Origin of the sequence: uncultured Roseovarius sp., assembly GCF_913057115.1 — a bacterium.
In the GTDB taxonomy this organism is placed as follows: Bacteria; Pseudomonadota; Alphaproteobacteria; order Rhodobacterales; family Rhodobacteraceae; genus Roseovarius.
In genome coordinates, this window is sequence record NZ_CAJXNN010000028.1 from 1 (window position 1) to 44,913 (window position 44,913).

The following is a 44,913-nucleotide window of genomic DNA, read 5'->3' on the forward strand; positions in this document are numbered from 1 at the left end:
GCGCGGGTATGGTGAAAAGGTATCACGCGAGCTTCCCAAGCTTAAGTTACGGGTTCGATTCCCGTTACCCGCTCCAAGAATTTTTCTGACAGTATGAATTTGGGGCGCTGCCCCGTCGCCCTTCGGGCGACTCCCCGGGATATTTTGGAACAGAAGAAGAGATGCGCCCTGCTTGAGGGTTTTGCGCGCTTGCTCTAGTCCTTCTTGGCAGATCAAGGGGTGAGACATGGCATTTACCATTGCAATCGACGGGCCCGCGGCGGCGGGCAAGGGGACGGTGTCAAAGGCGGTGGCGGCGCATTTCGGCTTTGCGCATCTGGACACGGGGCTGTTGTATCGCGCCACGGGGCGGCGGACATTGGATGGCACTGATCCGGTAGAGGCCGCGCAGTCTTTGCAGGCCGAAGATCTGGAGGCGGGCGATCTGCGCACCCCTGAAGTGGCACAGGCGGCAAGCCGCGTGGCGGCTGATCCGGAAGTACGGCAGGCCTTGGTGGATTTTCAGCGCGCTTTTGCCCGGCGGGCCGGGGGCGCGGTTCTGGACGGGCGCGACATCGGCACGGTGATCTGCCCAGAGGCCGAGGTGAAGCTCTTCGTCACCGCCTCTGACGACATCCGGGCCGAACGGCGGTTCAAGGAACTCACCGAAGGGGGGCACGATGTGACCTATGACGAGGTGCTGGCCGATTTGCGCGCCCGGGACGAACGCGACAGCGCCCGCGCCGCGGCCCCCTTGAAGCCTGCCGAAGATGCGGTGATGCTCGACACCTCGCGGATGAGCATTGATGAGGCCGTGGCGGCGGCGATCTCGGAGGTGGAGGCGCGGCGCGGCTGATCCGTCTGATGTCAGGCGGGTGGGATCGATCCACGTTCCCCCAAGAGCCAACGCGCGACGTCAATGTAATCAAACACGAGCGATATGATGATTGTGATCAGATACGTCCAGCTTGCCAAGCGTGGCAGGCGCGGCATCCGGTGATTGCGCAACATCAGCATCATATAGACGGCCAAGGGCGTCCAGATCAGCAGATGCGGCAACCCCAAAAGCCGCACGAATCCCATTTGTCCGTAGAGCCACATCATGAGGGAGATATTCGCGATTGCAGCGGCCAGCAGAACCGCGCCCTCGCGCCGACAGGTTTTATGGATCAAGAGCAGGAGCGGCGTTCCGACCATGAGCAGGGTCATCCACCCGACCCAGAGTCGCAGCAGCGGGCCTTGGGTTGCGACGGCTTCGGAAAAGCTCATGTTCGAGCCTCCTGCTTGGCGGTGACCGGTTGGACGGCTAACAGCGGGTCTTTGCCCGGTCAACCGTTGTGGCCGGATAAGACTTGCAATCAAGGGGCCAAGCGGCTAAACGCCCCCTGTCGACAAGGCGGAAACCGCCACAGATCAAAGACATCGAGCAGGGTCGGGATACCGGCCCTCTTTGTTTTGTGGTTTGCCGGGTTGATAAAGCCGCTCTTCTTCGGAAGGGCAAAACAGCTCTGCCCTCAAGTAGCGAAGCGGTAGGGCTTTCATCAAAGACCGGCGGAGACAACCGCGCGGCCCGTAAAATGCACTTGTAAAGGAAAACGACGCCACATGGCTCAGAACGCATCAATGGAGGAATTCGAGGCCCTCCTTAACGAAAGCCTCGAAATGGACACGCCCAACGAGGGCTCTGTTGTCAAAGGCAAGGTCATCGCGATCGAAGCGGGCCAAGCCATCATCGACGTCGGCTACAAAATGGAAGGCCGTGTCGAACTCAAGGAATTCGCAAACCCCGGTGAAGCGCCCGAAATCGAAGTCGGCGACGAAGTCGAGGTTTACCTGCGCGCGGCGGAAAACGCCCGTGGCGAAGCGGTTATCAGCCGCGAGATGGCCCGCCGCGAAGAAGCCTGGGATCGTCTGGAAAAAGCCTATGCCGACGACCAGCGTGTCGAAGGCGCGATCTTTGGCCGTGTCAAAGGCGGCTTTACCGTCGATCTGGGCGGTGCAGTGGCCTTCTTGCCCGGCAGCCAGGTTGACGTGCGCCCCGTGCGCGACGCGGGCCCGCTGATGGGTCTCAAGCAGCCCTTCCAAATCCTCAAGATGGACCGTCGCCGTGGCAACATCGTTGTCTCGCGCCGTGCGATCCTCGAAGAAAGCCGCGCCGAACAGCGCGCCGAGGTCATCGCCAAGCTGGCCGAAGGGGACACCGTGGAAGGCGTCGTCAAGAACATCACCGAATACGGGGCCTTCGTGGACCTGGGCGGTGTCGACGGTCTGCTGCACGTCACCGACATGGCATGGCGCCGTGTGAACCACCCGTCGGAGATCCTGTCGATTGGCGAAACCGTCAACGTGCAGGTCATCAAGATCAACAAAGACACCCACCGCATCAGCCTTGGCATGAAGCAGCTGCAGGAAGATCCCTGGGATCTGGTTGCCGCCAAGTACCCGCTGAGCTCGGTGCACACTGGTCGCGTGACCAACATCACCGACTACGGTGCATTCGTTGAGCTGGAGCCGGGTGTCGAAGGTCTGGTTCACGTCTCGGAAATGTCCTGGACCAAGAAGAACGTGCACCCCGGCAAGATCGTTTCGACCTCTCAGGAAGTCGAAGTCATGGTGCTGGAGATCGACCCCAGCAAACGCCGTGTCTCGCTTGGCCTCAAGCAGACGCAGCGCAACCCATGGGAAGTCTTCGCCGAAACCCACCCCGTCGGCACCGAAGTCGAAGGCGAGGTCAAGAACATCACCGAATTCGGCCTGTTCATCGGCCTGCCCGGCGAGATCGACGGCATGGTTCACCTTTCGGACCTGTCGTGGGACGAGCGTGGCGAGGACGCGATCCAGAACTACAAGAAGGGCGACATGGTTAAGGCCGTCGTCTCGGAAGTGGATGTCGAGAAAGAGCGCATTTCGCTCTCGATCAAGGCGCTGGATGGCGACCCCTTCGCCGATGCCGTTGGCGGCGTGAAGCGTGGCTCGATCATCACCGTCGAAGTGACCGCGATCGAAGATGGCGGCATCGAGGTGGAATACGAAGGCATGAAGAGCTTCATCCGCCGCTCCGACCTGTCGCGTGACCGTGCCGAACAACGCCCCGAGCGTTTCTCGGTCGGTGACAAGATCGACGTCCGCGTCACCAACATCGACAGCAAATCGCGCCGTCTTGGTCTTTCGATCAAGGCCCGCGAGATCGCCGAAGAAAAAGAAGCCGTCGAACAGTTCGGCAGCTCGGATTCGGGTGCGTCGCTGGGCGATATTCTTGGCGCCGCGCTTAAACGCGACGACGACTGAGATCAGCCGATCAAGAAAGTTCAAAACGCCCCGGGCCTGTCCCGGGGCGTTTTTTTGTGCGCGATGCCCGGTGCCGAATCGTAACGCCATGGGCAGGCGCCAAGGCCAAGCGGATGGCCCGGAGTGGTGCCAATATCCCCATGGCAAGTGAGGAAATTGCCCCCAAGTGGCGAATTTCTGGGAATTTTCCTGCTGTTCCGGCCCGCCTTTCTGTTTCGGTTTTTCAACTTTCTATCTATAGTCGTGACGTTAAATGACGGGCGCGACCAAAAAAGATCCGTGGGAGGACCCCGATGATCAGATCGGAATTGATTCAAAAGATTGCTGACGAAAACCCGCACTTGTACCAGCGGGATGTGGAGCGGATCGTGAACACGATCTTCAACGAAATCACCAATGCCATGGCCGAGGGAAACCGCGTGGAACTGCGCGGTTTCGGCGCGTTTTCGGTCAAGAAACGTGACGCCCGAACCGGCCGCAACCCGCGCACCGGTGAAACGGTGAGCGTGGAAGAAAAACACGTGCCGTTCTTCAAGACCGGCAAATTGCTGCGAGATCGACTGAACGGGAAATCCTGATGCGCTACGTTCGCTATGCCTCGATCGCCATCTTCGCGCTGGCGCTCATCCTGATTGCACTGGCCAACCGCGGGATGGTGTCGGTCAAGGTCTGGCCCGATGAACTGGCCGGTATGGCCGCGCTCAACCCCAGCTATGAAGTGCCGCTGTTCGTGGTGATTTTCGGCGGTGTTTTCACCGGGTTCATCGTCGGGTTGATCTGGGAATGGATTCGCGAGCACGGGGAGCGGGCCGAGGCCGCGCGCAAGGCGCGGGAACTCAGCGCCCTGCGCGCCGAAGTGCGGCGCCTGAAGGGCGAAAAGCACCAAGGCAAGGACGAGGTGCTGGCACTTCTGGACGAGGCCGGTTAAACCCCGGCCATGGCCAAGGACACACGCGTCAAAATCTGTGGTTTGACGGAAACCGCCGACATCCCCGCCGCGATCGTGGCGGGCGCCTCCTACGTGGGCTTTGTCTTTTTCCCCAAATCCCCCCGCCACCTTGAGCTTGAAGCGGCCCGTTTCATGGCCACCTCGGTGCCTGAAGGTATCGTGAAGGTAGCGCTGACCGTCGATGCCGATGATGCCATGCTCGATGAGCTGACAGCCGAGGTGCCGCTGGACATGTTGCAGCTTCACGGCAAGGAAAGCCCCGCTCGCGTGTCGGAAGTGAAATCGCGGTACGGGTTGCCGGTGATGAAGGCCATCGGCATCGAGACGAAAACCGACCTGACGCAGATCGACTTTTATTCCAAGGTCGCCGATCAATTGCTGATCGACGCCAAGCCGCCGAAAGAGGCAGAACGCCCCGGCGGCAATGCCGTGGCCTTTGACTGGTCGCTGGTGGCGGGGCGACGTTGGCCGGTGCCTTGGATGCTGGCAGGTGGTCTCAACCCCGAAAACGTGGGCGACGCCGTGCGCGCGACCGGTGCGCGGCAAGTCGATGTTTCCTCCGGTGTGGAAAGCGCGCCGGGGCTCAAGGACGCCCAGAAGATGGCCGATTTCGTGGCTGCCGCTCGAGCATGATTTGCTTTCGTGCCGCCACGCGCGGCAGGATGCCGGTTGATTCAATTGACGATGAACGCCGCCGGCAGCGACAGCCGCAGGTTTTATGAAGGTTTGGGGTTTGAGGCCTCGCATGTGGGGTTCAAGCGGTATCTGGACTAAGCTGCCCAGACCAAAAGGAGCGGCTTCGCCGCGCTGGTTAAGCGTGCTTCGCACGCCGATAGGGGGCTTTGCCCCCGACGTTGAAAATCGAAAGATTTTCAACGCCTCCCCCAGGATATTTTTGAACAGAAGAAAGGGATTGTTTTTCGCTTCGGGGGCTTTGATAGTTTGAACGATGGGAGTATGCGCATGAGCGGGCACAAAGAGATACTTGAAAGCGTCTATGGGGCGCAATCGCCCGAGGAATCGCGCGCGGCTTATGACCAGTGGTCGGCCAGCTATGATGCCGATAATCTGGCCAAGGGCTTTCGCTTGCCGGGATTGGGCGCGGGGATGTTGGCACGTCATCTTGGAGTGACCGAGGGGCCCGTTCTTGATGCAGGCTGTGGGACCGGATTGGTCGGCGACAGCCTCGCCACGCTGGGGTATGCGCCGATCATCGGCTGTGATCTGTCTTCCGAGATGATCGCGGCGGCGCGAAAGACGGCGGCCTATGCCGGCTTTGAGCAGGCCAATATGGCCGAGGGTTTACCCTTTGAGGACGATCTTTTCGCCGGTTTCACCTGTATCGGGTCTTTCGGGCCGGGCCATGCGCCACCCGAGAGCCTTTACGAATTGGCACGGGTCACCCGGCCCGGTGGGGTGGGCGTGTTCAACCTGTTGACCGCCACATGGGGAGAGCAGGGCTTTCCAAAGGTGATTGATGATTTGCTGGCCAAGGGTACATGGGAGGAGATCGAGGTCAGCCGCCCCTTCCGGCCCTATCTGCTGGCCGAGCCGGATCTGTGGGCGCGCCTGCACGTCATGCGGATGCTTTAGGTTTTCGCTGGAAAATCCCGCCGGTGTCCCATATTGAACAGCAGGATCAAACGGCCCAGACGGGAAGGCAGACAGCGATGAACGATCTTTTCAATTCCTTCATGACCGGACCTGACGAAAAGGGCCGGTTCGGTGACTTCGGCGGGCGCTTCGTGTCCGAAACCCTGATGCCGCTGATCCTCGAATTGGAAGAGCAATACGAGAATGCCAAGACCGACCAGAGTTTCTGGGACGAGATGCATCATCTTTGGACCCATTACGTCGGCCGCCCCAGCCCGCTGTATTTCGCCGAGCGGATGACCGAGGCGCTGGGCGGGGCCAAGATTTACCTCAAGCGCGATGAGTTGAACCACACCGGCGCGCATAAGATCAACAATGTGCTGGGCCAGATCATCCTTGCCCGCCGCATGGGCAAGACCCGGATCATCGCCGAAACCGGCGCCGGGCAACACGGCGTGGCCACCGCCACCGTCTGTGCCAAGTTCGGCTTGAAATGCGTGGTCTACATGGGCGCGCATGATGTTGAACGCCAAGCGCCCAACGTTTTCCGCATGCGCCTTTTGGGGGCCGAGGTGGTACCGGTGACCTCTGGTCGTGGCACGCTCAAGGATGCGATGAACGATGCGCTGCGCGATTGGGTGACCAATGTGCGCGATACCTTCTACTGCATCGGTACCGTCGCCGGGCCGCACCCGTACCCCGCCATGGTCCGCGATTTCCAGTCGATCATCGGCAAGGAAGCCAAGGAGCAGATGCAAGCCGCCGAAGGCCGTCTGCCCGATACGATCATCGCCGCCATCGGTGGTGGATCGAACGCCATGGGCCTGTTTTTCCCCTTCCTTGACGACAAGGAGGTGGGCATCATCGGGGTCGAGGCCGGCGGCAAAGGCGTGAATGAGAAGATGGAGCATTGCGCCTCGCTCACCGGTGGCCGCCCGGGCGTCTTGCACGGCAACCGCACCTATCTTTTGCAAGACGACGATGGCCAGATCCTCGAAGGCTATTCCATTTCGGCGGGTCTGGATTACCCCGGCATCGGCCCCGAACACAGCTGGCTGCACGAGATTGGCCGCGCGCAATATGTTTCCATCACAGATAAAGAAGCCCTGGAAGCCTTCCAGTTCTGCTGCGCACAAGAGGGGATCATCCCCGCGCTGGAACCCAGCCATGCCATGGCGCATGTGATGAAAATCGCGCCCGAGCTGCCCAAAGATCACATCATCTGCATGAACATGTGTGGCCGGGGCGACAAGGATATCTTCACCGTCGCCAAGCACCTTGGCTTTGACATGGGCGATACCGAAGGCCGCGACGCGGACTAAACTTCGGTTTATACCGCCTGAAATAAACCCCCGGTGCCTGTCGCCGGGGGTTTTTTCGTGCCAGATTGGGGTAATAAGGCCTGCCCCATCGTATAGGATCCCCAGATGCTCCGCCGTTCGCTTCTCATTGCCTGCCTGTCGCTGGCCCCGCTGGCCGGGGTGGCGCAGGCCCAGACCGCCCAGGACCGGATCGTGCAACAATTGCGCGACCAAGGGTTTGACGAGATCGAGGTGACGCGCACATGGCTGGGCCGGGTGCGAATCGTCGCCGAGGAAGACGATACGCTGCGCGAGATCATCCTCAACCCCAACACCGGCCATATCCTGCGCGACTATTGGGTCGAACTGGATGACGACGACGATGATGACGATCGCGACGACGACGATGATGACCGGGACGATGACGACGATTACCACGATGATGATGACGATGACCGCGACCGCCGCCGTGGCGTGCTCGACAACGATCACGACGCGGATGACGACTGATGAAGCGCCCCTTGCCGCATATCATCCTGTTTGCCGTGCAAATCGCCTGCGCGGGGGTTTTTCTTTATGACATCACGGTCACGCTTCTGGGCCTGCGGGCCGCGCCTATTTCCTGGCAGCTTTACGAGATGATCGAGATCGGCGCGGCCGTCGGCCTGCTACTGGGCGTGCTGGCCACCGGCGTCTTGTTGCGCCACTCCATCGGCCGCCAACAGCGCGCCGAAGAGGGGCTGCGCCTTGCCTCGGGCGCTTTCGCCCAGGTGCTGGAAGAGCGTTTTGACACTTGGGGCCTGACGCCGGCTGAACGTGACGTGGCGCTGTTTTCCATCAAGGGGCTGTCACTGTCGGATATCGCCGCGTTGCGCCAGACCTCCGAAGGGACCGTCAAGGCGCAAAGCAATGCCATCTACCGCAAGGCCGGGGTCAGCAGCCGCGCCCAGTTGCTCAGCCTCTTCATCGACGATCTGATGGAAGATAACGGCCTGCCGGGGGTAGAGCCCCCAATGGATCAGGATACGCCCAAGAAAAGCGCCTGAGCCCGTGGCGCGGCCTTAAGCCTCCGCATGCGCCTGCAAAACCTCCAGCGGCACGATCTCCAACGCCCGCTGATGCGTCGCCGCCAGCCGCACCTTGGGGGCACAGCCCTCGTCATGCGCCTGCAAGAACCGCGCGGCACACAGGCACCATTGATCGCCGGGTTTCAACCCGTCGAAGCCGAACTCCGGGCGCGGGGTCGAAAGATCATTGCCCACGTATTTCGAATAGGCCAGAAACTCGGCGGTCATCAGGGCGCACACCGTGTGGCTGCCCTGATCCTCGTCGCAGGTGTTGCAATGCCCATCCCGGAAAAACCCGGTCAAAGGGTCGTCCGAGCATTTCTCCAAACGCCCGCCCAGAGCATTCACCGCTTCGTCTTTGCCGATCATCGCGCAACCTCCATTACCATATGACCGCGCTCATGCCTCATGCAGCACGGTTTCGAACCCCTCGAACTGCGGCGGGCCAAGCATCGCGTCCTGGGTTTTCGATGCCCCCGCATCCTTATGGGCGGCGCGAAACTGCGCCGATTTGGTCCAGGCCTCGAAATCCGCCCGGCTCTCCCAAACCGCGTGGCTGATATACAGGGTCACACCATCGCCCTGTGGCCCCTTCAACAGCCGGAACTCGCGAAAGCCGGGGGTCTCTTTCAGGTGGCTTTCGCGTTCCGCCCACATCCGCTCGAACCCCTCTTCATGGCCCTCGCGGATCTCAAACCGGTTCATCGCAACAAACTGCATCACTTCCCCTTCGTTCAAAGCGCCTCGGCGATCCGGCGCAGCATGGCGACATTGGCCTCATGCACACCGTCCTCGCGAAACTGCCGGTCGGCTCCTGTCACCACGATCACCGTATCACGCGCCTGATCAATGTAGATGTACTGCCCGTAAATGCCACGTGCGAAAAAGACGCCCTCGGGCGCACCCACCGGATTCCACCACTGGTAGCCATAGCCGGTCTCGCCGGGCAGGGTTGGCGCGCTGGCGCGGGTCGAGGCGCGCACCCAATCGGCGGGCACCACCTGTTGGCCTGCGATCCGCCCGCCTTGCTCGTACATCAGGCCAAACCGCGCATAGTCGCGGCTGCGCAGGTTCAGCCCGCCCAGAACAAAGGCCACCCCCTCGCCATCGCTCAGGTAATAGGGGGCGGCCTCAAGCCCCAAGGGCGCGATCACCTTCTCGCTCATCAACTCCGGAATATCGCGCCCCGTGGCCCCGCGAATGACCATGCCAAGCGCATGGGTGTCTATCGAAACATACTCCCAAACCGCCCCCGGCGCGGCGGCCCGCGCGGTCAAACCGGCGGCAAACCCATCCATCGTGCCACCAAGCGCCAGAACCCGGCCCATGCGGTTGATGTCTGAATCATAGTCCAGATAATCCTCGTCAAATTCCAGCCCGGAGGTCATTTGCAGGACATGCCGGATGCTCACCCCGTCATAGGCGCTGCCGGCAAGTTGCGGGGCGTATTTCGTCACCGGATCGTCAAGCGAGTCGATCGCGCCCTCCGCCTCGATGATCCCAAAAAGAGCCGACAGGAAACTCTTGGCCATCGACCAACTGATCCGCCGGTCCTCCGGCCCGGTGCCGAGGTGATAGCTTTCATGCACGATCTGGCCTGCATCCAGCACCAGAAGCGAGGTCACGCTGCGCGCCTCGATCCATTCCGCCGCCCCCTCGGGCAAGACCATCGCCGGGCCTTGCGGCAGGGGTGTCACAGGGCCATCCCCGCGTGACAAGGGCACCGTCAGAAAGGCGCGCTCCATGTTCGAGAAATTCTCGACGATCTTACCCTCGTCAAAAAGCGTGTTGACCGCCCAAAGCCGCTTGATTTCCTCCCGCTTCAAAATGCCGACCGCGAGGGCCGCCAAAAGCGCCATGAGGGCAATCCGCCCGCCCCATTTGAAAATCGTACGCATGTTCGCTTCCCCTGTCACTTCGGGCAGAAAAGCAGCAAGACATCAGGACACGATACGTGGACATGCTGCAAACCCGTTCGAAAATCTGTGACCACTTCACTGCACCATGGAAAGGTCCACAACACCAAATGTTGGACGAACCGCCGCAATCCTTTCAACGACTACTACGCCAATCGCAACCTTGGGGCGCAGTTTTTCGTGCCCTGTGCTGCCGGAATGATCTGCGCGATACAGGCGTTTAACAGGCAAATAGCATTTGTTTTTCCGCCCTCGTTGGGCGATGCTGCGCTCGGATGAGATCTCTCTACGGAATTTTGGTAAACAAGTATGAAAAAGCGAACGGCTCACCACAAGTATTCTTGGTTTCCCGCTCCTCCCCTCGATATCAACGAACCCTATAAACTCGGCAATTATGCCGTGAATGATGTCAGTGGTGCCATTGCAAAAAAATACCTCGATCGCGCAGCCAATCTGAAAAGAAGCTGGACCCGCATTTGCACGCATCTGCCGGAAACCGTGGACACGACCGAAAAGTTGCAAATTCTGGAATTTTCAACGGCCCACGGCGCGATGCTCGAAATCTGGAATGCACTCGGGCATGATGCGCAGGGAACAGATTATGCCGTGCCCGAGGGATACCGAAAAACATACAGGAAAATCGCCTCGGACGATCAGGTTTTCCAGTCGCTCCACGGCAATCCCGTGGGAAAGGTGCAAAGCGGCTGGATTTATCAACCGATCATCGAATCAATCGGCGCCCGGGTGCATTTGTTCGACGCCGGGAAGGTGCCCTATGACTTCGAGGACAAGTCGTTCGATTACATCTGCTGCTATCAGGCGATAGAGGCCTACGCCGTGCCAGCCGAGTGGGACAAGATCGTTGACGAGTTCTGCCGCATTGCCCGTCGCGGGGTTGTCATCGGGTTCAACCCGCCACCGCTACGCGCAGATGACTCATCGGGTTGGGACGCCACGAAAATCGCGTGGGAAAAACTTCGGACATACAAGAAGAACGGTTTCACAAATCTGTTCTTCGAGTTCGACGAAACAAATCGCGGGTTCCACCCGTCATGTTGCAAGCTGGTCGCGGACAGCATTTAGTAAACCGTCAAAAAAAGGGAGCAGTCGATATGGGTAAATCCGGAGCCAAAGGCGATTCATATTATGGAAAAGTTGCCGCTAACTATGAAAAGCGCCGCAGCAAACAGGGCTGGTGGCAGGTAGAGCAAGAGCAGATGCAATCTTTGCTGGAAACTCTGCCGGAAGGATTGTCCGTGCTGGACGTTCCGTTTGGCACGGGTCGTTTTGTTCCCTATTACGTCGACCGTGGCTTTACCATTCATGGGCTCGATGCCTCCATCGAGATGCTCGCCGCAGCGCGGGAGAGTCTCGGCGACAACTTCAACAAGTGTAAAGTTGCCGTAGGTAGCGCAATGGAGATGGATTTTGACGACAACCAATTCGATTTGCTGGTAAGTACGCGTTTCCTGCGCGATATCATCGTGGCCAAGGATGCGAAAAAGGCCTTGTCCGAATTCGCAAGGGTCACAAAACAATATGCGATCATCCAACTGGGCGAGAATACTCAGGACGAAAGCGCAGAAATTGATCCGGAAGTCATTTTGGAAAGCAAACTGTCCGCCGAGGGAAACGCGGAGCTGCTTGGCGAGGCCGGCTTGGAAGTGGTCGAAAAACGATTGGTAAAATCGGATCCGGACGTAAACTCCAACATCTACCACGTTCTGTGCAGGAAGGCGGCGAATGCTGATTGAACTCGCTGGTTTGCCGGGGTCCGGAAAAACGACACTTCTGAAAGAATTGAAACGAGAGTTTGAAAAGCGGGATGTGTCTTTCACGGATGCAAACACGATCGCTCAAAAGCGTACGGACGACAAGAATGTCCCCCGGTTCGTCAGGAACAAGCCTCACAGGAACCTGCTGTTCCGGCTCACTCGGTTTTCAGCCAAGAACCCAGAGTTCTTTTCGAAAGCCGAGCAGTCATTCGAGGAGGCAACAACCAAGAAATTCCTGTTCTTTCTTTTCGGGGCCCATTTTCAAATGGCGCAGGATCTTCAGCGGCCTGACGAGATGGTGTTTCTGGATGAGGGGTTTTTGAACCACTGCGTGACAATTTACCCTGAGAAGAACCAGCGTTTGGATTTTCTTCAACTGATAAATTCTGCGCCAAAATGTGATGTGTTGATATTTTTGGACATCGCGGCGGAGGTCGCTTTCAACCGGGCTGTCCAGCGCCAGAGCGGCATTGACAACGCGCGCGAACGTATCATCGAGAAATTCGGTGACATTGATGCTTTCGAGGAACGTCGCGGCAATTTTTTGGCGGCGGTAGACCTCTATAAAGATCAAAACGCAACAGTATTGCTGGTCGAACCGGAGGACAGCCCTGATCAGGCAGCGACAAGGCTTGCCGATCAACTTGTCGCTCTGAAAGGGTGAAGGACAACGTCCCGGTATTTCCGCAACGGGCGCACCAACGCGCCCGCCGCGCCAATCCTAGCGAAACTTGTCCACCAGTTTCTGCAAGGGCGACCGCTCATCCTGTGGCGCAGGCTCTTCTGCTTTCATGGGCTTTTTTGCCTCCACCTTCGGCGCGGGCTTTTCCGGCTTCGCAGGGGCCATCCGCCGCGCCACGGCGTTCTGAAACTTGTCCGCGTGACCCGCCGCCAGCTCTGGCGCACCATCGGAAATCCCGCGCATCAGGTCGTCCAGCCAATCCCCATCCGCCTTGGCGAAATCCTGTAGCACATACTGCGCCACCATCTCCTTGCGGCCCGGATGCCCCACGCCCAAGCGCACGCGGGTATAGTCGGCCCCGATATGCGCATGGATTGACCGCAAGCCATTATGCCCCGCGTGGCCGCCGCCCCGCTTCACCCGGCATTTGCCCGGCACAAGGTCCAACTCGTCGTGAAAGACGGTCACATCGCCCGGCTCCAGCTTGTAGAACCGCATCGCCTCGCCCACGGACTGTCCGCTGAGGTTCATGAAGGTCTTGGGCTTGAGCAGCAGCACCTTCTCAGCACCCAAACGCCCCTCGCAAATCTCGCCCTGAAATTTTGCCCGCCACGGGGCAAAGCCATGATCCTCGGCAATCCGCTCCACGGCCATGAACCCGATGTTGTGCCGGTTGGCTGCGTATTTCGGCCCCGGATTGCCCAATCCCACGAAAAGCTGCATCGCCTCTACCTCGTCTGTCTCAAACCTGTCCTACGCGCCCCCCGGCACCAAATCAACGCAAGGTAAAGAAAAACGCGGAAAGCCCGGGCTTTCCGCGTTTCCATGTCCTTGGATCGAAGGGCAGGGGCTTATTCTTCGCCGCCTTCGGCCTCTTCTTCGTCGCCGACGGTCGGCACTTCATCCGCATCGGCTTCATCTTCCTCGTCATCCGCATCCGATTTCAGCGCCGAAGGTGCCGAAATATTGGCGATCACGAAGTCACGGTCGATGGTCGGCTTGGCGCCGCTCGGCAGATCAATGCTCGAAATGGTGATGGTGTCGCCAATGTTCTCGACACCCGACAGATCGACGACCAGCTTCTCGGGGATGTCCCCGGCGGTCACGATCAGTTCCACCTCGTTACGCACGATGGTCAGAACGCCACCCTTGCGCAGGGCGGGGCACTCTTCTTCGCCGATGAATTCAACGGGGATGAAAAGGTTGATCTTGGTGGTGCGACGCAGGCGCATCAGGTCAAAGTGGGTCGGCAGGTCTTGCACGATGTCGCGCTGTACATCCCGGCAGATCACCCGCACGTCGTCGTGACCGTCAACCTTGAGGTTGAACAGGGTCGACTTGAAGCGGCCATCCTTCAGCTTCTTGATCAGGATGTTGTAAGGGATTTGGATCGGCAGCGGATCGACGTCGCCACCAAATACGATACCCGGAACCATGAATGCACGACGTGCTGCACGAGCGGCGCCCTTGCCCGTCCCCGTGCGTTCCTGGGCGTGAAGATCAGGAATTTCTCCAGCCATGTTAATTCTCCATAGGTTAGGGCGGGGTTCCTCCAAGGCTGTAACCCCGCGTGAAGCCGCGCGTATAGACCGGATTGCCCTGCTTGGAAAGGGGGATTCTGGGCCGCAAGCCCAATAAAAAAGCCCGGGCGCGAACGCCCGGGCAAGTGTCTCAAAGGGTAACCCGGAAGGAGGTCATTACCCTTTCGAGAATTCAGGATAGGCTTCCATGCCCAGCTCGGTCATATCCAAGCCGCTGATCTCTTCTTCTTCACCCACACGGATGCCGATGACAGCCTTGAGGATGAACCAGACCACGAGGCTGGCAACGAAGGTGAAGACACCGTAGGCGATGATGCCGGTCAGCTGCGTCATCAGGTTTGCATCGCTGTTGTAGAAGACCACCGCGATGGTGCCCCAGATACCGGCAAAGAGGTGCACCGGGATCGCGCCGACAACGTCGTCGATCTTGAACTTGTCCAGCATCGGCACGGTCAGCACCACGATGATACCACCCACGGCCCCGATCCAGAGCGCCCCGAAGAGGGTGGGCGCCAGCGGCTCGGCGGTGATCGACACAAGACCGGCCAGCGCACCGTTCAGGACCATGGTCAGGTCCGGCTTCTTGTACATCACCTGCGTCAGGATCAGCGCGGTCACGGCACCGGCAGCGGCGGCCATGTTGGTGTTGGCGAAGATGCGGCTTACGTCCGAAACATCACCCACGGTTCCCATGGCCAGCTGCGAGCCGCCATTGAAGCCGAACCAACCGAGCCACAGGATGAACGTGCCCAAAGTGGCCAAAGCGAGGTTCGAACCGGGGATCGGGTTCACTTTGCCGTCCTTGCCATACTTGCCCAGACGCGGGCCCAGCACGATGGCACCGGCCAGAGCGGCCCAGCCACCCACGGAGTGCACGACGGTCGAGCCAGCGAAGTCCGAGAAGCCAGCTTCAGACAACCAGCCGCCGCCCCACTGCCACGAGCCCGAGATCGGGTACATGACACCGGTCAGCAGCACCACGAAGATCAGGAAGGGCCACAGCTTGATCCGCTCGGCCAAAGCGCCCGACACGATCGAGGCCGTGGCGGCCACAAAGACCAACTGGAAGAAGAAGTCCGACCCGACCGAGGCATAATCAAGCGCCGCATCGGCCGCGGCCACACCCACCGGGTCCAGCACGGTCGGCCCGCCGATGGCGAAGAAACCGTTGAAATCACCGGGGTACATGGTGTTGAAGCCGATCATCCAATACATGATCGCGGCAATCGAATAGAGCGCGATGTTCTTGGTCATCTGCATGGTCACGTTCTTGGACCGCACCAAACCACCTTCCAGCATGGCGAACCCGGCGGCCATGAAGAACACAAGGAAACCTGCCATGCAGAACAGCAGGGTCGTCATGATATACGGGCCGATCTCGTCAAAGCCCGGGGCGGCGTCCTGCGCCAAGGCCATCTGCGGCGCCGCGATCAGCGCGGCGGCGGCCAAGCCCTTGAGTGTAAAGCGTTTCATATCCATTGTCCTTTCCCCCTGACGGCTCAAAGCGCGTCGTCGTTGGTTTCGCCGGTGCGCACGCGCACGGCCTGTTGGATGTCGAGCACGAAAATCTTGCCGTCCCCGATCTTGCCGGTGCGCGCCGTGTTGGTGATGGTTTCCACCACCTGATCGGCCATCGCCGCCGACACGGCGATCTCCAGCTTGATCTTGGGCACGAAGTTCACGGCGTATTCCGCGCCGCGATAAATTTCCGTGTGTCCTGATTGAGAGCCGAAGCCCTTGATTTCCGTCACCATCATGCCGCGCACGCCGATCTCGGTCAGCGCTTCGCGGACCTCCTCCAGCTTGAACGGTTTGATTGTCGCTATGATGAGTTTCACTGGTGTCCCTTTCGGTTGCGTCACCTGACGTTTGCAGGTGCAGAAAACCCAAGGTGCCCCCGGATTCGGAAGATGAATCCACGCAATCAGGCCGAAATCTCCGGATCATATGCACAAAAATTGCGCATAAAATCCGAAACGACTAAGAAATGTGCAAAATAAAAAGGAAAGGCACCCCAACCCCGGGGGTCTACATTTCCAAACCGGGGCTGTAGACTGCGCAAAACAGATTGGTCCCGGGCAGGACAAGCATGAGCAATTCAGGCCGCAAGACACCGCGCCTCGTCGCGGACAAGCGCACACCGAAATCCAAGAAAAAGAAACCCGCGCCCAAGCGCCGCAAAACCCCTGCGCGGCGCAAACGCACGCCCTCGCGCAACCCGATTGTGCGCCTCCTGCGCGGTATCTTCGGTTGGACCTTCCGCATCCTCTGGGGCATCGGCTGGCGCGTGACCGCCGTCGTGGCCCTGGTCGTCGGCGTCGCTGTCGCCTATACCTACACCACCCTGCCGCCGGTGAATGAACTGCTTGATGGCCGCGCCCGCGGCTCGGTCACCCTGCTGGACCGTGAGGGCGAGGTTTACGCATGGCGCGGCGATACCTTTGGCGGCGTCGTCACCGCTGAAACCGTCAGCCCGCATTTGAAAAACGCCGTCATCGCCACCGAGGACAAGCGCTTTTACATGCACCCGGGGCTTGACCCCATCGGCATCGCCAGCGCCATCCGCATCAACCTCAGCGAAGGGCGCGGGCCGCTCTCGGGCCACGGTGGCTCCACCCTCACCCAGCAAACCGCAAAACTGCTGTGCCTTGGCGTCGAATACGACAAATCCGAATGGGAATCCGAGGCCGACTACGTTGCCGACTGTCGCCGTGGCTCCCTTGCCCGCAAGGCCAAGGAAGCCATCTTTGCCATGGCGATGGAGGCGAAATACTCCAAACAGCAAATCCTCTCGATCTACCTCAACCGCGCCTATATGGGCGGCGGTGCCTATGGGGCCGAGGCCGCCGCACAACGCTATTTCGGCAAATCGGCGGGCAAACTCAGCCCACAGGAATCCGCCATGCTGGCCGGGCTTCTCACCGCGCCTACACGGCTTGCCCCCACCTCCAGCCTCAAACGCTCGCAGGATCGCGCCGCCACCGTGCTGCGCCTGATGAACGAACAGGGCTATCTTTCTGATACCGAAACCGCCGCCGCACAGGCCAACCCCGCCACCCTCTCCGAGGCGGCCCAAGCCCAGACCGGCGGCTATTTCGCCGATTGGGTGATGGATTCCGGGCCCGAGTTCTTCACCCGCGACACCACCGAGGATGTGATCATCAAAACCACCCTCGACCAGCGCATGCAAACCGCCGCCGAAGAGGCCCTGAAATACATCTTCGAGAACAAGGTGCGCGAAGGCTCCGAGGCGCAGGCCGCCATTGTGGTCATGTCCGCCGATGGCGCGGTGCGCGCCATGGTGGGCGGGCGCCAAAGCAAGGTCACCGGCGCCTTCAACCGCGCAACCATGGCCCGCCGCCAAACCGGTTCGGCCTTCAAACCCTTTGTCTATGCCACGGCGCTGGAACTGGGCTACACCCATGACGCCACTGTGGTCGATGAACCCTACTGCCTCGACATTCCCGGCTCGGGCCGCTGGTGCCCGGAAAACTACACCCGCAAACATTATGGCCGCGTCACGCTGGCCCGCGCCCTGCGCGACTCGCTCAACATCCCCGCCGTGAAGGTCTCCGAAAGCGTGGGCCGCGATCTTGTCCGCAAGGTGGCCAGCGATTTCGGCATCGAAAGCGATCTGGCCGATGGCCCGGCGTTGGCCCTCGGTGCCTCGGAAAGCACGCTTCTGGAAATGACCGGGGCCTATGCCGGTATTCTCAACGGCGGCTCTTCGGTCACACCCTATGGCTTGGTCGAACTCAAACTGCTGGGTGACGACGCGCCGCTCATGGGCACCGGCGGCGGCATCGGCGAGCGCGTGATCCGTGAGGAAGCGGCGCGCGAGTTGATCTACATGATGCACCAGGTTGTCCACGGCGGCACCGGCGGGCGCGCCCAATTGCCCGACCGCGAGGCGGCGGGCAAAACCGGCACCACCCAAGCCGCCCGCGATGCGTGGTTCCTTGGCTTCACCGCCGACTACGTGGCCGGGGTCTGGATGGGCTATGACGACAACACGCCCCTGACGGGCGTGACGGGCGGCGGCCTTCCCGCCGAGATCTGGCACGAAACCATGGTCCGGGTGCACGAGGGGATCGACCCCAAACCCCTGCCAATGATCCGCCCGCAACCCAAACCGCAGGTCCAGCAAGAACCGCTCCGCCGCCAACAACGCCGCACGCAGCCCAACCGGGGCAACCCGATCGAAAACATCCTGCGCGGTATCCTGGGAATAGATTGAGGCCCGCGGTTTGGGGGTGGTTGCGGGATGAAGCGATTGTTGGACGGTAGCAAGAAGGGCCGCGCCCGACCCTGGGAGGGCTTCACAACCGCAATTCTCAACGTGACCTCATCACTCTTAAACCTGTGGTTCGGTGCATACCGCCACCCATGCGCCCTCCCGGGGGGAGGGTCGGGCGCGGCCCGGGGCAAGCCCGGGCGAAACGGTGAATGAATGTCGAGAAAAGCCTCCCAGCCCCCATTTTCCGCACCGCAGAACCGTGTTGCATCCACAGCCCAGAATATCGCCCCCTCACCGCAACTGCCCCAGTTTCGTACGACTCGTACGGTCCACAAAAAAGCCCCCCGAAGTTTCGTACGAAACCGGGGGGTCATGCGTACGACTCGTACGAAAATCAGTCGCCCGAATACAGCACGTCCATCTTGCGCGCCAGTTTCACGTCCAGCGAACTCAGGCCGCCCACGTCATGCGTGCTCAGCGTGACCTCCAAGGTCTTGTAAACATTGAACCATTCGGGGTGGTGGTTCCATTTCTCGGCCCAGATCGCCACCCGCGTCATATAGCCAAAGGCATCCACGAAGTTCTTGAATTCAAAGGTTTTTTTGATAGCGTCACGCCCCTCGACCATCTCCCAGCCGTCATTTAACAGCGGTTCAAGCGTGGTTTCCCGTGCGGTGTCGCTCAGTTTCTCGGTCATTGGTGGTCCTCCATGTCCGTTTTCTTGAATGGGCCGAATTTCGTAAGAATTTCAATGTCTTCCTCAACAGCGGCCCGCTCTGCCTCAAGGTATTGCGCGACCGCCTCGGCAAAGCCCGCATCGCGCATCCAGTGCAGCGAATGGGTGCTCACCGGCAAATACCCGCGTGCCAGTTTGTGTTCCCCCTGCGCCCCGGCCTCCACCGTGGCCAACCCCTGCGCAATCGAAAAATCCATTGCCTGATAATAACATAGCTCGAAATGCAGGCAGGGGTGGTGCTCGATGCAACCCCAGTATCGCCCATAAAGCGCATCACGTCCAATCAGGTTCATCGCCCCGGCAATGCACTGCCCATCGCGTTCGGCCAGCACCAAAAGGATGTCATCGCGCAAGGTTTCATGAGCGATTTCAAAGAATTGCCGGGTGAGGTAGGGCATCCCCCACTTTCGCGCGCCGGTGTCTTGATAGAACTCCCAAATCGAATCCCAGTGATGCGGTTGGATGGCATCGCCGGTCAACTGCTTGATTTCCCCGCCAAATTCCTGCGCCTGCCTGCGCTCTTTGCGGATCGTTTTGCGCTTGCGCGAACTCAGATCGGCCAGAAAATCGTCAAAACCCTGGTAGTCGCGATTTTCCCAATGATACTGCTGACTGGCCCGCGCCATCATCCCCATCTGCGCGCCGGCCTCGGCCTCTTCGCCGGTGCAAAATGTTACGTGAACCGAGGAAAGCCCATTGTTTTCCGCCACTTGCACCGCCCCTTGGATCAACCCCGCGCGGCCCGCGCCCTCATGCCCCGGCTTCACCAAGAACCGCCGCCCAGTGACCGGCGTGAAGGGAACCGCGATTTGCAATTTGGGATAATACCGCCCGCCTGCGCGCTCATAGGCATGCGCCCAGTTGTGATCGAAGATATATTCACCCTGACTATGGGACTTCAGGTAAAGCGGCGCACAGGCGATCACCTCGCCGCCCATCTCCACCATCATGTAATGCGGGGTCCAACCCGTCCCGGTGCCGACCGAGCGGCTGTCTTCCAAGGCCTTCAGAAACCGGTAGGTGGTGAACGGATCATGAGGCCGCCCACCGTTCCCCGCCTCAGGGCAGGCGCAAGCATCCCAATCCGCCGCGCCGATGCGCGACAGGCTCTCGTGCAGGGTTATGGAAAGCTCTTGTTCGGCCATGCGGCTAAGGTGTGGCCTCCAGCCACGGAATCAAGCCGGAAATTCAGGCAGATAGCCTTCGAAGGTTATATTGCAGGCAACACGGCGCGCGGCCTGTTCCTGTGCCTGTGATTTCACCGTCCAGCATAGAATATCCGCGCCTTGCGCCTTCAATGCGGCCACACGTGGACTATCCAGATCATTCACGTCGTGGCTAATAAAGGACGCGCCCACCCGCATATAGTCCGGGATCGTGCGCAGCCGGTCGCGCACCTGCGGTTTCAAAAGCGGCCAATTCTCAGGGCTAAAGGCCGCCGTGGTCAGGCCGCGCGGCACATCCGCGGCCAGTGCCGCCAGTCGCGCCACCATTTCGGGGTTGAACGACATCACGGCGACCGGCCCGGCATAGCCTTGCAACTCGTTGACCACCGCGGCCTCCAACTGGCCATCGGTTGGGCCCATTTGGCCATGCTGATCCTTCAACTCGATCAACAAAGGCACCGTTCCACTGACCAACTTCAGCACCTCGCCAAGCGTCGGAATGCCCTCATCGCCGCCCAGCAATGCGACCTGCCCAAGATCCTCGGCCTGACGCTGCTGAATCGCCCCGTGCTGCCCGGTCAGCCGTTTCAGATCGTAGTCGTGAAACACCATCGCACAGCCGTCTTTCGATGGCTGCACGTCAATCTCGACCCCGTATCCCTTTGATAGCGCGGCCTTGACCGCCGCGCGCGAGTTCTCAACCCGCCCCGCAGCCTTGTCGTGCAAGGCCCGGTGCGCCATGGGGATACGCCGAAAGGCGTCGGGCAGGGGGCGGGTCATCCGATCTGAAAAATCCCTTCGATCTCGACCGCGACGCCAAAAGGAAGGGCCGCCGCAGAGACCGCCGAGCGCGAATGCTTGCCTGCATCGCCAAGCGCCTCGCCGATGAAATCCGAGGCCCCGTTCACCACATGCGGCTGCTCGCCAAAATCAGCGGTCGAATTCACGAAGCCGGTCAGCTTCACCACCCGCTTGAGCCGGTCCAGATCCCCACCGCAGGCTGCTTTCACCTGCGCCAGAAGCGCAATCGCGCAAACCTTGGCCGCTTCCGCTCCCTGCGCGGTTTCCATATCATCGCCCAGCTTCCCAGTGATCAGTGTATCGCCATCCTTGGAAATCTGGCCCGAGACATACAGCATGTCGCCCACCTGCACGTAAGGCACGTAATTCGCCGCCGGGGCCGGGGCGTCGGGCAGGGTTACACCCATTTCGGCCAGTTTCGCTTCGTACTTTCCCATGATCCGTCCTCCCTCATGGATTGCGTTGCGCGGACGCTAGCGCCCCGCCCGCGCAAACGAAACCCAAAACGCGGTCAGTTTTGGCGGTTTTGCGGCTATTCTCGGAACGCCCATGCGAAACAACAAAAAAATGGGCTCCAGCAGATAGGCGATCGACCCTTGTGCTTGGGTGCGGATGAAGGCGTCCACCGGCATGCCGGACAGCACGGCGTTCACCTTTGACGGCGCGCTGCGCACAATGCCTGTGCCTGATCTGCCACAGACAGGCGCTTGTCTATCCCGTGCTTCTGGGCAATGTTTTGTGATAGTCTATGTAGAACGTCTGCACATCAATTTCGGGACCGGTTGCTGCCAATGTTTCTTGCTTCGTTTGTTTCAGGCCTTCGCGGCCTTGCAGCCATCGCGTGTTTTGGCGTTTTGGCGGCCTGCGCCAACCCCGGGCCCTCGCACCCGGCGGGTGAGCCATTCGATCCCTACGAAGCGCAGAATCGCAAGGTGCATGAATTCAACCGAAGCCTTGACCGCGCCATTATCCGTCCCGCGGGGCGCGGCTACAGCAACTTTTTGCCGGATGACATCGAAACGGTTATCGGGCGGTTCGCTTTCAACCTGTCGATCCCCGGTGCCATCGTGAACAACGTGCTGCAAGGCAACGGACGTGGCGCAAGTCAGGATCTCTATCGCTTCGCGATCAATTCAACCGTCGGACTGGGAGGTTTCTTCGATCCGGCCAGCGAAATGGGCATGCCCGCCCCGACCGATGCCGATTTTGGCCAAACGCTGCATGTCTGGGGCGCGCGTGAGGGGGCCTATGTCGAACTGCCGCTCCTTGGGCCGTCCACCGAACGCGATACATGGGGCAAGGTGGTCGATGTTTTCACCAACCCGCTGACCTATGTTATCGACGACCCCGAGAACTACTACGGCACTGCGGCATCGGTTTCATCGCGACTGAGCGACCGCGGTCGGTATTCCGATACAATCGATTCCATACTCTACGAAAGCGCCGATAGCTATGCGCAGGCGCGATCACTTTATCTTCAAAATCGCCGATTTGAACTGGGCGGCACTGGCGGGGAAAGCTATGTCGACCCATATGATGACCCGTATGAGGACCCTTATGAAAACTGATTTCTCGCGCAGACAATTGATTGCCGCAGGGGCTGCCGCAGCCGCTTTGGGGACGACGCCGACCCTGTCTTTCGCCCTCACCGATTCATCGGCCAAGGCTTTGGTCGACCGCATCGTGAAGGAAATCAACCGCGTCATTGCATCCGGCAAACCCGTCTCCTCGATGATTCGCGATTTCGAGAGCATCTTTGCGCGCTACGCCGATGTGAATATCATCGCGCGCTCAACGCTGGGCGCGGATTCGCGCCGCGCCACGGCCGCGCAAATGCGCGCCTTCACCGATGCCTTCCGCAGCTATATCGCGCGCAAATACGGCAAGCGTTTCAATGAATTCGTCGGCGGCAAGATCGAGGTCAAAGGCGTGCGCCGCGTGAAATCCTGGCACGAGGTCCGCTCCACCGTCTACCTACGCGGTGAATCGCCCTTCGAAGTGCTGTTCCTCGTGTCCGACCGCTCGGGCAAGGACCTGTTTTTTGACATGGTGATCGAAGGCGTCAGCCTGCGCCTGACCGAACGCACCGAGATCGGGGCCATGCTGGACCGCCGCCAAGGAAACATCGACGCGATGATCCAAGATCTGCGCAAGGCCGGCTGACCCAAGCGATGGTTCACGAAAAAGCCCCGGTCGCGCCAAAGACCGGGGCTTTTCGCTTTTGAATTCAGGTGCGGCGCAAACCCGTCGCACCCCGGGTCAAGCCCGGGACAGGGCCTCGCAGGCAAGCTCGGCTCGTCTTATACCGCCTCAAGCAGCGCCTCACCCGCCGACACCTCGCAGGCACCGGGGTTTTCTTCCTCGTGCAGAGCGGCCACCACGCCATCTTCGACCACCATGGCATAGCGCTTGGAGCGGGCAATCAGCCCCACCGGCGGCGCGGTGAAATCCATTCCAATCGCCTTCGTGAAAGCCGATTCGGGATCGCCCAGCATGGTGATCCCGGCGGCAGCGGCCCCTGTGGCCTCACCCCAAGCGCCCATCACGAAGGGATCGTTGACCGAGACACAGATGACCTCATCCACGCCCTTGGCATCGAATTGATCCTTGGTGCGGATGAAACTCGGCACATGCGCCGAATGACACGTCGGCGTATAGGCCCCCGGCACGGCGAAAATTACCACCTTGCGGCCCTTCACCTTATCGGCCAGTGCCACCTCTTCTGGCCCCTCGGCCCCCATCTGAACCAATGTCGCGTCGGGAAGTTTGTCGCCTTTTGAAATGCTCATTGTCGCTCCCTGTCTATCAATTGCGTTTCCAGTATGGGTAGATATAGGGACACCTAAAGGGTGTGACCATGAAAAAGGAAGGGAACAGGATGACCGGGATAGTCGTGATCGGGGCAGGGCAGGCGGGGTCGTCCTGCGTGGCCAAACTGCGCAGCCTCGGGTACGAGGGCAGGATCACCTTGATCGGCGAAGAACCCGTGCCGCCCTACCAACGCCCGCCGCTCTCCAAGAAATACCTGCTGGGCGAAATGGAGCTTGAACGCCTCTTCCTGCGCCCCGAAAGCTATTATGGCGAAAACGGGATCGACCTGCATCTAAACGAAACGGTCACCGCAATCGACCGCGCCGATAAATGCGTCATCGCCGGTGGCCATACCATCCCCTATGATCATCTGGTGCTCACCACCGGCTCGGTTCCCCGCCGGCTTCCCGGCAGCATCGGGGGGGAATTGCAGGGCGTCTACACCGTCCGCGATTTGAAAGACGCCGACACCATGGCGCCCGAGTTTACCGAAGGCCGCCATGTCCTGATCGTCGGCGGTGGCTACATCGGGCTTGAGGCCGCCGCCGTCGCCGCCTCCAAGGGCCTCAAGGTCACGCTTGTGGAAATGGCCGACCGTATCCTGCAACGGGTGGCCGCCCCCGAAACCTCGGATTACTTCCGCGCGCTGCACACCTCGCACGGCGTCGACATCCGCGAAGGCATCGGCCTTGAAACCCTGCTGGGCGAGACCCGCGTCACCGGTGCCCGCCTCAGCGACGGCAGCGAACTCAGCATTGATTTCGTCATCGTCGGCGTCGGCATCACCCCCGCCACCACCTTGGCCGAGCTTTCGGGCGTGCTCATCGACAATGGCATCAAATGCGATGACCAAGGCCGCACCAGCGACCCGGCCATCTGGGCCGCGGGCGATTGCGCCTCCTTCCCATGGAACGGCACGCGCATCCGCCTTGAATCGGTCCCCAACGCCATCGACATGGCCGAATGCGTGGCCGAAAACATCATGGGCGCGGGCAAGACATACGTCCCGCAACCGTGGTTCTGGTCCGACCAATACGATGTGAAACTGCAAATCGCAGGCCTCAACACCGGCTATGACCACATCGTCACCCGCCCCGGCGATGCCGACGGGCATGTCTCGTTTTGGTACTTCAAGGGCGATCAACTCCTCGCCGTGGACGCCATGAACGACGCGCGCGCCTACATGGTCGGCAAACGCCTGATCGACGCGGGCAAAACCGCCGACCCTGCGGCCATCGCCAACCCCGAGACTGACCTCAAAACCCTCCTGCGGGCGTGAGGATCATCGGCGGAGATTTCGGCGGCCGTCGTCTGGCTTCTGTCGGCAAGGGGGATGCAGGGGCGCACCTGCGCCCTACCGCCGACCGCGTGCGCGAAAGCCTCTTCAACATGCTGGCGGGTGGCTTTGGTGACCCCTGCGATGGGGCCACCGTGCTGGACCTCTTCGCAGGCACCGGCGCGCTTGGGCTTGAGGCGCTGTCGCGCGGGGCCGAAGGTGTGACCTTCGTCGAAAACGGCCGGACCTCGCTCAAGCTCCTTCGGCAAAACATCGGCATCTGCCGGGCCGAGGATGACACCCGCATCCTGCAACGCGACGCCCGCAAACTGGGCGATTGCCCCAGCACGCCCGCAACCCTCGTCTTTCTTGACCCGCCTTATGGCAAACAGATGGGCGAGGCGGCCCTCACCGCCGCCCTCGCGGGCGGCTGGATCGCCGATGAGGCCCTGATCGTCTGGGAAGAAAGCGCCGAGATCACCCCACCCGAGGGGCTGACCCTGCTCGATGAACGCCGCTATGGCGACACGATGATCCGGGTGCTGGAACGCGGGTAGCGGCCCGAACCCGCAAGCGATTTCGAAATCGCTTGTGCAAGGATTTTCGAAAATCCTTGCCCGCCGCTCAACCCTTCATCAAATCGGGCAAATCCCCGGTCAGGCCCGCCGCCTCGCGGATAAAGGCCCGGCGCAGCTTCGGCATGGCATTGATCGCCCCCATCCCCAGATCACGGCCAAAGCGCAAGATCGGATTGTCGTTTGAAAACAGCTTGTTGGTGGCATCCGTCACCAGCGCCAGAGTGGCCGTATCAAACCGCCGCCACTGCTGATACCGCGCCAGAACGTCAGGCGCGGCAATATCCTCACCGCGCTTCTGTGCCTCGTCCAAGACCTGCGCCAAGGCCGCCACATCCCTTAACCCGGCATTCAATCCCTGCCCGGCAATCGGGTGCATCCCATGCGCCGCATCGCCAATCAGTGCCACGCGCGACGCCACGAAATGGTTGGCAATGGTCAGGTTCAAAGGATAGGTGAACCGCTTGCCCTTGAGCTTGATATCACCCAGAAAATCGCCAAACCGGGGGCGCAGAACCTCCATGAATTCCGCATCCGACAACGCCGCGAACCGCGCCGCCGTTTCATCGGTTTCGCTCCAGACGATTGAGCTGACATTCCCCGGCAGCGGCAAGATCGCCAAAGGCCCCGGTGGCATGAAAAACTGATGCGCCACGCCATTATGCGGCGCCTCATGTTCAATCGCCGCCACAAGCGCCGTCTGCCCATAGCCCCAGCCGCTGCGCTTGATCCCGGCCCGCTGCGCGGTGCCGGATGCGCGCCCGTCCGACCCCACAAGCAATTGACATAAAAGGGTTTTGCCGGATTCCAAGGTCACGCGCATACCGCCGGTTTCCACCTCCTGCGCGACAACCGTATCGCGCAACTGGGTGATGTTCGGCTCTTCCTTCATCGCTTCCAGAAAAGCCCGCCGCAGGTACCGATCTTCCAGCATATGGCCCATCGGCCCTTCTTCGATCTCGGCATGATCGAAATGCATGAAAAACGGCGATGGCCCTTCGCCCGCGCGCCCGTCGCTCACCTTGATTTCCAGCATCGGCTGGCTGTTGTCCTCAACCCGGCTCCACACCCCGATGGCCCGCAACAGGCGCACCGACGCCATAGCCAGCGCATAGGCCCGCCCGTCAAACGCCGCGTTCTTGCGCACCGTTTCCGACAGGCTGTCGATCACGGTCACGCGAAAGCCTTTTTGGGCAAGGGCGATGGCAAGGGCCGGGCCGTTCAGCCCGCCGCCGACGATGGCAATATCGGTATCATGTTCCATGGCCCGCAATATGGACGTTCTCGCGGGATTGTCCATGCGCCCCGCTGCCGCTACCGTGTCTTTCGACATCTTTAGGAAGGGGCAGGGCATGCGCGACTGGCTGACCATGACAGCGGCGGATTTGGGCAAGGGCATTGGCAAGGGTGAGATTGACCCTGTGGAGCTGACCGAAACCTATCTCGACGCGATTGAAACGCATGAGGCCCGCGACCGCATCTATTCCGCCGTGACGCACGAGCGCGCCCGCGCCGAGGCCCAAGCGGCTTCCGAGCGCGCCAAGGCCAAGCTGCGCCTTGGCCCCCTCGATGGTGTGCCGATCAGCTGGAAAGATCTTTTTGATACAGCAGGTTGCACAACCGAGGCCGGCAGCGCCCTGCTGGAAGGCCGGGTGCCCGACACCGACGCCCGCGTGCTGCGCAACGCCTCGCAAGCGGGGCTTGTCTGCCTCGGCAAAACCCACATGAGCGAACTGGCCTTCTCGGGCCTCGGCCTCAACCCGATCACCGCGACACCGCCCAACATCAACGACGCAGGTGCCGTTCCCGGCGGCTCCAGCTCCGGTGCCGCGGCTTCCGTCGCTTTCGGCCTTGCCGCCTGTGGGATCGGCAGCGATACGGGCGGCTCGGTGCGTATCCCCTCCGCGTGGAACGATCTTGTGGGCCTCAAAACCACCTCGGGCCGGCTCTCGCTCGAAGGGGTCGTGCCGCTGGCCGCGAAGTTCGACAGCGTCGGCCCGCTGGCCCGCACGGTCGAAGACGCCACCCTCATGCTCGCCGCCCTCGAAGGCACCAAGCCCGCCGACCTGCGCGGGGCCTCCCTCAAGGGTAAGCGCCTTGCCATTCTCGACACCGTGGTTTTCGACGATATCCGTGAGGCTCCGCTCAAAGCCTTCAACGAAACTGTCCAGCGCCTGCAAGACGCAGGGGCGGTGATCGAGCGCATCACCTCCCCCGAGGTCTCCGAGGCCATGCCCATGTCCGGCATCCTCTACACCTCTGAGGCCTACGGCACTTGGTCTAGCATCATCGAAGCCGCCCCGGATAAGATGTTCCCCGCCATCCTCGACCGTTTCCGCAGCGGCAAAGACTTCAAAGCCTCCGACTATGTCGCCGCATGGCAAAAGCTGGACAACCTGCGTGCCGCCTACAACGCCCGCACCGCGGGCTTTGACGCGGTGATCATGCCCGCCGCCCCCAACATGCCGCCCAATGCCGAAAAACTCATGTCGGATGATGAGTATTACGTCACCGAAAACCTGCTCACCCTGCGCAATACGCGAGTCGGCAACCTGATGGGCGGTTGCGGCGTGACCCTGCCCACCGGAACGCCCGGTTGCGGCCTCCTCCTCTGTGGCGCGCCGAACGCAGAAGAACGGCTCCTGCGCCTTGCCAAATCCGCCGAGGCCGCGCTTAACCCGTAACTCCCACTGCGAAAATGCCACAATATACCTGTCAAGACATTGGTTTTGCTGGACCTATGCCAATCGCTTGAGTAGATTCACCCTCAAACGGGGCGATAACGATCCCGAACTTTGAGGCAGTATTGATGTTTCCCGAGCGGTTTTCGAACCTACCGGCCTATGCGTTTCCGCGCCTGCGGAGCCTGTTGGACGCCCATGCGCCCGGCGGCGAGGTGATGCATATGACCATTGGAGAGCCCAAACACGCCTTCCCGGCGTGGGTGGGGGATATCATCGCCGAAAACACCGCCGAGTTTGGCCGCTACCCTGTCAACGAAGGCACGATTGAACTGAGGCAGGCGGTTTGCGATTGGGTGCAGCGCCGCTATGGCGTGGCGCTTGATCCCGAGCGTCACGTCATGGCCCTCAATGGCACGCGCGAAGGGCTTTACAACGCCATGATGGCGCTTTGCCCCGAAACCAAGGGCGGCCAGCCCGTGGTCCTTCTGCCCAACCCCTTCTATCAGGTCTACATGGTTGCCGCGATCAGCGTCGGCGCGGAACCTGTCCTCCTGCCCGCCACGGCTGAGACCGGCCACTTGCCCGATTTCACACAGGTGTCGCCCGAAATCCTTGACCGAACCGCCGTTGTCTACCTCTGCTCACCCTCCAACCCGCAAGGGGCGGTGGCCAGCTATGACTATTGGCGCGACCTCATAGCCCTTGGCGAAAAACACGATTTCCAGATTTTCGCCGACGAATGCTATTCCGAGATTTACCGGGGCGAGGCCCCCGCCGGGGCTCTGCAAGTGGCCCAAGACATCGGCGCAAGCCTTGAACGCGTGGTCATCTTCCACAGCCTGTCCAAACGCTCCAACCTGCCGGGGTTGCGCAGCGGCTTCGTGGCTGGTGGGCCGGAGACCATCGCCCGCCTGAAACAGCTTCGCAACTACGCCGGTGCGCCGCTTCCCATGCCCCTGCAACGGGTGGCCGAAAAGGTTTGGGCCGACGAGGCGCATGTTGAGGAAAACCGCGCGCTCTACGCCGAAAAATACGCGCTGGCCGATGACCTCTTGGGCGAGATACCGGGCTATCAAAGCCCCGAGGCGGGGTTTTTCCTCTGGCTTCCGGTCGAGGATGGCGAAGACGCGGCGCTGAAACTTTGGAAAGACACCGGCGTGCGGGTTCTGCCCGGCGCCTACCTAAGCCGCGAGGTCGGGGGCACAAACCCCGGCCAAGGATATATCCGGGTCGCCATGGTGGCCCCAAAAGACGAGATGGCGCAGGGCCTTACCCGCCTTCGCGACTGTCTCTACCGATAAATTGAGGACGAGGGACAAGATGGCATATCAGACACGCGGGCGCGACCCGCTGCTTGACAGCACCATGGCCGAGGCAATCGAAAAGCGCGGCAAGGAGTTGATCGGCATCGCACTTATCGTGCTTGGGGCCGTGGCCGCCGCAATGATCGCCTCTTACCACCCCGACGATCCCAGCTGGATGTCGGCCACCGATGCGCCGGTGCAAAACTGGATGGGCCGGTTTGGCGCCTCCATTGCCGCACCGCTTTTCATGATCGTGGGCTGGGGCGCTTGGGGGCTGGCCATCGTTCTGGGCGCTTGGGGTTTGCGTTTCGCCCTGCACCGTGGTGAAGACCGCGCCTTTGGCCGGTTGATCTTCGCCCCCATCTGGATCGCGGTCCTGTCGCTTTATGCTTCCTCGCTTGCCCCCGGCGAGACATGGGCCGCGACCCATAGCTTCGGCTTGGGCGGGCTTTTCGGCGATACAGTGCTCGGCTCGCTTCTGGGCATACTGCCCCTCAGTGCAAGCCTTGGCCTCAAGCTCGTATCGCTGGCGCTGGGTGTTGGAATGCTGGCGATGGGTGCCTTCGTTCTGGGCTTCACCCGGCCAGAGCTGGCGCGCCTTGGCCGCTTCCTTCTGGTCGGTATTATTATGACCTATGCCTGGATCATGGCGCTTTTGGGCCGTGGGGCCACCGGGGCCGTCCATGCCGCCCAAGGTGTGCAAGCCAAGGCCGCTGACGCCCGTGCCCGCCGCGCCGCCGCGCGCGCCGAAGCCGAGGAATACGCCCGCGCCGAGGCCGCCATGCCAGCGCAACCCGTCGTGCGCCGCGCGCCCATTCCCACCGCTCCGAACCCCGCTGCGCCCGAGATGGCCGAGGAAGAGCACTCCGGCGGCTTCCTGTCGCGCATGCCGTCGCTCATGCGCCGTCCCGAACCAGACCCCGAACCCGAGTTGATCGAAACACCCGTGATGACGGCTGATGTCGATGCCCCCGGAGAAGACCGCGTGCGCGCCCGCATCGCCGATGTGATCAAGTCACGCGTGCGTCAGAACCCCGCCGTGCAGGCCGAAAGCGTGGCCCCCCTGACCAAGGGCCGGGGCCGTGGCCCCGACCCGCTGATCCTCAACACCGGGGCAGGGCAGGGCCTTCCGCCAGAGCCGCCGCTGACCGCGGCGCAGCAACAGCCGATGATGCCAGCCGAGCCGCCGCTGAGCGCATCCCAGCCACAGGCCGAACCGCATGTGGCGATGGACGCGCCGATGCCCGAGGCACAGCCCGAGGCGCAGCCTGTTCAAGCGCAAGTGGCTCAGCCCCGCATTCCTGCGGCCGAACCCAAGAAGGTCGTGCAGCACAACACCCGCAAGGCGCCGCAACCCTCGACCCGCGCCATGGCCGAGGCACAGCCGACCCTGCAATTCGAAGAGGCTCCCCAACCGGAATACGACCTGCCGCCGCTCAACCTGCTGACCAACCCCGACAACATCACGCGGCATCACCTCTCTGATGAGGCGTTGGAAGAAAACGCGCGCATGTTGGAAAACGTGCTGGATGACTACGGCGTGAAGGGCGAAATCGTTTCGGTCCGCCCCGGCCCCGTTGTCACCATGTACGAGTTGGAACCGGCCCCCGGCCTCAAGGCCAGCCGCGTCATTGGCCTTGCCGATGATATCGCGCGTTCCATGTCGGCGCTCTCGGCACGGGTCAGCACCGTGCCGGGCCGGTCGGTCATCGGCATCGAGCTTCCCAACGACAACCGCGAGATGGTCAGCTTCCGCGAGATTCTGTCCAGCCGCGATTACGGCGACGGCAACCAGAAACTGCCGCTGGCACTGGGCAAGGATATCGGCGGCGATCCGATGGTCTCCAACCTCGCCAAGATGCCTCACCTGCTGATTGCCGGGACCACCGGCTCGGGTAAATCCGTGGCGATCAACACCATGATCCTGTCGCTGCTTTACAAGCTCACGCCCGAAGACCTGCGCCTTGTGATGATCGACCCCAAGATGCTGGAACTTTCGGTCTATGACGGCATCCCGCATCTTCTGTCGCCCGTCGTGACCGACCCCAAAAAGGCGGTCGTGGCCCTCAAATGGGTCGTGGCGGAAATGGAAGACCGCTACCGCAAGATGTCCAAGATGGGCGTGCGCAATATCGACGGCTACAACGGTCGCGTCCAAGAGGCGCTCTCCAAGGGCGAAATGTTCTCGCGCACCGTGCAAACCGGCTTTGACGACGACACGGGCGAGCCGGTGTTCGAAACGGAAGAATTCGCGCCCGAGAAAATGCCCTACATCGTCGTCATCGTCGACGAGATGGCCGACCTGATGATGGTCGCCGGCAAGGAAATCGAGGCCTGCATCCAGCGGCTTGCGCAGATGGCCCGCGCTTCGGGCATCCACCTCATCATGGCAACACAACGCCCCTCGGTCGATGTGATCACCGGCACCATCAAGGCCAACTTCCCCACCCGGATTTCCTTCCAGGTGACCTCCAAGGTCGACAGCCGCACCATCCTTGGCGAAATGGGGGCCGAGCAACTGCTTGGTATGGGCGATATGCTTTACATGGCAGGCGGCGGCAAAATCACCCGTTGCCACGGGCCCTTCGTCTCGGACGAAGAAGTCGAAGAGGTCGTCACCCATCTCAAGGCCTACGGTCCGCCCTCCTACGTAAGCGGTGTCCAAGACGGCCCCGAAGACGAGAAAGCCGATAGCATCGACCAGGTGCTTGGCCTTTCGACGGGGGGCAACACCGATGGCGAAGATGCGCTTTACGATCAGGCCGTCGCCATCGCCATCAAGGATCGCAAATGCTCCACCTCCTATATCCAGCGCAAGCTGGCCATCGGCTATAACAAGGCCGCGCGGCTCGTGGAGCAGATGGAGGAAGAAGGCGTCGTGAGTGCCGCCAACCACGTCGGCAAACGCGAGATTCTGGTGCCAGAGCAGTAATGGACGCTGCCACCCGGGCCGAACTTGTGACAGCAATAGCTGTGGCGTCCGAGGCCGATGCCAAGACGCGACGCAAATTGGCCCGGGGATTGGGGCATATGGCGATGCAGCTTGAGCAGGCAGGCGCGCTGGAGGGTGTGGACGACATGGATCTCGCCTTGCGTGCGCTGGCAATGGGTGCGGCGGCGCATAGCTACCCGCAACGGTATCTCATGTCGCGCGCACGCCTGATGCAGAGGCGTCGTGCGGCTTTGGGATTGCCCGAACCAAGCGTTGCCGAAGAGCAGGCGAAGGCCTTGGATATCGAGGCCGGCGCGCTGTTCCTGGCCGATGCGGATATCTCTCCCTCGCAGTTCATTGCCGATGAACCAACGCATGTGACGATGCAGCGGCTTGGCTTTTTCTGTGTGGCGCTTGGTCGTGACGGTATTGTGAAGGCCCGTCTGCGGGTGCACGAACATGGTCCGTGCGAGCCGCAGACCTCCGAGTTTCGCCGCCTGCGCGAGGCAACATCCGTCGGGCGGGTCCTGTGCAAAAGCGGGCGCGTCAAAGTCACGGGCTGTGGCGCGAAATCCATCGTGCTTCCGGCGCGGGCGATTGACTATGACATTGCTGCCTTTGGGCTCGGTGCCGGACGCAGTTGCGAATGCTTGTTGGTATTGTCGCCGGCAGATGGTGTGGCGTCCCCGGTCCTGACCGGAACCCCCGAACTCCTGTTGTGAACTCGGGAAAACCCGATGACGCAGCACGGGTTTCAGTTTTGTTTTGAGCTTGCCGTAGTGAAACATTCGCCAATGCTGCGCGTTGGCAGGGTGTTGCGAACCGACGCGTGTGGAGTGAATGAATGGCTGGGAACGCCGAAAACCTGCTGGATGAAATAAAAGAGTTGGCCGAGCAGGAAGAAGACGTGTCCGTTGGCGACGTTGTCGAGGCCATCGGCGATCGCGGTTTCGGGCCGCTCATATTCGTAACGGCCCTGTTGGGCGCGTCGCCGCTTGGAGGTATCCCGGGCGTTCCAACCTTCTTTGCGATCATCCTGATCCTGATTACCGTCCAGATCCTATTCGGGCGGTGGCATTTCTGGTTGCCCAGCTTCCTCGAAAACCGGCAGGTCACCGCCGAAAATTTGCACCGTGCCACCCGAAAAGCCCGCCCTGTGGCCCGCCGGATGGACCGCTGGCTGGGTCATCGCTTGGCAAACCTGGTGACGCGTCCGGCCAAAATCTTTGCCGCCCTGTGTGTGATTGCCCTGTGCCTGCTAGTGCCACCGCTTGAAATCATCCCTTTTGCCGCCGCATTGCCAATGCTTGCGATCGCGCTGATCGGCCTGGCCTTCACCGCCCGCGACGGTATCTTGATGCTTGTCGGGCTATGCCTTGCCGCTGTGGCCTTGATTACCGGCGCGGGGATGCTGATATCGCAATAAGGCGGTTTGATATCGCATAACAGCGCCCACTATTGCTAAATGGCGCGACACGACACGAGGTAAGGAGCATGGCCAACATGCGTATCAAAAGTATTTTTCCTGCGGCGGCGCTTTGCCTTGCCACGGCACTCCCCGCTGCGGCGGAGAAACTGTCGTTGGGGCAAATTTCCAGCTATCTGAACTCGTTTTCGACCGCCTCGGGCGAATTCACCCAGATCAACGATGACGGAACGATCAGCACCGGTGAAATCTACATAAAACGTCCGGGCCGCGTGCGTTTCGAATACGCCCCACCCGAACGCACCTTGGTGATTGCAGACGGCGATACCGTGGGCATTGTCGATCCCAAGTCGAACACCGACCCCGAGGCCTATCCGCTGCACCGCACGCCGCTCAAGATCATTCTGGCGCGGAATGTGGATCTGACCCGCGAACGCATGGTCACAGGCCACGCCAGCGATGGCAAAACCACCACGATCCGCGCGCAAGACCCCAAGAATCCCGAATACGGCAGCATCGAACTGGTTTTCACGGCCAATCCCGTCGAACTGCGCCAATGGGTCATTACCGATGACACGGGAGGCCGGACAACGGTGGTCCTGGGTGATCTCGAAACCGGGGTGCGTCTGGCGAACAAACAGTTCGTTATTCCCAACCGGCGCAACGTCGGGCAGCCGCCGGACTAAAACGAAACGGCAGTATACCGATTACTCAAGGGCGCGATTGTTCCATCGCGCCCTTGGTCTTCAGAACAGACCGCGCCGTCCGCCACAACTGCGCAACTGCGCCTCGTACATCCGTGCGCGCTCTTCCACCTTGGCTGAAACCCGCAAAAGCCAGGGTTTCGCGTTGTAAGACCCGCGTGAATACCCGGTGCGACCCTCGTGATAGGCAAGGTACTGATTGCGCGCGTCGCTCATGGAAATCCCGAGGCTCTCGTTCGACTTCGCCATGTACCAGCCCATGAAATCGGTGGCATCGTGGATGTCGTTGCGCCGCGCCGTGAAGCGACGGGTTTCCTCGAGATACTCGTCCCAAGTCCCGTCCAGCGCCTGACTATAGCCATAGGCCGAGCTCTGCCGCCCCATGGGGATCACCCCCAAGGTCCAGCGGAACGGCGTTCGCGCGTCGCCATCGAATTTCGATTCCTGGTGAATGGTTGCCATCTGCACATGCACCGGCACGCCCCAACGGCGTTCGGTCGCGCGGAAAGCACGAAGGTATTGCGGGCGCTCTGAGACAATCGCACAGGCATCATCCAAATTCCGGGGTGGCGGTCCGCTATCGCGTCCACCCCCACAGGATGCCACCAGCATCACGATCATCATGGCGCGAAGAGTTCTGCTCATACTGCCTCTCGCTTTTGTCTTTTTTTCTTATTCTACCGCAAAGCGACACAGGTTCAAATCACGAATTCGCCCAGAGTGCCCGCTCAGAGAAGAAATGCCAGCAAAACGGGCAGGGCCACCACCGCCATCAAGGTCGAGACCACCACCAATCCGGCCACGGCCTGCGCATCCGCGCCGTATTTTTCCGCCAAAAGGTAGGATGTCACCGCCACCGGCGTCGACACCTGCAAAACCAGCACCGCCAAGGCCGTGTCGTCCAACCCGAACCACAACCCCACGGTCCAGCCGATCGCGGCACAAAGCACCACCTTGAGGGCAGACAGTACCGTGGCCAGTTTGACCCGCCCCGGGGTCAGCCGCGCCACCGCCACCCCCAGCGTGATCAGCATCAGCGGGATCGCCATTTGGCCTACTAGGTCAAGTGCATTTGTCACGAAGATGGGTGTCTCCCAGCCTTGCCACAGGAACACGCCGCCCAGCACGGTGGCCGCCACCAGCGGCTCCTTCACCACCTTCAAGACCGACCCGCCCCCCGAGACCAGCCAGATTCCATAGGTGAATGACCAGATCGCCATGATCGCAAAGACCACCACCGCATAGCCAAGCCCGGTTTCGCCAAAGGCAAATAGGGCCAGCGGCAGGCCAAGGTTGCCGGTATTGCCGAAAATCATCGGCGCTGAATAGGTCCGCTGCTCCAAACCGCCCGCGCGCATCAAGACCTGCATCGCCACGGTCAGCACGCCATAAGCCACGACCGCGGCCAGCGACAGCGTGGTCAGGGCCGCAGGGTCGATCTCGGTCTGCATGAGAGAGACAAAGATCAGGCAAGGCACTGACAGGGTCATCGCCATTCGGGTGACGAACTCCACGTTATAGTCGAATCCGAGCTTCACCCATGCGAACCCTATGGCCGCCAGCATGAAAACCGGGGCCACGATCTCAAGCACTGTCAAAGCAAGGTTCACAGACTGTTTCCCATCCAAATTGCCCCCGGTATTAGACAAACCGGCCTTGAAACCTTTAAGATGCGAGGATAGGGGCTGCAATATGATGCTAAAGACACGAGCGAAATATCATCTGGGCCAAGTGGTCCGTCACAAGAAGCACCCGTTCCGGGGTGTTGTCTTTGACGTGGACCCCGAGTTCTCCAATACCGAGGAATGGTATCACTCGATCCCCGAGGATAGCCGCCCCGCGAAGGAACAACCCTTCTATCACCTTCTGGCCGAGAACGATCAAAGCTACTACGTGGCCTATGTTTCGGAACAGAACCTCGTGGCCGATTATTCCGGGGAACCCGTGGATCACCCCGATATCCCCGATCTTTTCGGCCCGTTTCAGGACGGTGCCTATCCGCTGCATTTCCAACTGAACTAACGCTGTTGCAGGCGGCTATGCCGTAGGGTGCGCATTCATTGCGCACCATGACGTGACCCGTGAGCGCTCATCGCTCCGCTCTTCGCGAAGAAGCCCGCAAGGGCTGATGAGCGCGCTGGCCAAAGCGTACGAAACTCACGTAGGTTTCGTACGAAACACACCGCGCGCCCTGTTAACCCGCCGGGCGTCGGTCAAAAATACCGACGCGATACCGACGTCATACCGATGCGATGCCGACAGGGGGTTTTCTTGTTAACTCAAGAGCTTAGACCCGATTCGCTCAGTACCCCAGCGCACAGCCATCCTTGCGCGCATCACTGGCTCCCTCCAACACCCCATCGGGCCGGATCAGGATCGCCTGCGCCCCGCCAATGGCCTCCTCCGGTGTGCTCACCTTATGGCCCATATCGGCCAATTCCTGTTTCACACTGTCGGCGTAGCCGCGCTCGACCTTCATCTCGCCGTTGTCCGAAAAGCTCCGCGGCGCGTCGATCGCGGCCTGCGGGTCCATGTTGAAGTCCGTGATATTGCTGACAAATCTCGCGTGTCCATTGGGCTGATAGGCCCCACCCATCACGCCAAAAGGCATGGTGACGCCACTCTCGTCGGCCAGCATCCCGGGAATGATCGTATGCATGGGCCGCTTGCCACCCGCCATCTCGTTCGGGTGACCGGGTGTCAGGGTGAATCCCGCGCCGCGGTTCTGCAGCAAGATCCCGAACTTCTCCGATGCGATGCCAGAGCCAAACCCATGAAAAATAGAGTAAATCAGCGATACCGCCATCCGGTCCTTGTCCACCACCGTGATATAAATGGTGTCTTTATGCACCGCCTCCGTTAAGGGTGCTGCGGCCGGCATGGCGTTCTGCGGATCAATCAACGCGGCCAGTTTCGCCGCCGTGTCAGGCGACAGCATATGCTCCAAACGCGCCGTATAATCGGGGTCCGCGATGATCCGATTCCGCGCGTCATAGGCCAGTTTCGTCGCCTCCGCCTCGATATGAGCACGCTGTGCGCCAAGCGGGTCCATTCTTGAAATGTCAAATTGTTTCAGGATGTTAAGCATCAAGATGGCCGTCGCGCCCTGACCATTGGGCGGATGTTCCACCAAATCGACACCGCCATATTGCCCGCGCACGGGCGTGGTGTAGTCGCAGGACGCGACCGCGAAATCCTCTGGGCTGTGAACGCCGCCCATGCCGTTCAGAGTGGCCAGCATATCCTCGGCCACTTCGCCCGTGTAAAAGGCGTCGCGCCCATGTTTGGCGATCCGGCGCAGCACCTCGGCTTGCCCCGGAGCGCGGAAGACCTCGCCTGTGGAATACGGTTGTCCCGCCTTGGAGTAATGCGTAACGCCATGACCTTGCAGCGCTTTTCCAGAGGTCGGCCAGTCGAAAGCCACACGTGGCGCAACCGGAACCCCTGCCTCGGCATAGTGGATCGAGGGAGCCAAAAGGGCATCAAGGCCCAGCTTTCCATGCTCATCGCTCAATCGGCAAAAGGCATCTATGGCGCAGGGGATGGTGACCGCCTCTGGCCCATTGAGCGGTACGGTTTCATGCCCTTTGGCACGCAAATCCGCGGCACTGGCCGCCGCCGGCGCACGGCCCGATCCGTTCAGCGCCTTGACCTCGGCGATGCCCGGTTCGCTGAACAACACAAAGCAATCGCCGCCTATGCCAGTCATCTGCGGTTCGCAAATCCCCAGCAAAACAGCTCCGGCAATCGCCGCGTCCATGGCGTTGCCGCCGCGTTCAAGAATGTCGATGGCCGTTTTCGCCGCCAAAGGATGCGACGTGGCGCATAGGCCATTGGTGGCGAAGCAGGCCGAACGGCCGGGCAAATGGAAATCGCGCATTGGTCCTCCTGTGGTGTCCACAAGAAGACCATAAAGCGTTACGGAGAAACACAAAATCAAAATGTAAGTAAATGAGGGGTCGTTGTCTGCGAGGCGCCGGGCCGAGAAGGTTCGCGATGGCTGGAACGCCACTGCCGCGTCTTGGGCGGAACGTGTGTTGCGGGAAGAAGAAACCTCGACGCCGCGCACTGGGTGGGGGCTGTTAATAGCACGGCGCCGAGGGAAGCCTTATGCAGCTACTCGTTCTTTTTGACCGACTATTCGGGCGGTTCTGCGCACAGATTGTGACAAGAATGCGGTTTTGCGCGCGGTTGTTCGACTAGGCCGTGTGTTCCTTTGGGTGAATGATAAGCGATAGCTGGTTTTCACCATTCTGACGCTGATAGATCACGCTCTCACAGAGGTCGTTGATCAAGAACCATCCGAATCCACCCTCTGGAAGGCTTTCTACCGGGCAGGCCGATTCGGGCAGTTGCGCCACGGGTACCTCCAAACCCGGCAACGGCCTGCCACGGTCGCGGATTCTTGCCGATACGCCGAATTCCTCGATAGCCACATCAATATGCACTTTGCCGGGCTCGAGCCCCGCATAGGCGTGTTCGGCAATGTTGTTGAGTGCCTCGGCCCAAACCAGTTCGATGGTGCCAAGCCAGGAGGCCGGCACATGCGCCGCCACAAGCCGCGCACGCCCCTTTGACAAGAGCCTGCGCACACCGCTTTCCGTGGCTGTCTCACTCAGGGAAAACCGGTGTGCCATGGGCGGGGCCTTTCCAGCATGGGAATTTTTACTGCGCAAGAAGGGGGGCAGCCTTATCCGGCGGCCTGCCGTGTCATGCTTTCTATGCTGTCATGAATCACGAAAACCGAATCCATGCGCGTCAGGCGGAAGACTTTCGCCACGTCCGGGGTCAGGCCGGCCAAATCAAGTTGTTGACCCGACCGTAGTTGTTTCATCGATGCGACAATCGCGCCAAGGCCACTCGAGTCAACAAAGGTCACCTGTGACAAATCCAGCACCGCTTTCGCCGGGCCGCTTTCCGTCAAGGCGCGCATGCTGTCCTTGAAGCGAATGGCAGCGCTGGCGTCGATGCGCGCCTCATTGACGGTGATGATAAGTGTATTGTTGGTTTCTGTGCTTTGCAGGTCCATGATGCCTCCGGGCGGTAGGTAGTAATACGGCCGAGGCTAGACCCCATTCCTTACCATTCGGTATTCATGGGCACGAAAGAGGAGGAATAAGCGATGAAGGAAGTTGTCATCGCGGGCGCCGCCCGCACGCCCATGGGCGGTTTCCAGGGGGATTTCGACGGGGTCGAGGCCCCGGTTCTAGGCGGGGCGGCGATTCGCGCGGCTCTGGCAGATGCGCGGTCCGAGACCGTGGACGAGGTTCTTATGGGCTGCGTTCTGCCCGCGGGCCAAGGCCAAGCCCCTGCGCGGCAGGCCGGGTTTGCCGGGGGTCTGGGCGAAGAGGTGCCCGCCACCACCCTCAACAAAATGTGCGGTTCTGGCATGAAGGCGGCGATGATCGGCTTTGATCAGATCGCATTGGGCCATACCGACACGATGATCACGGGCGGCATGGAGTCGATGTCCTGTGCGCCTTACCTTTTGCCCAAGATGCGCGGCGGCGCGCGCCTTGGCCACGCGCAGGTGCAGGATCATATGTTCCTTGATGGGCTCGAAGATGCCTATGACAAGGGTCGCCTGATGGGCACCTTTGCCGAAGATTGCGCCGAAACTTTCCAATTCACTCGCGAGGCGCAGGATGCCTATGCCATCGGCTCCCTCGAAGGGGCGCTGGCGGCACAGAAATCCGGCGCGTTTGAGGGCGAGATTGCCCCCGTCACCCTGCACACCCGCAAGGGCGAGGTGACGATTTCCGAAGACGAACAACCCGCCAAGGCCCGGCCCGACAAGATCCCACAGCTTAAACCGGCCTTCCGCAAGGATGGCACGGTGACGCCGGCCAACTCCTCGTCGATCAGCGATGGCGCGGCAGCGCTTCTGCTCGCTTCGCGCGACGTGGCCGAGGCCAGGGGCCTGAATATCCGTGCGCGGATCATGGGCCATGCCAGCCACGCGCAAGCGCCGGGGTGGTTCACCACGGCCCCCGTACCAGCGGCACAGAAACTCCTGCAAAAACTGGGCTGGTCCAAGGATGACGTGGATCTGTGGGAAGTGAACGAGGCCTTCGCCGTGGTCCCCATGGCCTTCATGCATGAAATGGGCCTGCCGCGCGACAAGGTGAACGTGAACGGCGGGGCCTGTGCGCTGGGCCACCCCATCGGGGCCAGCGGTGCGCGCATCATGGTCACGCTGCTGAATGCCTTGGAAAAGCGGGACCTCAAGCGCGGTGTTGCGGCGATCTGCATTGGTGGCGGCGAAGGCACGGCCATTGCCATCGAACGCGTCTGAGCCCCGCGCACAAGACCCTTGCCCATTGTGGCCCATGTCCCGGATGTGATTAAACAGCCGGGACATGCTACCGCGGGGCCAAGATGCAGATCGACTACGCCGAAATCTCCAAGACTATCGCCGCCCTGACCGAGGGCGAAACGGATGATGTGGCCCTTATGGCCACGGTCGTGTGTGAAGTGCACCATGCAGATGACCGTTTTGACTGGACCGGGTTCTACCGCGTGACTGGCCCCGAAATGCTCAAAGTTGGTCCTTACCAAGGCGGCCACGGGTGCCTCACCATCCCGTTTTCACGTGGTGTTTGCGGCGCGGCGGCACGCACGGGATCTGTCCAGCTGGTGGCCGATGTCGAGGCCTTCCCGGGGCATATCGCCTGTTCCAGTTCGACGCGCTCCGAGATCGTCTTGCCAGTCTTTAACGGAGCGTGGGAACTGCTTGGTGTGCTTGACATCGACAGCGACCAGCCACACGCCTTTGACCAAAACGATGCCAATGGACTGCAAAAGATCCTCAGCGATGTCTTTGGCAGGCTTTAGGAGGGCACCAAATGAGAATTGCCACAGCCGCATACCCGCTCGATCAGTTCAATCTGTGGTCTGACTACGCCCAAAAGCTTGAGGCTTGGGTCGCCGAGGCCGTGGGGCAGGGGGCCGAATTGCTGGTATTCCCCGAGTACGGCGCGATGGAATTGGCCACACTCGACGGGTTGCACGTGGCCGCTGACCTTCCCGCGTCCTTGCGCGCCATCTCGGATAAGATGCCACAGGTCGATGCGCTCCATGCAGAACTTGCCGCAAGGTTCAATGTCTATATCTGCGCGGCCTCGGCACCGGTTTTCGACGACGTTATCGGACCAAACCCCGTCAACCGGGCTCGATTTTTCGGCCCAAGCGGCGAAGTGGGCATTCAAGACAAACAGATCATGACCCGCTGGGAACGTGCGCCCATGGGGGTCGTGCCCGGCGGTCCGCTCACGTTGTTTGATACCGCTTTGGGCAAAATCGGCATCCTCATCTGCTATGACGCTGAATTCCCGCTTCTTGCGCGTGCGCTGCAAGAGGCAGACATTCTGCTTGTTCCGTCTTGCACAGAGGCGCTCGAAGGCTATTGGCGTGTCCGCATCGGTGCGATGGCCCGCGCGCTCGAGGCGCAATGCGTCTCCGTCATGGCATCCACCGTGGGCGATGCGCGATGGAACAATGTGGCTGACCTGAACACTGGCACCGGAGGCGTCTTTGGCCCACCCGACGCAGGCTTCCCGCCCACCGGTGTTTTGGCCGAAGGTCTGCTCAACACCCCCGGCTGGACCGTGGCTGATGTGGATATCGACGCCATTGCGCGGGTTCGCGCCGATGGCAATGTGCTCAATGCAACGCATTGGAACGAGCAGCCCGCCCGCGTCAAGGATGTCACACAGCACCGGCTGAGGTGATTATGGCCTTGAAAAACACGGCGAATAGGCCCATTTAATGCGCGTTCCGCAAATCTGGCGGATTATGCAATGAAGGAGAGACCATGGCCAAGGAAGATACGCTCGAATTTCCCGGTGTCGTGAAGGAACTCCTGCCGAATGCGACGTTCCGGGTCGAGCTTGAAAACGGCCATGAGATCATCGCCCACACGGCAGGCAAGATGCGCAAGAACCGCATCCGTGTTCTGGCAGGCGACAAGGTGCAAGTCGAAATGACGCCTTATGATCTGACCAAAGGTCGGATCAACTATCGATTCAAGTAACGCAAGGCTTCGGGCCTCGCGACAGTGCGGGTAAGCGTGTAGCGCTGCAAAACGTGGCCGGCGCCCGGCTGCAAATCTGGGCGCTGACATGACGCAACCCCCCAAACTTATCCTCGGATCGGGCAGCCCGCGCAGGCGGGACTTGCTGGCACAAATCGGGGTGGCGGCGGATGATATCCGCCCGCCCGACATCGACGAAACCCCCGAAAAGTCCGAATTGCCGCGCCCCTATTGCATCCGCATGGCGCGGCAAAAGGCATGGGCGGTTGAGGCCGGGCCGGATGATATTGTCCTGTCCGCCGATACCACCGTCGCCCTTGGCCGCCGCATCATGGGCAAGCCGGAAAATGCCGGTGAAGCCGCGCAATTCCTGCTGGCCATGTCGGGCCGCCGCCACAAAGTGATCACCGCCGTTGCCATCCGGCGCGGGGATCGGCTCTGGCAGCGTGACGTTGTCACCACCGTCAAGATGAAGCGCCTCTCGGATGAGGACCTCAACGCCTATCTCGCCACCGGCGATTGGCAGGGCAAGGCCGGCGGCTATGGCATCCAAGGCCCCGCCGGTGTCCTGATCCCGTGGATCCAAGGCTCCTTCACCGCCGTTGTCGGCCTGCCACTGGCCGAAACCGCCACCCTCCTGCGCGCCGCAGGCTACCCAATCTACAAGGATACGCCATGAAAGGCCGCCTGATCGCCCTCGACCACATCAACGACACCGAGGCCGCGGCCCTCATGGTCGATGGTCGCCTCGAAGACCTGTTTCTTGACGCGGACGGCCCGCGCCCCGGCGCCATCTACCGCGCCATTGCCGACCGCCCGATGAAAGGGCAGGGGGGGATGTTCCTGCGCACCCCCGATGGCACCGTCTTTCTGCGGCAGGTCAAGGGCCTCAGCCCCGGACAGCCGCTCTTGGTGCAGGTCACCGGCCATGCCGAGCCGGGCAAGGCCCTGCCGGTCACCTCGAAACTTCTGTTCAAAAGCCGCTATGCCATCGTCACCCCCGAGGCTCCGGGCCTCAACATCTCGCGGCAAATCCGCGATGATGAACGCCGCGATGAATTGCTCGCCATCGCCCACGCTGAAATGGACGGGGTCGAAATGGGCCTGATCCTGCGCTCCTCCTGCCTTGACGCGGGTGACGACGAGATCGCCGAGGATATCCGCGCCATGGTCGATCTGGCCACTGCCGTTCTGGGCGATGCCGAGGGGGGCGAGCCGGAAAAACTCACCGAAGGCGACGGGCCGCATACGCTGGCCTGGCGCGAGTGGACCGACCCGGCGGATGTCGCTGCCAATGAAGGCTCCTTTGCCGATCACGGCGTGCTTGATGCGTTGGATGAGGCGCAAGAGGCCCGCGTGCCGCTCTCCGGTGGGGCCTCGATGTTCATTGAACCCACCCGCGCGCTTGTGGCCGTCGATGTGAACACCGGCAATGATACCTCGCCTGCTGCGGGCATGAAGGCCAACATGGCCGCCGCCCGCGATCTGCCGCGCCAATTGCGCCTGCGTGGCTTGGGCGGACAGATCGTCCTTGACCTCGCCCCGATGCCCAAGAAAGACCGTCGCCAGTTCGAAACCACCCTGCGCGCCGCCTTCCGCGCTTGCACGGTGGAAACCACCCTTGTCGGCTGGACGGGCCTCGGCCACTATGAATTGCAACGCAAACGCGACCGCGTCGCACTCTGCGAGGTGATGTGATGAGCTGCCCAATCTGCGGCAAAAAGAGCGATCCCAAAACGCGCCCCTTCTGCTCCAAACGCTGCGCCGATGTAGACCTTGGCAAATGGCTGGGCGGGGACTATTCCGTACCCTCCCGCGACCCCGAGGATATGGAGCGCGCCTGGGAAGAGGCCGAGGCGCAAAAGGCCCGCGACAAACCGCACTAATCCCCGTCATCCCGCATTTGGCAACTGCGTTCCGCCCAACCCAACATACCTGCCCAATGGCGCGCGCAGGCGGGCTTCTTGTGATAAAGGCAGAGCCTTGAAAAAAGTGACAAAGCCCTCTGGACACCCCGCCCAACCTGACCTAGAACGCCTCCACCCGAAGGCAGCCGCCTTCCCCGTGCCCGGGTAGCTCAGGGGTAGAGCAGTGGATTGAAAATCCTCGTGTCGGTGGTTCGATTCCGCCCCCGGGCA

Annotated in this window: 50 protein-coding genes and 2 tRNA genes; 33 read left to right on the forward strand and 19 right to left on the reverse strand. The window is 61.0% G+C overall.

Annotated features, from left to right (window positions below; genetic code table 11):
- The first annotated feature begins 2 nt into the window (after nucleotides 1-2).
- Both QZ498_RS12095 and cmk read left to right on the forward strand, forming a co-directional pair.
- A tRNA-Gly gene (locus tag QZ498_RS12095) sits at nucleotides 3-76 on the forward strand.
- 150 nt (nucleotides 77-226) lie between these two features.
- The gene (gene cmk, locus QZ498_RS12100) at nucleotides 227-835 is read left to right on the forward strand and encodes a (d)CMP kinase (RefSeq protein WP_294622573.1); all 609 of its coding nucleotides are present in this window, start codon (nucleotides 227-229) and stop codon (nucleotides 833-835) included.
- 11 nt (nucleotides 836-846) lie between these two features.
- Here the strand turns inward: cmk and QZ498_RS12105 are convergent, their stop codons facing one another.
- Nucleotides 847-1,248, reverse strand: a complete 402-nt coding sequence (locus QZ498_RS12105; RefSeq protein WP_294622575.1) for a hypothetical protein — start codon at nucleotides 1,246-1,248, stop codon at nucleotides 847-849.
- A gap of 336 nt (nucleotides 1,249-1,584) precedes the next feature.
- Here QZ498_RS12105 and rpsA point away from each other — a divergent pair, with 336 nt between their 5' ends.
- The 8 genes from rpsA to QZ498_RS12145 all read left to right on the forward strand — a co-directional run bounded on the left by rpsA (nucleotide 1,585) and on the right by QZ498_RS12145 (nucleotide 8,156).
- Entirely contained in the window at nucleotides 1,585-3,267 is a 1,683-nt protein-coding gene (gene rpsA / locus QZ498_RS12110) for a 30S ribosomal protein S1 (RefSeq protein WP_294622577.1), read from the forward strand.
- Nucleotides 3,268-3,560: 293 nt separating this feature from the next.
- Nucleotides 3,561-3,845: an integration host factor subunit beta gene (ihfB, locus tag QZ498_RS12115; RefSeq protein ID WP_294622579.1), complete on the forward strand. Its 285-nt coding sequence runs from the start codon at nucleotides 3,561-3,563 to the stop codon at nucleotides 3,843-3,845.
- Nucleotides 3,845-4,195 (forward strand): LapA family protein, encoded by a 351-nt coding sequence (locus tag QZ498_RS12120; RefSeq protein ID WP_294622580.1) that lies wholly within the window; start codon nucleotides 3,845-3,847, stop codon nucleotides 4,193-4,195. The genes ihfB and QZ498_RS12120 overlap by 1 nt, the downstream gene beginning before the upstream one ends.
- A gap of 9 nt (nucleotides 4,196-4,204) precedes the next feature.
- Nucleotides 4,205-4,849 (forward strand): phosphoribosylanthranilate isomerase, encoded by a 645-nt coding sequence (locus QZ498_RS12125; RefSeq protein ID WP_294622582.1) that lies wholly within the window; start codon nucleotides 4,205-4,207, stop codon nucleotides 4,847-4,849.
- Between the two features lie 330 nt (nucleotides 4,850-5,179).
- On the forward strand, nucleotides 5,180-5,809 hold the full coding sequence (locus tag QZ498_RS12130; RefSeq protein WP_294622584.1) for a class I SAM-dependent methyltransferase: 630 nt from the start codon (nucleotides 5,180-5,182) through the stop codon (nucleotides 5,807-5,809).
- A 77-nt stretch (nucleotides 5,810-5,886) separates the two neighbouring features.
- Nucleotides 5,887-7,131, forward strand: a complete 1,245-nt coding sequence (trpB, locus tag QZ498_RS12135; RefSeq protein WP_294622586.1) for a tryptophan synthase subunit beta — start codon at nucleotides 5,887-5,889, stop codon at nucleotides 7,129-7,131.
- A 105-nt stretch (nucleotides 7,132-7,236) separates the two neighbouring features.
- Nucleotides 7,237-7,620, forward strand: coding sequence for a hypothetical protein (locus QZ498_RS12140; protein ID WP_294622588.1), 384 nt, complete (start codon nucleotides 7,237-7,239; stop codon nucleotides 7,618-7,620).
- The gene (locus QZ498_RS12145; RefSeq protein ID WP_294622590.1) at nucleotides 7,620-8,156 is read left to right on the forward strand and encodes a LuxR C-terminal-related transcriptional regulator; all 537 of its coding nucleotides are present in this window, start codon (nucleotides 7,620-7,622) and stop codon (nucleotides 8,154-8,156) included. The genes QZ498_RS12140 and QZ498_RS12145 overlap by 1 nt, the downstream gene beginning before the upstream one ends.
- Nucleotides 8,157-8,171: 15 nt before the next feature.
- On the opposite strand, the gene QZ498_RS12150 is transcribed toward QZ498_RS12145, so the two are convergent.
- The 3 genes from QZ498_RS12150 to QZ498_RS12160 are packed head-to-tail and all read right to left on the reverse strand — an operon-like array spanning nucleotide 8,172 to nucleotide 10,075.
- Nucleotides 8,172-8,546: a DUF2237 domain-containing protein gene (locus tag QZ498_RS12150; RefSeq protein ID WP_294622592.1), complete on the reverse strand. Its 375-nt coding sequence runs from the start codon at nucleotides 8,544-8,546 to the stop codon at nucleotides 8,172-8,174.
- 30 nt (nucleotides 8,547-8,576) lie between these two features.
- The gene (locus QZ498_RS12155; protein WP_294622594.1) at nucleotides 8,577-8,897 is read right to left on the reverse strand and encodes an antibiotic biosynthesis monooxygenase; all 321 of its coding nucleotides are present in this window, start codon (nucleotides 8,895-8,897) and stop codon (nucleotides 8,577-8,579) included.
- Nucleotides 8,898-8,911: 14 nt separating this feature from the next.
- Nucleotides 8,912-10,075, reverse strand: coding sequence for a serine hydrolase (locus QZ498_RS12160; protein WP_294622596.1), 1,164 nt, complete (start codon nucleotides 10,073-10,075; stop codon nucleotides 8,912-8,914).
- Between the two features lie 327 nt (nucleotides 10,076-10,402).
- Here QZ498_RS12160 and QZ498_RS12165 point away from each other — a divergent pair, with 327 nt between their 5' ends.
- The 3 genes from QZ498_RS12165 to QZ498_RS12175 are packed head-to-tail and all read left to right on the forward strand — an operon-like array spanning nucleotide 10,403 to nucleotide 12,532.
- Entirely contained in the window at nucleotides 10,403-11,176 is a 774-nt protein-coding gene (locus QZ498_RS12165; RefSeq protein ID WP_294622598.1) for a methyltransferase domain-containing protein, read from the forward strand.
- Between the two features lie 29 nt (nucleotides 11,177-11,205).
- Nucleotides 11,206-11,847 carry a class I SAM-dependent methyltransferase gene (locus QZ498_RS12170; protein ID WP_294622600.1) on the forward strand — a complete coding sequence of 214 codons (642 nt, stop codon included), beginning with the start codon at nucleotides 11,206-11,208 and terminating at the stop codon, nucleotides 11,845-11,847.
- Nucleotides 11,837-12,532 (forward strand): AAA family ATPase, encoded by a 696-nt coding sequence (locus QZ498_RS12175; RefSeq protein ID WP_294622601.1) that lies wholly within the window; start codon nucleotides 11,837-11,839, stop codon nucleotides 12,530-12,532. The genes QZ498_RS12170 and QZ498_RS12175 overlap by 11 nt, the downstream gene beginning before the upstream one ends.
- Nucleotides 12,533-12,589: 57 nt before the next feature.
- Here the strand turns inward: QZ498_RS12175 and pth are convergent, their stop codons facing one another.
- The 4 genes from pth to QZ498_RS12195 all read right to left on the reverse strand — a co-directional run bounded on the left by pth (nucleotide 12,590) and on the right by QZ498_RS12195 (nucleotide 15,929).
- The gene (gene pth, locus QZ498_RS12180; RefSeq protein ID WP_294622603.1) at nucleotides 12,590-13,273 is read right to left on the reverse strand and encodes an aminoacyl-tRNA hydrolase; all 684 of its coding nucleotides are present in this window, start codon (nucleotides 13,271-13,273) and stop codon (nucleotides 12,590-12,592) included.
- Between the two features lie 128 nt (nucleotides 13,274-13,401).
- Complete coding sequence (locus tag QZ498_RS12185; RefSeq protein WP_294622605.1) at nucleotides 13,402-14,070, reverse strand: 50S ribosomal protein L25/general stress protein Ctc; 669 nt, start codon at nucleotides 14,068-14,070, stop codon at nucleotides 13,402-13,404.
- 177 nt (nucleotides 14,071-14,247) lie between these two features.
- Complete coding sequence (locus tag QZ498_RS12190; protein WP_294622607.1) at nucleotides 14,248-15,570, reverse strand: ammonium transporter; 1,323 nt, start codon at nucleotides 15,568-15,570, stop codon at nucleotides 14,248-14,250.
- Between the two features lie 20 nt (nucleotides 15,571-15,590).
- Nucleotides 15,591-15,929 carry a P-II family nitrogen regulator gene (locus QZ498_RS12195; RefSeq protein ID WP_294622610.1) on the reverse strand — a complete coding sequence of 113 codons (339 nt, stop codon included), beginning with the start codon at nucleotides 15,927-15,929 and terminating at the stop codon, nucleotides 15,591-15,593.
- Nucleotides 15,930-16,180: 251 nt separating this feature from the next.
- On the opposite strand from QZ498_RS12195, the gene QZ498_RS12200 reads away from it, so the two are divergent.
- On the forward strand, nucleotides 16,181-18,328 hold the full coding sequence (locus tag QZ498_RS12200; protein WP_294622612.1) for a transglycosylase domain-containing protein: 2,148 nt from the start codon (nucleotides 16,181-16,183) through the stop codon (nucleotides 18,326-18,328).
- A gap of 394 nt (nucleotides 18,329-18,722) precedes the next feature.
- Here the strand turns inward: QZ498_RS12200 and QZ498_RS12205 are convergent, their stop codons facing one another.
- Genes QZ498_RS12205 through QZ498_RS12220 form a run of 4 tightly spaced genes read right to left on the reverse strand, consistent with a single transcriptional unit; the run spans nucleotide 18,723 to nucleotide 21,468 of the window.
- On the reverse strand, nucleotides 18,723-19,025 hold the full coding sequence (locus QZ498_RS12205; RefSeq protein WP_294622614.1) for a 4a-hydroxytetrahydrobiopterin dehydratase: 303 nt from the start codon (nucleotides 19,023-19,025) through the stop codon (nucleotides 18,723-18,725).
- A complete protein-coding gene (locus QZ498_RS12210) occupies nucleotides 19,022-20,209 on the reverse strand; it encodes a GNAT family N-acetyltransferase (RefSeq protein WP_294622616.1) in 1,188 nt (395 codons plus the stop codon). Before QZ498_RS12210 ends, QZ498_RS12205 begins: the two co-directional genes overlap by 4 nt.
- 30 nt (nucleotides 20,210-20,239) lie before the next feature.
- Nucleotides 20,240-21,010 (reverse strand): glycerophosphodiester phosphodiesterase family protein, encoded by a 771-nt coding sequence (locus tag QZ498_RS12215; RefSeq protein WP_294622618.1) that lies wholly within the window; start codon nucleotides 21,008-21,010, stop codon nucleotides 20,240-20,242.
- Nucleotides 21,007-21,468 (reverse strand): RidA family protein, encoded by a 462-nt coding sequence (locus QZ498_RS12220; protein WP_294622620.1) that lies wholly within the window; start codon nucleotides 21,466-21,468, stop codon nucleotides 21,007-21,009. Before QZ498_RS12220 ends, QZ498_RS12215 begins: the two co-directional genes overlap by 4 nt.
- A gap of 354 nt (nucleotides 21,469-21,822) precedes the next feature.
- Between QZ498_RS12220 and QZ498_RS12225 the strand changes: the two genes are divergently transcribed.
- Nucleotides 21,823-22,599, forward strand: a complete 777-nt coding sequence (locus QZ498_RS12225) for a VacJ family lipoprotein (RefSeq protein ID WP_367117645.1) — start codon at nucleotides 21,823-21,825, stop codon at nucleotides 22,597-22,599.
- Nucleotides 22,589-23,194, forward strand: a complete 606-nt coding sequence (locus QZ498_RS12230; RefSeq protein ID WP_294622622.1) for a phospholipid-binding protein MlaC — start codon at nucleotides 22,589-22,591, stop codon at nucleotides 23,192-23,194. Before QZ498_RS12225 ends, QZ498_RS12230 begins: the two co-directional genes overlap by 11 nt.
- 137 nt (nucleotides 23,195-23,331) lie before the next feature.
- Here the strand turns inward: QZ498_RS12230 and QZ498_RS12235 are convergent, their stop codons facing one another.
- A complete protein-coding gene (locus QZ498_RS12235) occupies nucleotides 23,332-23,820 on the reverse strand; it encodes a peroxiredoxin (protein ID WP_294622623.1) in 489 nt (162 codons plus the stop codon).
- An 89-nt stretch (nucleotides 23,821-23,909) separates the two neighbouring features.
- Here QZ498_RS12235 and QZ498_RS12240 point away from each other — a divergent pair, with 89 nt between their 5' ends.
- Complete coding sequence (locus QZ498_RS12240) at nucleotides 23,910-25,121, forward strand: FAD-dependent oxidoreductase (RefSeq protein WP_294622625.1); 1,212 nt, start codon at nucleotides 23,910-23,912, stop codon at nucleotides 25,119-25,121.
- Nucleotides 25,118-25,675, forward strand: a complete 558-nt coding sequence (rsmD, locus tag QZ498_RS12245; RefSeq protein WP_294622627.1) for a 16S rRNA (guanine(966)-N(2))-methyltransferase RsmD — start codon at nucleotides 25,118-25,120, stop codon at nucleotides 25,673-25,675. The genes QZ498_RS12240 and rsmD overlap by 4 nt, the downstream gene beginning before the upstream one ends.
- A gap of 67 nt (nucleotides 25,676-25,742) precedes the next feature.
- Here rsmD and QZ498_RS12250 read toward each other — a convergent pair whose 3' ends face one another.
- Nucleotides 25,743-26,993 carry a UbiH/UbiF/VisC/COQ6 family ubiquinone biosynthesis hydroxylase gene (locus QZ498_RS12250; protein WP_294622629.1) on the reverse strand — a complete coding sequence of 417 codons (1,251 nt, stop codon included), beginning with the start codon at nucleotides 26,991-26,993 and terminating at the stop codon, nucleotides 25,743-25,745.
- Between the two features lie 52 nt (nucleotides 26,994-27,045).
- Here QZ498_RS12250 and QZ498_RS12255 point away from each other — a divergent pair, with 52 nt between their 5' ends.
- The 6 genes from QZ498_RS12255 to QZ498_RS12280 all read left to right on the forward strand — a co-directional run bounded on the left by QZ498_RS12255 (nucleotide 27,046) and on the right by QZ498_RS12280 (nucleotide 34,725).
- Nucleotides 27,046-28,377 (forward strand): amidase, encoded by a 1,332-nt coding sequence (locus QZ498_RS12255; RefSeq protein ID WP_294622631.1) that lies wholly within the window; start codon nucleotides 27,046-27,048, stop codon nucleotides 28,375-28,377.
- A 125-nt stretch (nucleotides 28,378-28,502) separates the two neighbouring features.
- Nucleotides 28,503-29,678, forward strand: a complete 1,176-nt coding sequence (locus QZ498_RS12260; RefSeq protein ID WP_294622633.1) for an aminotransferase class I/II-fold pyridoxal phosphate-dependent enzyme — start codon at nucleotides 28,503-28,505, stop codon at nucleotides 29,676-29,678.
- A gap of 19 nt (nucleotides 29,679-29,697) precedes the next feature.
- The gene (locus QZ498_RS12265) at nucleotides 29,698-32,613 is read left to right on the forward strand and encodes a DNA translocase FtsK (RefSeq protein WP_294622634.1); all 2,916 of its coding nucleotides are present in this window, start codon (nucleotides 29,698-29,700) and stop codon (nucleotides 32,611-32,613) included.
- Entirely contained in the window at nucleotides 32,613-33,335 is a 723-nt protein-coding gene (locus tag QZ498_RS12270) for a hypothetical protein (RefSeq protein ID WP_294622636.1), read from the forward strand. Before QZ498_RS12265 ends, QZ498_RS12270 begins: the two co-directional genes overlap by 1 nt.
- Nucleotides 33,336-33,457: 122 nt before the next feature.
- The gene (locus tag QZ498_RS12275; protein ID WP_294622638.1) at nucleotides 33,458-34,039 is read left to right on the forward strand and encodes an exopolysaccharide biosynthesis protein; all 582 of its coding nucleotides are present in this window, start codon (nucleotides 33,458-33,460) and stop codon (nucleotides 34,037-34,039) included.
- Nucleotides 34,040-34,116: 77 nt separating this feature from the next.
- Nucleotides 34,117-34,725, forward strand: a complete 609-nt coding sequence (locus tag QZ498_RS12280; protein WP_294622640.1) for an outer membrane lipoprotein carrier protein LolA — start codon at nucleotides 34,117-34,119, stop codon at nucleotides 34,723-34,725.
- A gap of 60 nt (nucleotides 34,726-34,785) precedes the next feature.
- On the opposite strand, the gene QZ498_RS12285 is transcribed toward QZ498_RS12280, so the two are convergent.
- Entirely contained in the window at nucleotides 34,786-35,388 is a 603-nt protein-coding gene (locus QZ498_RS12285) for a lytic transglycosylase (RefSeq protein ID WP_294622642.1), read from the reverse strand.
- An 83-nt stretch (nucleotides 35,389-35,471) separates the two neighbouring features.
- Nucleotides 35,472-36,353, reverse strand: coding sequence for an AEC family transporter (locus QZ498_RS12290; protein ID WP_294622644.1), 882 nt, complete (start codon nucleotides 36,351-36,353; stop codon nucleotides 35,472-35,474).
- Between the two features lie 85 nt (nucleotides 36,354-36,438).
- Between QZ498_RS12290 and hspQ the strand changes: the two genes are divergently transcribed.
- A complete protein-coding gene (gene hspQ / locus QZ498_RS12295) occupies nucleotides 36,439-36,765 on the forward strand; it encodes a heat shock protein HspQ (RefSeq protein ID WP_294622666.1) in 327 nt (108 codons plus the stop codon).
- Nucleotides 36,766-37,045: 280 nt separating this feature from the next.
- Here the strand turns inward: hspQ and QZ498_RS12300 are convergent, their stop codons facing one another.
- The 3 genes from QZ498_RS12300 to QZ498_RS12310 all read right to left on the reverse strand — a co-directional run bounded on the left by QZ498_RS12300 (nucleotide 37,046) and on the right by QZ498_RS12310 (nucleotide 39,772).
- Nucleotides 37,046-38,623 (reverse strand): gamma-glutamyltransferase family protein, encoded by a 1,578-nt coding sequence (locus QZ498_RS12300; protein ID WP_294622646.1) that lies wholly within the window; start codon nucleotides 38,621-38,623, stop codon nucleotides 37,046-37,048.
- Between the two features lie 319 nt (nucleotides 38,624-38,942).
- Complete coding sequence (locus tag QZ498_RS12305) at nucleotides 38,943-39,380, reverse strand: ATP-binding protein (protein ID WP_294622648.1); 438 nt, start codon at nucleotides 39,378-39,380, stop codon at nucleotides 38,943-38,945.
- 53 nt (nucleotides 39,381-39,433) lie between these two features.
- The gene (locus QZ498_RS12310; RefSeq protein ID WP_294622650.1) at nucleotides 39,434-39,772 is read right to left on the reverse strand and encodes an STAS domain-containing protein; all 339 of its coding nucleotides are present in this window, start codon (nucleotides 39,770-39,772) and stop codon (nucleotides 39,434-39,436) included.
- A 93-nt stretch (nucleotides 39,773-39,865) separates the two neighbouring features.
- On the opposite strand from QZ498_RS12310, the gene QZ498_RS12315 reads away from it, so the two are divergent.
- From QZ498_RS12315 to QZ498_RS12350, 8 genes are all read left to right on the forward strand, one after another.
- On the forward strand, nucleotides 39,866-41,038 hold the full coding sequence (locus tag QZ498_RS12315) for an acetyl-CoA C-acyltransferase (protein WP_294622652.1): 1,173 nt from the start codon (nucleotides 39,866-39,868) through the stop codon (nucleotides 41,036-41,038).
- Nucleotides 41,039-41,121: 83 nt separating this feature from the next.
- A complete protein-coding gene (locus tag QZ498_RS12320; protein ID WP_294622654.1) occupies nucleotides 41,122-41,577 on the forward strand; it encodes a GAF domain-containing protein in 456 nt (151 codons plus the stop codon).
- A gap of 11 nt (nucleotides 41,578-41,588) precedes the next feature.
- The gene (locus tag QZ498_RS12325) at nucleotides 41,589-42,473 is read left to right on the forward strand and encodes a carbon-nitrogen hydrolase family protein (protein WP_294622656.1); all 885 of its coding nucleotides are present in this window, start codon (nucleotides 41,589-41,591) and stop codon (nucleotides 42,471-42,473) included.
- Nucleotides 42,474-42,556: 83 nt separating this feature from the next.
- Nucleotides 42,557-42,775, forward strand: a complete 219-nt coding sequence (infA, locus tag QZ498_RS12330) for a translation initiation factor IF-1 (RefSeq protein ID WP_005978431.1) — start codon at nucleotides 42,557-42,559, stop codon at nucleotides 42,773-42,775.
- Between the two features lie 88 nt (nucleotides 42,776-42,863).
- A complete protein-coding gene (locus QZ498_RS12335) occupies nucleotides 42,864-43,454 on the forward strand; it encodes a nucleoside triphosphate pyrophosphatase (RefSeq protein WP_294622659.1) in 591 nt (196 codons plus the stop codon).
- Nucleotides 43,451-44,473 carry a ribonuclease E/G gene (locus tag QZ498_RS12340; RefSeq protein WP_294622661.1) on the forward strand — a complete coding sequence of 341 codons (1,023 nt, stop codon included), beginning with the start codon at nucleotides 43,451-43,453 and terminating at the stop codon, nucleotides 44,471-44,473. The genes QZ498_RS12335 and QZ498_RS12340 overlap by 4 nt, the downstream gene beginning before the upstream one ends.
- Nucleotides 44,473-44,661, forward strand: a complete 189-nt coding sequence (locus QZ498_RS12345; RefSeq protein WP_294622662.1) for a DNA gyrase inhibitor YacG — start codon at nucleotides 44,473-44,475, stop codon at nucleotides 44,659-44,661. Before QZ498_RS12340 ends, QZ498_RS12345 begins: the two co-directional genes overlap by 1 nt.
- A gap of 180 nt (nucleotides 44,662-44,841) precedes the next feature.
- A tRNA-Phe gene (locus QZ498_RS12350) sits at nucleotides 44,842-44,913 on the forward strand.

Coding starts and splice junctions, on each gene's coding strand:
- cmk (WP_294622573.1), top strand. CDS start 227: ATGGCATTTACCATTGCAATCGACGGGCCCGCGGCGGCGGGCAAGGGG.
- trpB (WP_294622586.1), top strand. CDS start 5,887: ATGAACGATCTTTTCAATTCCTTCATGACCGGACCTGACGAAAAGGGC.
- QZ498_RS12235 (WP_294622623.1), bottom strand. CDS start 23,820: ATGAGCATTTCAAAAGGCGACAAACTTCCCGACGCGACATTGGTTCAG.
- QZ498_RS12205 (WP_294622614.1), bottom strand. CDS start 19,025: ATGACCGAGAAACTGAGCGACACCGCACGGGAAACCACGCTTGAACCG.
- QZ498_RS12160 (WP_294622596.1), bottom strand. CDS start 10,075: ATGCGTACGATTTTCAAATGGGGCGGGCGGATTGCCCTCATGGCGCTT.
- QZ498_RS12300 (WP_294622646.1), bottom strand. CDS start 38,623: ATGCGCGATTTCCATTTGCCCGGCCGTTCGGCCTGCTTCGCCACCAAT.
- QZ498_RS12225 (WP_367117645.1), top strand. CDS start 21,823: ATGTTTCTTGCTTCGTTTGTTTCAGGCCTTCGCGGCCTTGCAGCCATC.
- QZ498_RS12130 (WP_294622584.1), top strand. CDS start 5,180: ATGAGCGGGCACAAAGAGATACTTGAAAGCGTCTATGGGGCGCAATCG.
- QZ498_RS12260 (WP_294622633.1), top strand. CDS start 28,503: ATGTTTCCCGAGCGGTTTTCGAACCTACCGGCCTATGCGTTTCCGCGC.
- QZ498_RS12155 (WP_294622594.1), bottom strand. CDS start 8,897: ATGCAGTTTGTTGCGATGAACCGGTTTGAGATCCGCGAGGGCCATGAA.
- QZ498_RS12215 (WP_294622618.1), bottom strand. CDS start 21,010: ATGACCCGCCCCCTGCCCGACGCCTTTCGGCGTATCCCCATGGCGCAC.
- QZ498_RS12270 (WP_294622636.1), top strand. CDS start 32,613: ATGGACGCTGCCACCCGGGCCGAACTTGTGACAGCAATAGCTGTGGCG.
- QZ498_RS12280 (WP_294622640.1), top strand. CDS start 34,117: ATGCGTATCAAAAGTATTTTTCCTGCGGCGGCGCTTTGCCTTGCCACG.
- hspQ (WP_294622666.1), top strand. CDS start 36,439: ATGCTAAAGACACGAGCGAAATATCATCTGGGCCAAGTGGTCCGTCAC.
- QZ498_RS12230 (WP_294622622.1), top strand. CDS start 22,589: ATGAAAACTGATTTCTCGCGCAGACAATTGATTGCCGCAGGGGCTGCC.
- QZ498_RS12335 (WP_294622659.1), top strand. CDS start 42,864: ATGACGCAACCCCCCAAACTTATCCTCGGATCGGGCAGCCCGCGCAGG.
- QZ498_RS12255 (WP_294622631.1), top strand. CDS start 27,046: ATGCGCGACTGGCTGACCATGACAGCGGCGGATTTGGGCAAGGGCATT.
- QZ498_RS12325 (WP_294622656.1), top strand. CDS start 41,589: ATGAGAATTGCCACAGCCGCATACCCGCTCGATCAGTTCAATCTGTGG.
- QZ498_RS12220 (WP_294622620.1), bottom strand. CDS start 21,468: ATGGGAAAGTACGAAGCGAAACTGGCCGAAATGGGTGTAACCCTGCCC.
- QZ498_RS12320 (WP_294622654.1), top strand. CDS start 41,122: ATGCAGATCGACTACGCCGAAATCTCCAAGACTATCGCCGCCCTGACC.
- QZ498_RS12120 (WP_294622580.1), top strand. CDS start 3,845: ATGCGCTACGTTCGCTATGCCTCGATCGCCATCTTCGCGCTGGCGCTC.
- rpsA (WP_294622577.1), top strand. CDS start 1,585: ATGGCTCAGAACGCATCAATGGAGGAATTCGAGGCCCTCCTTAACGAA.
- infA (WP_005978431.1), top strand. CDS start 42,557: ATGGCCAAGGAAGATACGCTCGAATTTCCCGGTGTCGTGAAGGAACTC.
- QZ498_RS12275 (WP_294622638.1), top strand. CDS start 33,458: ATGGCTGGGAACGCCGAAAACCTGCTGGATGAAATAAAAGAGTTGGCC.
- QZ498_RS12285 (WP_294622642.1), bottom strand. CDS start 35,388: ATGAGCAGAACTCTTCGCGCCATGATGATCGTGATGCTGGTGGCATCC.
- QZ498_RS12185 (WP_294622605.1), bottom strand. CDS start 14,070: ATGGCTGGAGAAATTCCTGATCTTCACGCCCAGGAACGCACGGGGACG.
- pth (WP_294622603.1), bottom strand. CDS start 13,273: ATGCAGCTTTTCGTGGGATTGGGCAATCCGGGGCCGAAATACGCAGCC.
- QZ498_RS12345 (WP_294622662.1), top strand. CDS start 44,473: ATGAGCTGCCCAATCTGCGGCAAAAAGAGCGATCCCAAAACGCGCCCC.
- ihfB (WP_294622579.1), top strand. CDS start 3,561: ATGATCAGATCGGAATTGATTCAAAAGATTGCTGACGAAAACCCGCAC.
- QZ498_RS12315 (WP_294622652.1), top strand. CDS start 39,866: ATGAAGGAAGTTGTCATCGCGGGCGCCGCCCGCACGCCCATGGGCGGT.
- QZ498_RS12150 (WP_294622592.1), bottom strand. CDS start 8,546: ATGATCGGCAAAGACGAAGCGGTGAATGCTCTGGGCGGGCGTTTGGAG.
- QZ498_RS12305 (WP_294622648.1), bottom strand. CDS start 39,380: ATGGCACACCGGTTTTCCCTGAGTGAGACAGCCACGGAAAGCGGTGTG.
- QZ498_RS12165 (WP_294622598.1), top strand. CDS start 10,403: ATGAAAAAGCGAACGGCTCACCACAAGTATTCTTGGTTTCCCGCTCCT.
- QZ498_RS12190 (WP_294622607.1), bottom strand. CDS start 15,570: ATGGATATGAAACGCTTTACACTCAAGGGCTTGGCCGCCGCCGCGCTG.
- QZ498_RS12250 (WP_294622629.1), bottom strand. CDS start 26,993: ATGGACAATCCCGCGAGAACGTCCATATTGCGGGCCATGGAACATGAT.
- QZ498_RS12210 (WP_294622616.1), bottom strand. CDS start 20,209: ATGGCCGAACAAGAGCTTTCCATAACCCTGCACGAGAGCCTGTCGCGC.
- QZ498_RS12200 (WP_294622612.1), top strand. CDS start 16,181: ATGAGCAATTCAGGCCGCAAGACACCGCGCCTCGTCGCGGACAAGCGC.
- QZ498_RS12105 (WP_294622575.1), bottom strand. CDS start 1,248: ATGAGCTTTTCCGAAGCCGTCGCAACCCAAGGCCCGCTGCTGCGACTC.
- QZ498_RS12170 (WP_294622600.1), top strand. CDS start 11,206: ATGGGTAAATCCGGAGCCAAAGGCGATTCATATTATGGAAAAGTTGCC.
- QZ498_RS12140 (WP_294622588.1), top strand. CDS start 7,237: ATGCTCCGCCGTTCGCTTCTCATTGCCTGCCTGTCGCTGGCCCCGCTG.
- QZ498_RS12240 (WP_294622625.1), top strand. CDS start 23,910: ATGACCGGGATAGTCGTGATCGGGGCAGGGCAGGCGGGGTCGTCCTGC.
- QZ498_RS12265 (WP_294622634.1), top strand. CDS start 29,698: ATGGCATATCAGACACGCGGGCGCGACCCGCTGCTTGACAGCACCATG.
- QZ498_RS12145 (WP_294622590.1), top strand. CDS start 7,620: ATGAAGCGCCCCTTGCCGCATATCATCCTGTTTGCCGTGCAAATCGCC.
- QZ498_RS12310 (WP_294622650.1), bottom strand. CDS start 39,772: ATGGACCTGCAAAGCACAGAAACCAACAATACACTTATCATCACCGTC.
- QZ498_RS12340 (WP_294622661.1), top strand. CDS start 43,451: ATGAAAGGCCGCCTGATCGCCCTCGACCACATCAACGACACCGAGGCC.
- QZ498_RS12175 (WP_294622601.1), top strand. CDS start 11,837: ATGCTGATTGAACTCGCTGGTTTGCCGGGGTCCGGAAAAACGACACTT.
- QZ498_RS12125 (WP_294622582.1), top strand. CDS start 4,205: ATGGCCAAGGACACACGCGTCAAAATCTGTGGTTTGACGGAAACCGCC.